The organism is Halolactibacillus sp. JCM 19043 (assembly GCF_001310395.1).
GTDB lineage: Bacteria > Bacillota > Bacilli > Bacillales > Amphibacillaceae > Halolactibacillus > Halolactibacillus miurensis.
Window position 1 is genome coordinate 114,386 of the sequence record NZ_BAXD01000002.1, and the last position, 57,671, is coordinate 172,056.

Annotated in this window: 53 protein-coding genes, 4 pseudogenes and 1 riboswitch (2 of these 58 running past the window's edge); of the genes and pseudogenes, 39 read left to right on the forward strand and 18 right to left on the reverse strand. The window is 40.1% G+C overall.

What is annotated here, in order from left to right; translation table 11 throughout:
* A pseudogene (gene ahpC, locus JCM19043_RS02230) lies at nucleotides 1–37 on the reverse strand (alkyl hydroperoxide reductase subunit C) (it extends 529 nt beyond the left edge of the window).
* Between the two features lie 622 nt (nucleotides 38–659).
* Here ahpC and JCM19043_RS02235 point away from each other — a divergent pair.
* From JCM19043_RS02235 to JCM19043_RS02255, 6 genes are all read left to right on the forward strand, one after another.
* Nucleotides 660–1,385: an AraC family transcriptional regulator gene (locus JCM19043_RS02235; protein WP_082394382.1), complete on the forward strand. Its 726-nt coding sequence runs from the start codon at nucleotides 660–662 to the stop codon at nucleotides 1,383–1,385.
* A complete protein-coding gene (locus tag JCM19043_RS17190; RefSeq protein ID WP_231631362.1) occupies nucleotides 1,382–1,711 on the forward strand; it encodes a Gfo/Idh/MocA family protein in 330 nt (109 codons plus the stop codon). The genes JCM19043_RS02235 and JCM19043_RS17190 overlap by 4 nt, the downstream gene beginning before the upstream one ends.
* A gap of 41 nt (nucleotides 1,712–1,752) precedes the next feature.
* Complete coding sequence (locus JCM19043_RS02240) at nucleotides 1,753–2,547, forward strand: Gfo/Idh/MocA family protein (protein WP_231631363.1); 795 nt, start codon at nucleotides 1,753–1,755, stop codon at nucleotides 2,545–2,547.
* 13 nt (nucleotides 2,548–2,560) lie between these two features.
* Nucleotides 2,561–3,448, forward strand: coding sequence for a Gfo/Idh/MocA family protein (locus tag JCM19043_RS02245; protein WP_062319619.1), 888 nt, complete (start codon nucleotides 2,561–2,563; stop codon nucleotides 3,446–3,448).
* 113 nt (nucleotides 3,449–3,561) lie between these two features.
* Complete coding sequence (locus JCM19043_RS02250; RefSeq protein WP_062319621.1) at nucleotides 3,562–4,422, forward strand: sugar phosphate isomerase/epimerase; 861 nt, start codon at nucleotides 3,562–3,564, stop codon at nucleotides 4,420–4,422.
* 14 nt (nucleotides 4,423–4,436) lie between these two features.
* The gene (locus JCM19043_RS02255) at nucleotides 4,437–5,513 is read left to right on the forward strand and encodes a Gfo/Idh/MocA family protein (RefSeq protein ID WP_062319623.1); all 1,077 of its coding nucleotides are present in this window, start codon (nucleotides 4,437–4,439) and stop codon (nucleotides 5,511–5,513) included.
* A 130-nt stretch (nucleotides 5,514–5,643) separates the two neighbouring features.
* Here JCM19043_RS02255 and JCM19043_RS02260 read toward each other — a convergent pair.
* From JCM19043_RS02260 to JCM19043_RS02275, 4 genes and pseudogenes are all read right to left on the reverse strand, one after another.
* Nucleotides 5,644–7,067, reverse strand: a pseudogene (locus JCM19043_RS02260) (6-phospho-beta-glucosidase).
* 78 nt (nucleotides 7,068–7,145) lie between these two features.
* A complete protein-coding gene (locus JCM19043_RS02265) occupies nucleotides 7,146–9,029 on the reverse strand; it encodes a beta-glucoside-specific PTS transporter subunit IIABC (RefSeq protein ID WP_062319625.1) in 1,884 nt (627 codons plus the stop codon).
* Nucleotides 9,030–9,153: 124 nt separating this feature from the next.
* Nucleotides 9,154–9,996 (reverse strand): BglG family transcription antiterminator LicT, encoded by an 843-nt coding sequence (gene licT / locus JCM19043_RS02270; protein ID WP_062319628.1) that lies wholly within the window; start codon nucleotides 9,994–9,996, stop codon nucleotides 9,154–9,156.
* A 193-nt stretch (nucleotides 9,997–10,189) separates the two neighbouring features.
* Nucleotides 10,190–11,134: a DUF1002 domain-containing protein gene (locus JCM19043_RS02275; protein ID WP_089852754.1), complete on the reverse strand. Its 945-nt coding sequence runs from the start codon at nucleotides 11,132–11,134 to the stop codon at nucleotides 10,190–10,192.
* 203 nt (nucleotides 11,135–11,337) lie between these two features.
* On the opposite strand from JCM19043_RS02275, the gene JCM19043_RS02280 reads away from it, so the two are divergent.
* The 4 genes from JCM19043_RS02280 to JCM19043_RS18035 all read left to right on the forward strand — a co-directional run bounded on the left by JCM19043_RS02280 (nucleotide 11,338) and on the right by JCM19043_RS18035 (nucleotide 15,447).
* The gene (locus JCM19043_RS02280) at nucleotides 11,338–12,006 is read left to right on the forward strand and encodes a cyclase family protein (protein ID WP_062319629.1); all 669 of its coding nucleotides are present in this window, start codon (nucleotides 11,338–11,340) and stop codon (nucleotides 12,004–12,006) included.
* Between the two features lie 70 nt (nucleotides 12,007–12,076).
* Nucleotides 12,077–13,861, forward strand: a complete 1,785-nt coding sequence (locus JCM19043_RS02285) for a DUF4153 domain-containing protein (protein ID WP_062319632.1) — start codon at nucleotides 12,077–12,079, stop codon at nucleotides 13,859–13,861.
* A gap of 127 nt (nucleotides 13,862–13,988) precedes the next feature.
* Complete coding sequence (locus tag JCM19043_RS18030) at nucleotides 13,989–14,702, forward strand: amidase family protein (RefSeq protein WP_062319634.1); 714 nt, start codon at nucleotides 13,989–13,991, stop codon at nucleotides 14,700–14,702.
* A gap of 28 nt (nucleotides 14,703–14,730) precedes the next feature.
* On the forward strand, nucleotides 14,731–15,447 hold the full coding sequence (locus JCM19043_RS18035; RefSeq protein WP_255349932.1) for an amidase family protein: 717 nt from the start codon (nucleotides 14,731–14,733) through the stop codon (nucleotides 15,445–15,447).
* Nucleotides 15,448–15,495: 48 nt separating this feature from the next.
* Here JCM19043_RS18035 and JCM19043_RS02300 read toward each other — a convergent pair whose 3' ends face one another.
* Nucleotides 15,496–16,689: a pyridoxal phosphate-dependent aminotransferase gene (locus JCM19043_RS02300; RefSeq protein ID WP_062319638.1), complete on the reverse strand. Its 1,194-nt coding sequence runs from the start codon at nucleotides 16,687–16,689 to the stop codon at nucleotides 15,496–15,498.
* A 181-nt stretch (nucleotides 16,690–16,870) separates the two neighbouring features.
* Nucleotides 16,871–17,065, reverse strand: coding sequence for a DUF6366 family protein (locus JCM19043_RS02305; protein WP_062319640.1), 195 nt, complete (start codon nucleotides 17,063–17,065; stop codon nucleotides 16,871–16,873).
* Between the two features lie 157 nt (nucleotides 17,066–17,222).
* Here JCM19043_RS02305 and JCM19043_RS02310 point away from each other — a divergent pair, with 157 nt between their 5' ends.
* From JCM19043_RS02310 to JCM19043_RS02355, 11 genes and pseudogenes are all read left to right on the forward strand, one after another.
* On the forward strand, nucleotides 17,223–18,323 hold the full coding sequence (locus tag JCM19043_RS02310) for an iron-containing alcohol dehydrogenase family protein (RefSeq protein ID WP_062319642.1): 1,101 nt from the start codon (nucleotides 17,223–17,225) through the stop codon (nucleotides 18,321–18,323).
* Nucleotides 18,320–19,009, forward strand: a complete 690-nt coding sequence (locus JCM19043_RS02315) for a nitrilase-related carbon-nitrogen hydrolase (protein WP_369813722.1) — start codon at nucleotides 18,320–18,322, stop codon at nucleotides 19,007–19,009. The genes JCM19043_RS02310 and JCM19043_RS02315 overlap by 4 nt, the downstream gene beginning before the upstream one ends.
* A gap of 189 nt (nucleotides 19,010–19,198) precedes the next feature.
* Nucleotides 19,199–19,304: riboswitch (SAM riboswitch) on the forward strand.
* A gap of 92 nt (nucleotides 19,305–19,396) precedes the next feature.
* Nucleotides 19,397–20,197: a MetQ/NlpA family ABC transporter substrate-binding protein gene (locus tag JCM19043_RS02320; RefSeq protein ID WP_062319644.1), complete on the forward strand. Its 801-nt coding sequence runs from the start codon at nucleotides 19,397–19,399 to the stop codon at nucleotides 20,195–20,197.
* A gap of 13 nt (nucleotides 20,198–20,210) precedes the next feature.
* Nucleotides 20,211–21,239 (forward strand): methionine ABC transporter ATP-binding protein, encoded by a 1,029-nt coding sequence (locus tag JCM19043_RS02325; RefSeq protein WP_062319646.1) that lies wholly within the window; start codon nucleotides 20,211–20,213, stop codon nucleotides 21,237–21,239.
* Complete coding sequence (locus JCM19043_RS02330) at nucleotides 21,223–21,882, forward strand: methionine ABC transporter permease (RefSeq protein ID WP_062319648.1); 660 nt, start codon at nucleotides 21,223–21,225, stop codon at nucleotides 21,880–21,882. The genes JCM19043_RS02325 and JCM19043_RS02330 overlap by 17 nt, the downstream gene beginning before the upstream one ends.
* Nucleotides 21,883–21,891: 9 nt before the next feature.
* A complete protein-coding gene (locus JCM19043_RS02335; protein WP_062319650.1) occupies nucleotides 21,892–22,983 on the forward strand; it encodes an alpha-hydroxy acid oxidase in 1,092 nt (363 codons plus the stop codon).
* Between the two features lie 125 nt (nucleotides 22,984–23,108).
* On the forward strand, nucleotides 23,109–24,797 hold the full coding sequence (locus JCM19043_RS02340; RefSeq protein ID WP_062319652.1) for a methyl-accepting chemotaxis protein: 1,689 nt from the start codon (nucleotides 23,109–23,111) through the stop codon (nucleotides 24,795–24,797).
* Between the two features lie 369 nt (nucleotides 24,798–25,166).
* Nucleotides 25,167–25,499: pseudogene (locus JCM19043_RS18530) on the forward strand (PAS domain S-box protein); the annotation flags it as partial.
* A 99-nt stretch (nucleotides 25,500–25,598) separates the two neighbouring features.
* Nucleotides 25,599–26,033 (forward strand): annotated as a pseudogene (locus tag JCM19043_RS18535) (methyl-accepting chemotaxis protein); the annotation flags it as partial.
* 320 nt (nucleotides 26,034–26,353) lie between these two features.
* Nucleotides 26,354–27,100, forward strand: a complete 747-nt coding sequence (locus JCM19043_RS02350) for a DUF5667 domain-containing protein (protein WP_062319654.1) — start codon at nucleotides 26,354–26,356, stop codon at nucleotides 27,098–27,100.
* Nucleotides 27,101–27,307: 207 nt separating this feature from the next.
* On the forward strand, nucleotides 27,308–27,826 hold the full coding sequence (locus tag JCM19043_RS02355; RefSeq protein ID WP_062319656.1) for a hypothetical protein: 519 nt from the start codon (nucleotides 27,308–27,310) through the stop codon (nucleotides 27,824–27,826).
* A gap of 148 nt (nucleotides 27,827–27,974) precedes the next feature.
* Here the strand turns inward: JCM19043_RS02355 and JCM19043_RS02360 are convergent, their stop codons facing one another.
* A complete protein-coding gene (locus JCM19043_RS02360; protein ID WP_156321313.1) occupies nucleotides 27,975–28,304 on the reverse strand; it encodes a hypothetical protein in 330 nt (109 codons plus the stop codon).
* 362 nt (nucleotides 28,305–28,666) lie between these two features.
* Here JCM19043_RS02360 and JCM19043_RS02365 point away from each other — a divergent pair, with 362 nt between their 5' ends.
* The 5 genes from JCM19043_RS02365 (at nucleotide 28,667) to JCM19043_RS02375 (ending at nucleotide 31,559) form a co-directional block, all read left to right on the forward strand.
* Nucleotides 28,667–28,873 carry a heavy-metal-associated domain-containing protein gene (locus JCM19043_RS02365; RefSeq protein ID WP_062319660.1) on the forward strand — a complete coding sequence of 69 codons (207 nt, stop codon included), beginning with the start codon at nucleotides 28,667–28,669 and terminating at the stop codon, nucleotides 28,871–28,873.
* A 128-nt stretch (nucleotides 28,874–29,001) separates the two neighbouring features.
* Nucleotides 29,002–29,493: a hypothetical protein gene (locus JCM19043_RS17200; RefSeq protein ID WP_231631364.1), complete on the forward strand. Its 492-nt coding sequence runs from the start codon at nucleotides 29,002–29,004 to the stop codon at nucleotides 29,491–29,493.
* A gap of 8 nt (nucleotides 29,494–29,501) precedes the next feature.
* Nucleotides 29,502–30,500 (forward strand): cation-translocating P-type ATPase, encoded by a 999-nt coding sequence (locus JCM19043_RS17205; RefSeq protein ID WP_255349924.1) that lies wholly within the window; start codon nucleotides 29,502–29,504, stop codon nucleotides 30,498–30,500.
* Between the two features lie 10 nt (nucleotides 30,501–30,510).
* Nucleotides 30,511–30,849 carry a hypothetical protein gene (locus JCM19043_RS17210; RefSeq protein ID WP_231631376.1) on the forward strand — a complete coding sequence of 113 codons (339 nt, stop codon included), beginning with the start codon at nucleotides 30,511–30,513 and terminating at the stop codon, nucleotides 30,847–30,849.
* Between the two features lie 44 nt (nucleotides 30,850–30,893).
* Nucleotides 30,894–31,559: a Crp/Fnr family transcriptional regulator gene (locus JCM19043_RS02375; RefSeq protein ID WP_062319662.1), complete on the forward strand. Its 666-nt coding sequence runs from the start codon at nucleotides 30,894–30,896 to the stop codon at nucleotides 31,557–31,559.
* Between the two features lie 40 nt (nucleotides 31,560–31,599).
* Here JCM19043_RS02375 and JCM19043_RS02380 read toward each other — a convergent pair whose 3' ends face one another.
* The 5 genes from JCM19043_RS02380 to JCM19043_RS02400 form a co-directional block, all read right to left on the reverse strand.
* A complete protein-coding gene (locus JCM19043_RS02380; protein ID WP_062319664.1) occupies nucleotides 31,600–31,797 on the reverse strand; it encodes a hypothetical protein in 198 nt (65 codons plus the stop codon).
* Nucleotides 31,798–31,950: 153 nt separating this feature from the next.
* On the reverse strand, nucleotides 31,951–32,130 hold the full coding sequence (locus JCM19043_RS02385; RefSeq protein ID WP_062319665.1) for a hypothetical protein: 180 nt from the start codon (nucleotides 32,128–32,130) through the stop codon (nucleotides 31,951–31,953).
* A 101-nt stretch (nucleotides 32,131–32,231) separates the two neighbouring features.
* A complete protein-coding gene (locus JCM19043_RS02390; protein ID WP_062319667.1) occupies nucleotides 32,232–32,555 on the reverse strand; it encodes a hypothetical protein in 324 nt (107 codons plus the stop codon).
* A 159-nt stretch (nucleotides 32,556–32,714) separates the two neighbouring features.
* The gene (manA, locus tag JCM19043_RS02395) at nucleotides 32,715–33,674 is read right to left on the reverse strand and encodes a mannose-6-phosphate isomerase, class I (RefSeq protein WP_062319669.1); all 960 of its coding nucleotides are present in this window, start codon (nucleotides 33,672–33,674) and stop codon (nucleotides 32,715–32,717) included.
* Nucleotides 33,675–33,773: 99 nt separating this feature from the next.
* Nucleotides 33,774–34,685, reverse strand: coding sequence for an ROK family protein (locus tag JCM19043_RS02400; protein ID WP_062319671.1), 912 nt, complete (start codon nucleotides 34,683–34,685; stop codon nucleotides 33,774–33,776).
* A 387-nt stretch (nucleotides 34,686–35,072) separates the two neighbouring features.
* Here JCM19043_RS02400 and JCM19043_RS02405 point away from each other — a divergent pair, with 387 nt between their 5' ends.
* Nucleotides 35,073–38,912 carry a glycosyl hydrolase gene (locus tag JCM19043_RS02405; RefSeq protein ID WP_062319673.1) on the forward strand — a complete coding sequence of 1,280 codons (3,840 nt, stop codon included), beginning with the start codon at nucleotides 35,073–35,075 and terminating at the stop codon, nucleotides 38,910–38,912.
* A gap of 89 nt (nucleotides 38,913–39,001) precedes the next feature.
* Here the strand turns inward: JCM19043_RS02405 and JCM19043_RS02410 are convergent, their stop codons facing one another.
* From JCM19043_RS02410 to JCM19043_RS02430, 5 genes are all read right to left on the reverse strand, one after another.
* Nucleotides 39,002–40,942 (reverse strand): BglG family transcription antiterminator, encoded by a 1,941-nt coding sequence (locus tag JCM19043_RS02410; protein ID WP_062319675.1) that lies wholly within the window; start codon nucleotides 40,940–40,942, stop codon nucleotides 39,002–39,004.
* Nucleotides 40,943–41,125: 183 nt separating this feature from the next.
* Nucleotides 41,126–42,505, reverse strand: a complete 1,380-nt coding sequence (locus tag JCM19043_RS02415; protein WP_062319677.1) for a glycoside hydrolase family 1 protein — start codon at nucleotides 42,503–42,505, stop codon at nucleotides 41,126–41,128.
* Nucleotides 42,506–42,519: 14 nt separating this feature from the next.
* The gene (locus JCM19043_RS02420) at nucleotides 42,520–42,825 is read right to left on the reverse strand and encodes a PTS lactose/cellobiose transporter subunit IIA (RefSeq protein WP_062319679.1); all 306 of its coding nucleotides are present in this window, start codon (nucleotides 42,823–42,825) and stop codon (nucleotides 42,520–42,522) included.
* Between the two features lie 84 nt (nucleotides 42,826–42,909).
* Complete coding sequence (celB, locus tag JCM19043_RS02425) at nucleotides 42,910–44,193, reverse strand: PTS cellobiose transporter subunit IIC (RefSeq protein WP_062319681.1); 1,284 nt, start codon at nucleotides 44,191–44,193, stop codon at nucleotides 42,910–42,912.
* 15 nt (nucleotides 44,194–44,208) lie between these two features.
* Nucleotides 44,209–44,520 (reverse strand): PTS sugar transporter subunit IIB, encoded by a 312-nt coding sequence (locus tag JCM19043_RS02430; protein ID WP_062319683.1) that lies wholly within the window; start codon nucleotides 44,518–44,520, stop codon nucleotides 44,209–44,211.
* A 346-nt stretch (nucleotides 44,521–44,866) separates the two neighbouring features.
* On the opposite strand from JCM19043_RS02430, the gene JCM19043_RS02435 reads away from it, so the two are divergent.
* The 12 genes from JCM19043_RS02435 to JCM19043_RS02490 all read left to right on the forward strand — a co-directional run.
* On the forward strand, nucleotides 44,867–46,033 hold the full coding sequence (locus JCM19043_RS02435) for an AGE family epimerase/isomerase (RefSeq protein WP_062319685.1): 1,167 nt from the start codon (nucleotides 44,867–44,869) through the stop codon (nucleotides 46,031–46,033).
* Nucleotides 46,030–47,208, forward strand: a complete 1,179-nt coding sequence (locus JCM19043_RS02440; RefSeq protein WP_062319687.1) for a glycosidase — start codon at nucleotides 46,030–46,032, stop codon at nucleotides 47,206–47,208. The genes JCM19043_RS02435 and JCM19043_RS02440 overlap by 4 nt, the downstream gene beginning before the upstream one ends.
* Nucleotides 47,209–47,386: 178 nt before the next feature.
* On the forward strand, nucleotides 47,387–48,400 hold the full coding sequence (locus tag JCM19043_RS02445; protein WP_231631365.1) for a substrate-binding domain-containing protein: 1,014 nt from the start codon (nucleotides 47,387–47,389) through the stop codon (nucleotides 48,398–48,400).
* Nucleotides 48,401–48,430: 30 nt separating this feature from the next.
* Nucleotides 48,431–49,024, forward strand: coding sequence for a DUF624 domain-containing protein (locus tag JCM19043_RS02450; protein WP_062319689.1), 594 nt, complete (start codon nucleotides 48,431–48,433; stop codon nucleotides 49,022–49,024).
* 466 nt (nucleotides 49,025–49,490) lie between these two features.
* The gene (locus JCM19043_RS02455; protein ID WP_062319691.1) at nucleotides 49,491–50,852 is read left to right on the forward strand and encodes an ABC transporter substrate-binding protein; all 1,362 of its coding nucleotides are present in this window, start codon (nucleotides 49,491–49,493) and stop codon (nucleotides 50,850–50,852) included.
* Nucleotides 50,853–50,986: 134 nt separating this feature from the next.
* Nucleotides 50,987–51,877 carry a carbohydrate ABC transporter permease gene (locus JCM19043_RS02460; protein ID WP_062319794.1) on the forward strand — a complete coding sequence of 297 codons (891 nt, stop codon included), beginning with the start codon at nucleotides 50,987–50,989 and terminating at the stop codon, nucleotides 51,875–51,877.
* The gene (locus tag JCM19043_RS02465) at nucleotides 51,870–52,709 is read left to right on the forward strand and encodes a carbohydrate ABC transporter permease (protein WP_062319693.1); all 840 of its coding nucleotides are present in this window, start codon (nucleotides 51,870–51,872) and stop codon (nucleotides 52,707–52,709) included. The genes JCM19043_RS02460 and JCM19043_RS02465 overlap by 8 nt, the downstream gene beginning before the upstream one ends.
* Nucleotides 52,710–52,734: 25 nt before the next feature.
* The gene (locus JCM19043_RS02470; RefSeq protein WP_062319695.1) at nucleotides 52,735–53,757 is read left to right on the forward strand and encodes a glycoside hydrolase family 130 protein; all 1,023 of its coding nucleotides are present in this window, start codon (nucleotides 52,735–52,737) and stop codon (nucleotides 53,755–53,757) included.
* A 112-nt stretch (nucleotides 53,758–53,869) separates the two neighbouring features.
* On the forward strand, nucleotides 53,870–55,594 hold the full coding sequence (locus tag JCM19043_RS02475; protein WP_062319697.1) for an arylsulfatase: 1,725 nt from the start codon (nucleotides 53,870–53,872) through the stop codon (nucleotides 55,592–55,594).
* 71 nt (nucleotides 55,595–55,665) lie between these two features.
* Nucleotides 55,666–56,010, forward strand: coding sequence for a radical SAM protein (locus JCM19043_RS02480; protein ID WP_062319699.1), 345 nt, complete (start codon nucleotides 55,666–55,668; stop codon nucleotides 56,008–56,010).
* 98 nt (nucleotides 56,011–56,108) lie between these two features.
* The gene (locus JCM19043_RS02485; protein ID WP_062319702.1) at nucleotides 56,109–56,921 is read left to right on the forward strand and encodes an SPASM domain-containing protein; all 813 of its coding nucleotides are present in this window, start codon (nucleotides 56,109–56,111) and stop codon (nucleotides 56,919–56,921) included.
* A 16-nt stretch (nucleotides 56,922–56,937) separates the two neighbouring features.
* Nucleotides 56,938–57,671, forward strand: partial view of a hypothetical protein gene (locus tag JCM19043_RS02490; RefSeq protein ID WP_062319796.1) — the 5' portion only. The gene runs 196 nt beyond the window's last position; only the first 734 of its 930 coding nucleotides appear in the window; the start codon lies at nucleotides 56,938–56,940; the stop codon falls past the right edge of the window.

Genomic DNA, 57,671 nt, shown 5'->3' on the forward strand with positions numbered 1-57,671 from the left:
CTGTGAATGGTAGTACTTCTTTACCTATTAGTGACATAAATTGTCATCCTCCTTTTATTTTGAATATATAAGCAATTATTAACGTTAACTGAAAAGTGAACAACATTTGATTAACGATAATAATTCTAATTCGATATAAGTTATTATAAAGTATTTGTTTTTAAAGTCAAGCGATACGATAAAATCATCACAAGCGCTTACAACACGTTAATATCAGTCGTTTAAGCTTATTTTTATCTGAAAGCGTAAAGAAATTTATAAACTTTTTTATTAAATATCTGACGATTTATTATCGTTTAATTGTTGTTGATGATAATCATTAACGACTTAATAATGGGGCGTCAAGCTAACTAAAAACACTCACTTACATTATATACCCGAATTGAAAGGAGACTATGCATTTGATGTAGCTAATATATGATTCGCCAAAAGCAGTCTGAGTCAATATAATGGGAAATGTAAGCACTTTCAGTCATTGTTTTATATGAGACATTCGATTATAATACAAGTATACAAGAAGGGGGTGCCGATATGGTAGAGTCGATTCAAGTGGCTTATCGTCATAAAGGAAAGCACTATCCGCTTGAGTTTCATACGCATCGACACGATGAAATTTATTTATTTCATCAAGCAGTTGCCGGTTTTTGATAGGTGATCACATGTATATGTTAAAACCAGGTGACCTGCTTTTTATTGACGGAAAAACCGTTCACCGGGCGGGATTGTTTTCAGATGCCGGCACGTATGAACGAAGCATTATCCACTTTGACCGTGACTGGCTCATGCCGTTACTACGCTTCTTAGATTTAGAAGATCTGTTATCAATTTTTCAGGAAAATAAGCAAGGGAAATTGCGTGTTATTCGTCCGCAAACAATCAGTAAAGTTGAAGAATTACTGAAACGGCTAACGTTTTTAGTGGCCGTGGACGATCATGATAAACAGGCAGAACAACAACTTGTGCTCGTTGATTTATTACTATCGGTAAAGCGAGGCACCGAAAGTATTTTAGATAAACCTAATATGAGAGGAGATGAAAAAACAGCGATCGCCGAGCGGGTATCAAAATTTATCGCAGAAAATTACCGGGAATCACTATCAATTGAACGCATCGCCAAAGAAGTGAATTTAAGTAAGTCATATTTATCACATGTATTTAAAGATATTTCCGGTCAAACGATTATGCAGTACATCATGGGTTATCGCCTATCTCAGGCAACGCATGCGTTAGAAAGTCATCCGGAATACACGATCAAACACATTTCAAAGTTACATGGGTTTGAAAGCGATGCGCATTTTAGTCGCTATTTTAAAGCCCACTTTAACGTGACACCATCAAAGTATCGCAAACAATTAAACAATCATAAGGGAGAGTATGTATTATGACGAAATTACGTTTTGGTATTATTGGTTACGGCGCACAAGGCTCGATGTATGCAAGCTTTATTGAACAAGGTATGGTCAAAAGCATGGACTTAGTCGCTATTTGTGACATCGATGAAGCAAAACAAGCAAAGCTAAAAGAAGCATTCCCCAACAAAAAGATTTACAGTGACTATAAGGAAATGATCACAAGTGGGGACGTGGATGCGATTATCACAACAGTCCCGCATTACCTACACCCAGAGATGGCGACGTTTGCGCTTGACAATGGCGTCCACGTCTTAAACGAAAAACCAGCCGGCGTGTATACCAAACAAGTAAAAGCTTAAATGAATTTGCGGCAAGTAAACAAGACGTGACCTATGCGATTATGTTTAATCAACGGAATAATCCACTCTATCAAAAAATCAAACAGATTGTTGAAAACGGTGACATTGGTCCGATTCGCCGGACGAACTGGATTATTACGACATGGTGGCGCCCGCAACCGTATTACGATCAAAGCGCATGGCGTGCCACATGGGGAGGTGAAGGTGGCGGTGTCTTAGTCAATCAAGCGCCTCACCAACTTGATTTAATTCAATGGATTGCCGGTGTCCCAACGAAAGTCTACAGTAAAATCAAACACGGCTTTAGACGCGATATTGCGGTAGAAGATGAAGTAACAGCGGTGATGGAATATGAAAACGGCGCAACCGGTGTGTTTGTGACGTGTACCCATGATTTACTCGGGACAGACCGTCTAGAAATTCTAGGTGATAAAGGGAAAATCGTCGTTGAAGATAGTAGGACAGTGACGGTGAAGCGTCTAAAAGAATCAGAAAATGAGCTAAATAAAAATATGGACATGGAAGATGTGAAACGTCTGTTTATGGGTCAGATGAACACCGAAGACCTCTATTCAACGGAAACCTTCACTGAAGAAAGTGCGTGGGGCGAACAACACTCAGGCGTATTAGAAAACTTCGCGCGTCACATTCTTCACGGGGAAGATTTACTTGCACCAGGTGCTGAAGGTATTAACGGGGTGCGTCTAGCGAATGCGATTCATTTATCAACGTGGACAGGTGAAGAAATCTCACTTAAAGACTTTGATGATGACGTGTATTTAAGTGAATTAAATAAACGGATTAAAGAAGAAGGTAAATTTGACCTTCGCAGTTAAGGGGATGAGGTAGATGCTGAAAGTTGCGATCATCGGACTCGGTGATGTCTCGTTTATTCACCGGAAGGCGATTGAGGAAAGTGCGGTCGCAGAACTTGTGGCCGTGTGTGATATCAATCCGACCAAACACGAACTTTATCGAGACATCCCGTTCTATACCCAAATTGACGATCTCTTAAGAAAACAATCACTCGACGTCGTCCATATTTGTTTACCGCATGATTTACATGTGCCGGTCGCAAAACAAGTGATCAACAAAGGTATTGCGGTCTTTTTAGAAAAGCCCGTCGCCTTAAACTACAAAGAGGCGTGTCATTTATATGAAGAAACCGCACGCTTAAACGCCCGCGTGGGTGTTTGTTTTCAAAATCGCTATAACGAGACAGTCAAAGTACTAAAAGAAAAATTAGCAAGCAATGATTACGGTAAGCTTGTCGCGATTAAAGGCTTAGTTGCCTGGGGCCGTCCGCTGTCGTATTACACGAGTAAGCCGTGGCGCGGAATGATGGCTCGTGCGGGTGGTGGCACGATTATTAATCAAGCGATTCATACGTATGATTTGATGCAGTATATTGCGGGTGACATTGTTGATGTGAAGGCAAGTCTTTCGAATATTACCGATTATCCGATTGAAGTAGAAGACACGGCCGTTGCCCAAATTAATTTTAGTGACGGCGTCCATGGCTTTGCGATGTCAACGAATGCCTATGCGGCCAATTCAAGCGTGGAATGTCAAGTCATTCTTGAACGCGGCAAATTCACGATTAAAGATTATCAGCTATATGAAACAACAGACCAAGGGAAAGTCTGTATTGCTGAAGATAAAGTATCAACGAAATCGAAGTCGTATTACGGTCCCAGTCATCAAGAAGCGATTGAAGCTTTTATCAAGCGCTATTAACACAGACGAATGACTATATTACCGTACAAGACGCCTCCCATCGATGATCATGCTTGATTTAATGAAACAATCATCTAAGACGGGCGAACGAATCAATAAAGGAGAGTACTTACATGACAGCTAAAATTGGTGTACAAGCGATGATGTTAAAAGAGAAAGTAGAAGAGTTAGGGGCTTATGAAACGTTTAAAAAAGTCCATGAACTTGGGTACCATTCGATTGAAGTCTCACAAATTCCGATGACAGAAGAAAATGTGAGTGAAATAAAACGCGCGACAGAAGAATTTGGAATGAAGATTGCTTCAATGACGGCGGGACTTAAGCCAATGCAACCGGGGCAAGAATCACTCACGACTGACTTTGATAAAATCGTAAAAGATTGTCATACATTAGATTGTGACTTACTTCGCATTGGAATGTTGCCATTTGAGGCAATGGCCTCACTTGAGAAGGTGATTGAATTCTCACGCGAAGCGAACGCGGTGGCTGAAAAATTAACAGAAGAAGGCATTAAGCTCTATTACCATAATCATCATATTGAATTTACCAAGTATGACGGGGAATACTTATTAGATATTATTCGTCGTGAGGCACCACTACTCGGCTTTGAACTTGATGTCCACTGGGTCCACCGCGGCGGTTTAAATCCAGTGGATGTGATTAATGATTACAAAGGTAAAGTGGAACTGATTCACTTAAAAGATTACCGGGTGAACCGGGTACCTGAATCAGCACTTGACGCTCTATATGCAGGGGACATGAAGACGTTTATGCAACAATTTACAGATATCATTGAATTCGCTGAACTTGGCACCGGCTCGCTTGACTTTAAAGCGATTATTGAAGCAAGCCTTGAGGCGGGGGTGCGCTACTTACTCGTCGAACAAGATGATCAATATGGCCGTGATCCTTTCGATTGCTTAAAAGATTCGCGCGATTACTTAGTAGGACTCGGTTATGGTGAGTTGTTTTAAGGAGGGAATGAACGTTGAGTAAACAAGACGGCATGAATTATGCACCTAAAGGCATCAACAATAAAGTAGTAGAACCAGGTGAGTTTAACGTGGCGGTGACAGCGCTAGACCATGGTCATATTTACGGGATGACCAATGGTTTAATTGAGGCGGGCGCCACCGTTCAATATGTGTATGAACCAGATGAAGAAAAACGGATTAAATATTTAGAAGCTTATCCATTTGTTGAAGCGGTTGAATCACTTGAGATTATCTTAGCGGATGAGTCGATTCAACTTGTTGCGGCAGCTGCGGTTCCGAACGTTAGAAGTGCACTTGGAAATAAGGTGATGCAGAGTGGAAAAGACTACTTTACTGACAAAACAGGCTTTACGACGCTCGCGCAATTAGAAGAAACCAAACGGGTTGTTAAAGAAACGGGCAAGCGCTACTTCGTTTACTTTTCTGAGCGTCTTCACGTAGAATCGGCAATCAAAGCAGGAGAACTGATTGAAGCAGGTGTGATTGGTGAGGTCATTCAAGTGACAGGTTTTGGTCCGCATCGTTTAGATAAGAACAATCGCCCGGGTTGGTTCTTTGAGAAAGAAAAGTACGGCGGCATCTTAGCGGATATCGGTAGTCATCAAATTGAACAATTCTTAACTTACACGGGCAATAAGGAAGCCACTGTATTGCATAGTAAAGTAGCCAACTATAACAACCCAGACAAACCAGAACTTGAAGACTATGGTGATGCGACACTTGTGGGGGAGAACGGGGCGACGTTTTACTTTAAAGTTGATTGGTTCACACCAGACGGCTTACCGACTTGGGGAGATGGTCGGATGTTTATTACTGGTACAAAAGGCACCATTGAACTTCGAAAGTATACGAATGTTGGCGCGGAAGAAACAGGGAATCATCTCTACCTCGTAACAAATGACAAAGTGGAACATATGACACTGACAGGAAAAGTAGGCTTCCCTTTCTTTGGTCAAATGATTCTTGATTCAATTAATGGGACAGAAATAGCGATGACACAAGACCATATCTTTAAAGCACAAGAACTTTGTTTAATTGCTCAAGAAAAGGCATTAAAAGTAAAGGGATAAAATAGACAAAATAAAGGTATGAAAAGAATGATGAACGTCAATGATCCGATCGGCCGTTTAGCCAGTCGGATCATTGACGTCTCTTTTTGTTTTCTGCTTATACATTGTAAAATGATAGAAGAGCTAGTAGTTAAGACAAGTCTTCACCATTTGATGCAATGACTTTTTTATACCAATCAAATGATTTTTTCTTTGTACGTGTGAGTGTACCGTTGCCTTCATTGTCACGGTCAACATAGATAAAACCGTAGCGTTTTTTCATCTCTCCTGTCCCGGCACTGACAAGGTCGATACAACCCCAAGACGTGTAACCGAGTAAGTCAATACCATCAAGTTCAACCGCCTCTTTCATCGCTTGAATATGGGCGCGTAAATAGTCGATGCGGTAATCATCGATAATGTTACCTGATTCATCGGGTGTATCAATCGCACCTAAGCCATTCTCGACAATAAAGAGTGGTTTTTGATAGCGATCATAAATCGCGTTCATCGTTGTACGGAGTCCAAGTGGATCGATTTGCCAACCCATTCACTTGCCTCTAAATATGGGTTCTTCACTGATTTAAAAATATTACCGGCTGTTTTTTCAACAGAATCATCCGTCGTGACAACACGTGATGAATAATAACTAAACGAGATAAAGTCAACGGTATGGTTTTTTAGTGTGTCCAGATCTTCTTCCGTCATCTTAATCATGATATTATTTCGCTCAAGCTGTTTTAATGCGTACGCAGGGTATTCTCCGCGAGACTGGACATCGATAAAGAAATAATTTTCATGGTTTTTTTCTTGAGCTAAAAAGACATCTTCTGGTTTAGGTGTTAAAGGATAGTATTCTCCAGCGGCCAGCATACAACCGATCATATTTTCCGGATCAATTTCATGCGCAATTTTAGTGGCTAAAGCACTTGCGACAAGCTCATGGTGAGCGGCTTGATATTTAATTTCCTCTTCATTTTCACCATCTTCAAATACTAATCCCGCGCCCATAAACGGCGCATGAAGAATCATATTAATTTCATTAAACGTGAGCCAGTACTTCACGAGTCCTTTAAAACGGGTGAATAATACACGGACTAGACGCTCATAAAATTCAATCATTTTACGATTACGCCAGCCGCCGTATTCTTTAATTAAATGAATCGGACAATCAAAGTGGGTAATCGTGACGAGTGGTTCAATACCGTAAGCTTGACATGTTTTAAACAGATCCTCATAAAAGGCAAGACCTTGTTCGTTTGGCTCTAACTCGTCTCCTTTAGGGAAGATTCTTGTCCATGCAATCGATAAGCGGTACGTTTTAAAACCCATTTCCGCAAACAATTTAATATCGTCTTTATAGTGGTGATACATATCAATCGCTTCTTTAGCAGGATAAAAATAACCCTCTTCAAAGTCTAACATTTTACGTTTACCAGAAATAATATCAAAGCGCTCTTTGCCGGTCGGAACGACGTCAACATTCGCTAGTCCTCGGCCGTCTAAGTTATACGCCCCTTCACATTGGTTGGCTGCGGTTGCCCCGCCCCATAAAAAATCAGCTCTTAAACTCATAATTTCCTCTTCCTTTCAATGGATGAAGACGGCTCAAGTCGTTGCTTGTCCGTCTTCATTTATAGTGAATGTTTATGATTATTTTACGACGCGAATCAGTGCGTCACCGTGTGTCACGGTTTGTTCTGTTAGACCGATAATGTCACCGTATTCTGCTGAGTTCGTAATAACAAGTGGTGTCGTGACAGGATAGCCTTGTTCTTTAATATATTCGATATCGAATGAAATTAATTGATCGCCTACTTTTACACGGTCATTCTTGTTGACGTGATACTTAAAGCCTTCACCACCAAGTTGCACCGTATCAATACCGACGTGAATCAATAATTCCATGCCGTCATCCGTCGTGATGCCAACCGCGTGTTTTGAATCAAACGTCGCTGAAATGATGCCGTCTACTGGTGCTGTTACGAGACCTTCAGAAGGTTCGACGGCCATTCCTTTACCGAGAATTTCTTCAGAAAACATCGCATCGGCTACTTTGGAAAGGGGTAAAGCTTGACCTTTCAATGGTGAAACGAGTGTCATCGACTGATTTGATAAGGTATTATCTGTTCCTGCAACATCGGTCGTGTCAACTGTTTCGTCTTTTACTGCGTCATCTACTGGATCTTTATAAAGAATAAATGAAATAACAAAGCTAACAACAATACTAATCGCTGCCCCAATAGCCGCAAACGTAAAGTAAGTGAGGGTATCATCCCCAATATAACTTGGTAAAGTAAGTAAGCCCGGTGCCCCACCTGAGAAGTTACGGACGCGGAAAATACCCATAAATAAACCACCAACACCCCCACCAATCATCGCCGCATACAGTGGTGTTTTGTAACGTAAGTTAACCCCGTATAAAGCGGGCTCAGTAATACCAAAGAGGGCGGTAAGACCAGCAGAAGACGCTAACTGTTTAATGGTTGAATCTTTTGATTTAATACTGACCGCAAGTGCGGCTGCCCCTTGAGAGACGTTTGATGCGAGCATACCTGGATAGATGACTGTGTCATAACCATTGGTCATCCGGTTATTAATACCGATTGGTACAAGACCATAGTGTGTCCCCGTTGCGACAAATAGTGGTGTAAATGCCCCAATAATAAGTGGCACAATCCATGGGCTAAATGATTCAAGGGCTTGAATACCAGTTGAGATATAATCACTAATTAAGTGACCGAACGGTCCAATCAATGTGAGTGAAACTGTACCTACAACCGCAATCGTGATCAACGGTTTCGTAAAGAATTTCACTGCTTTTGGTGAGACTTTATCGGCAATCGGTTCAATATAAGACATAAACCATACCGCTAAAATAATCGGAATAACTGATGATCCGTACCCAATCGCTGTAATCGGTAACCCGAAGAACGTAATCCCTTGGCCTTCTTCTAACGAATTAACCATATTAACAAAGTTCGGATGGAGTAAAATCCCGCCAAGCATCATCGCTAAATAGGCATTGGTTTTAAACTTCGCTGCCGCTGATGAGGCGAGTAAGATTGGTAAGAAGTAGAAGGCAGCATCGGCCATAAAGTCCATTACTTGATAAGACTGTGACGTGTTCTCAATCCAACCAAATACAACGAGTAGTGATAAGACTGCTTTTAACATACCCGCAGCTGTAATCGCTGGTAAAATTGGTGTGAAAATACCAGTGATTGTATCAATCACCTTGGCAACACGTCCTCGGTCGTCTTCTTCTTTATCCGCCGGAGCTTCACTTAATTTTGGCACGACTTGAATGATTTCTTTATATACGGTACCAACATCACTGCCAATGATGACTTGATATTGTCCGCCTTTAGCCACAGCACCCATGACACCCGGTGTGTTTTTAATGGCGTCTGTCTGAGCCTTTTGGTCATCTTTTAAATTAAAACGTAAACGCGTCGCACAGTGATTCAAACCGTTAATGTTTTTCTCGCCACCAACATTTTTAATAATGGATGCGGCTAATTCTTGATAGTTCATCTGTTTGTCCTCCTTATTTTTGTTGTTTAGCCAATAAAAAACACCTAAATGTCACGCATGTTTAAACATGTGTGAAACATTTAGGTGTAGCCTGCTTGACCAGTAACAACCCTAGCTTATTAAATTAGACGCCAGCTTGTGTAATCCGGCGAATATGAATAGTTAAATAAATCATTTCATCTTCTTTTAAATCACGATGAAATTCTTTCATGATGTAGTCCCTAATTTTTAATGCACATTGATATTCTTCTTTATAACGCTCTTTTAAAATAAATAAAAAACCGGCGTCTTTATCTGACTCAAGCTCAACACCACGGTACAACCGGTGGATAAAGAACTTTAAGTGGGTGATAAAGCGTTCATAATTAAGCGAATACTCGTCTAAATCAATTTTGTAGTGATACTTGATAATGTTAAGAATATTTTGGATGATCTTTGTCATGTTGCTTACTTCTGAAACTTGGGACATGTCGAGTTCAGCATTCACAATGTGAAGGGCAATGAAACCAGCTTCATCTTCAGGAAGTTTAATACCAAGCTTTGATTCGATAATATTTACGGCTTCTTTTCCAATTAAGAATTCATGATTGTAGAAACGTTTAATTTCCCACAGTAACGCGTTCTTAATCGGTAAACCATTACGATAGCGTTCAATCGCATAATCAATATGGTCGGTCAGCGTTAAATAAATATTTTCACTTAGCTTTTTCCCAAGCGATGCTTTCGCAAAATTAATAATTTCATTGGCGACTTGAACATGTTCTAGTTCCACCTTGGCTAATAACTCGGTCAGTTTATTCGTAGGCATATCTTTATTGCTCGTATAAACTTTTTCAATCAGTGTTTGATCAATGGCGTCACCCGGTTTCTTTTTAAACCCAAGTGCTTTACCAATCACTAACACGTCTTTACCGAATTCATCCGTCGATTGAACAATGTTGTTGTTAATAACTTTTTTTACTTTCACAAGTTCGATCTCCTTAAATGAGATTCAATCAGCTAGCTAATCACGTAGTGTGAATTTGTCAAGTGTAGCCCGAAAGCGGTAACAACCTTGACTTCAAACATTATTAGAACATAGGTTTATCTGAAAGTCAAGATGAAATACACATAAAAATAAGAACCTTTACCGATAAGGGTAAAGGCTCGTTGACAGATTGTTAGCTAAAATAGATTGTTTGAGAAACGTTTAACGCTGCCTCTTCTTCGTTAGTAAAGACGGACTTAAACCAGTCCCAGACCGCTCGGAAAAAGTCTCTAACGGCAGTGATAATGCCTTGTCCTTCTTCTGATTCGGCAAAGTCATTGAGCCAGTCTTTCGTTTGGTCAATCGTATTATTTACCTTGTCCCAGTCAATGTTTAAGTCCTTTAATTTATTGAATAGGCTAACAAGTTGATCGAGCTGAGTATCGGTTAATGTGAGTCCCATTTCTTCAGCAAGACGTTGGATTAAGGCGCGTAATTCTTCGGTTGTTTCAGGTTTTTGTTTATCGACTTCTTCTTTAATTTTATTGATAAAGTCAATCGCTTCATCTTCTGAAACATTTTCATCTTCCGCTAAATCAGCGGTAATGACCATCTCTTCATTGGCGGCTTTCTTTAAGTCTTCATCTAAATCTTCTCCGGTTGATTGTTCGTACGCTTTTAAAATCCCGGTTAAAGCACCTGTACCAGAGACGTTAAATGGTGCCGTCACATAAATTTCAGCGCCTGTAATCCCAGCGGTTGCGAGGGCATTGGCATACATTTTTGATGTAATATAAGTAATGTTTTCTGTTGTGACCATAATACCTGATTCATCTTCGCGTAGTGAAATCTTCGCGGATGAAATTGCGCGTGTCCCAATTTGTTCCTTCGGAACAACGTCGCCTAAATATTGGTGTTCTTCCTCGTTTGTCACATAAACAATATCTGCTTCATCGATATCAGCCATATCCATTTCTTCTAACAGATTAGCCTTCTGTTCTGCGGTTAAGTCTTCCCCTAAAGTGACGACCACATCCGTAATCGCGTCAGCCGATAGAACAGGGGCGGTGAGTTGTAAAGCCATAAGGATGAGTAGAGTCATCACCAATTGTTTTTTGATTTTTTTTATGAGTTTCATGTTTTTTTCCTCCTCATGTTCAGCTTGTTTCATCATTAAGAACACAGTAATAGTTTACCCTAATTTAAATCGAAAGTATCTTTTTCCGCTATTTTTACACAAAAAATAGGTCATTGGTGCCTACTCTGTTAAAATAAACATAGAGGCTAATACTAATCAAATAGCCATCCATCCATTCATCATATGTAAAAAGGAGTGCTTGTATGACGTATATTGATATTACGATGCCATTATTAAATAACGGCGCTGTTTGGCCAGGTGATACACCTTATCACTTTAAGCTCAGCGCGACGATGAAAGAGACGGGTTCGGTCAATATTGGTGAGATTAACTCAAGTCTTCACAATGGTACCCATATGGATGCCCCGTTTCATTATGATGATAGCGGGAAAACCATTGATCAGCTCGATGTCTCGATTGGAATAGGGCGCTGTCGTATTGTAGACGTAACTGGTTTAGACAAAGTTACAGTAAGTGATTTAGTGAAGTTAAATCTCTTAGGCACATCACGTCTTCTTTTTCATATGTTAGACCGTGATCCCGCTGTTTTTCCTGAAAAATTTCCGCTCTTAACATCCGAAGCCATCGACTATTTAGCTAAGCAGGGAGTAAAACTTATTGGCACAGATGCCCCATCAGTCGATGCGGTGGATTCAAAGACGTTACCGATTCATTTAGCCATTCATAGAGCGAACATAACCATTATCGAAAATCTGTATTTAAATGACGTCCCGGCGGGACATTATCACTTGTATGCCGTACCGTTAAAAATTGTTGGAGGTGATGCGAGTCCCGTCAGCTCTCGTCTTACCAATAGAAGAATAAAAATAGACAAAACACTAAACAGTTGGAAGCATGGACGAGTGGATTAACGGGTATAGAATACTGTAAGTCTAAGCGACATAACTATGTCTAACGAGTATTTTTGAGAGGGTGAGTTCAATGAAAGTAATGGAACGATTAGAACAACAATTGAATGATACGATTCAAGCGGTCGGGCGCTATCCGCTAGCTTTTAGCTTTATTTTAAGTTTAACCATTGCCAATATGGTCATGATTGAATCAAATGACGATGCGATGTACCGGTTTAGCTATACCTTCGTGATTGGGATTTTACTCAGTCTCGTGTTTGAACATATGTATGAGCGGTTTTATGTTCAAATTAAAGTGCGCCTCTTGTTGATGTGGGCAGCACTTATTCTCACGCTCGGTTACTTTTTCTTACAACATTGGCCGGAATTTATGTCGATTCAAGTAGGTATCAGAACGAGTGTCATCGTCTTAATGAGTCTGTTACTTATGGTATGGATTCCGACGATTCAAAGCGAATTCCGCTTTAGTCAAAACGTGTTTGTTGTCTTTAAAAATTTCTTTATTGCCTTCTTGTATTCCATTGTTTTAGCGATTGGGGTTAGTTTGATTATTGCGCTGATCAATGCCTTGCTGTTTACAACGGATGGTGATGTGTTCTTACATTTTCTTAACTTGATCGCGAGCCTCTTCTTCCCATCACTGTTCTTATCAATGATGCCTGTCTATATCGGAGCGAGGGATCAAAAGCTTCAGAAAAAAGACCAAGTGAAAAAGAAAAATAAATTGATGTCGCTTACGACAACCACACCGATTTTTGACCGGTTACTCAGCTATATTATCATTCCGTTAACGACGATTTATAGTGGGATTATCTTAATTTATATTGTCATCAATATCACTGGTGATTTATGGTCTGAAGTTTTATTAGAACCACTACTCGTATCCTTTACCGTTGTCGTCTTACTCGTCTATATTCTCTCACTTGAAGTTGAGACGAAAATTGCCGCTTTATTTGCGAGAGTCTATCCGAAAGTGTTACTGCCAATCGTCTTATTCCAAACGATTGCTTCTATTGTAAAATTAACCGATACGGGTGTGACGTACGGTCGTTATTTCGCCATTCTCTTCGGTGTTTTTGGGACGATTATGGCGATTGTTTATGGTTTCTTGAGTCGTGAGAAAATGGGTTGGATAGCCCCAATCTTTGTTGTCTTTGGCTTAATATCCATTACCCCGCCTATTGATGCGTTTAGTGTCAGTTTCTACAGCCAAAAGGCCAGTTTAGAAACGTTACTTGAAGAAAATAATATGTTTGAAAACGGGGAAGTATTGCCTAATCCTGATATTTCAGAGGCGGATAAAGAGGATATTACGAATTATATCGATCAATTTGAACAATTAAATCAACTACAGAACATTGATTACTTGCCCGAACAAATCAATAATAACGAAACATTTCGTGATATCTTTGGTTTTGAACGGACGTATGATTACGGTGGACCCGATCGCTTCCAATCATCTGTCTATCTCAATCTGAGTGACCGTGAGATGATTCCGATTTCAGGTTATGATCAACTCATTATGAATCATGTTGAGGCGAACTTATCGATGCGTTCAATTCCCTTTGACTTAGACAATCAACGTTATCAATTGACGCAAGAAATGGAATCAACGAGCTTTACTTTCACTGTGACAGATGGAAACGATCAAGTCCTGGTAAGCTTTAATGGTGACGACTTAATTGATGATTTAAAAGAACACCAAAATTACCGTGATATTAGTTTAAGCGAAGCCACTTATACAGCTGAAACAGATCAAGCAAAAATCACGTTAATCATTCAAAACTTTGAGCATTATAGTGACGGCTATTACGGTAGCTTTTACACGTTGATTGACGTAAAAACAGAAGAATAAGGTGTTTAAATAATCAAAACGAACGAGAAGAACACAACGGGTGGTGCGTTTAACGTGTGCACCACCTGTTATGTTTACTACATAACTAAGAAAATAAATCATAAATGATACAAAAGGGCGTGAACCGATGAGTTTTAATTCAACCGATTATTTACATGATCAAATCAACAAACAATACCATCAACAACCGAAGCTAACTAGATTAGTAAGTATGTTAGGAGAGTTTTTACCACTTGAATCGAACATTACCGATGATGTTATTAAACAGATAATCACAAGTGATATCGACACACTCCAGACGTTAGTGAAACAACAGCGCGTAAGTTACGCTGATATTGCGACTGTTTTTTATAACCGGGCGATTTTACATAAGGATTATCATGCGGTCATGAGCTTAAATCACGCGGTCGTTGAGGAAGCAAAACAGTGTGAGTACAGTGATGACCATGACCCGCTTTACGGTATCCCAGTCTTAATCAAAGATAACGTGTCGACGACTGATTTACCGACGACAGCGGGGGCAGTCAGATTAAAAGATTTTTATCCGAATCAAGATGCCGAGATTATTCAGTCGTTAAAAAATAAGGGTGCATTAATTTTAGGGAAGACAAATTTGTCAGAATGGGCGAACTTTATGACAACAGATAGTGCCAATGGCTTCTCCGCCCGAGGTGGTCAGACGATGAATCCTTTTGGTGATTATGATGTTGGAGGTTCGAGTAGCGGCAGTGCTGTGGCGGTGACCCTTGGGCTTAGTACTGTTGCTGTTGGGACTGAAACGGCAGGTTCGGTTATTTATCCGGCCAGTCAAAATGGTGTCGTTGGCTTAAAGCGACATTAGGGACTGTCTCACAAGCTGGATTATACCAATTGCCGAAGCGCATGATACCGCCGGTCCGATGGCTAGAAACGTAAAAGACTGTTTCTATCTATTTCAGGCGATGACAACCATCACTGAAACGCTAGATCATCATACGAGAGCGTTAACAGATTATCAATTTGGATTTATTAATGACGCCAAAATTAAAGAAGCTTACCGAGACGAAGATGACACACTTTTAGCACACGTACAAGATGACCTTATTCAGCGAGATGTTGCCGTACAGGATATCGCGATTGATCCATCCGCCTATCGGATTGATATTACGGATGTGTTAGAGTATCAGTTTAACGAAGGGGTACGAAATTTCTTTAAAGACGAAAAGGAGCCACTTACGTTACGAGATATCTATCAGTTTAATCAAACTGATGCAGCAAACTATGCCCCTTACGGGCAAGATTTAATTAAACAAGCGATGGAGACAAAACTGACAAAAGAGACAGTTGATCAGATGGTTTCTACACATCAAAAAATCGCGATAAAAGCACTCGATCAAGCATTTCAGACCGTCGATGTACTCGTGACGTTAAGTAATTATGCGACAACACTGTATGCGGCGAGTGGCTATCCGGCGCTTACGATTCCGGGTTTAAAACGTAAGTCAGGTGAGCCCGTTGGCGTCACTTTCATTATGAAAGCAAACCAAGATGTTGAGTTACTCCACGTTGGTCAACAGATTGAAAAAAATAGGCTTAGGATAAAATAAGCCGCCCACCTGAATTTTAAGGTGGGCGGTTTAGTGCGTTATAATAGGTCACGCGTTTACAGTAGCTGTTGTTGTATTAAAAATTTTTGTTGCCTCAATTCGCTTAGCGGCTTCGATCAGTCGCGTGTCTGAATCAAGTAAAGCGACGCGCACATAACCTTCCCCGTAGTCACCGAAACCATTACCAGGTGCCACCATGACTTTAGCGGTGTCGAGTAAGTAACGACTAAAGCTTTCTGACGTGTAGCCTTCAGGTACTTTTAACCAACAGAAAAAGGTACCTGAAGGTTTGGTCACATTCCAGCCAATATCTGATAAGGCATCCATCAAGACATTACGTCTTTTCTCATACGTTGCAGTCAGTGCTTTAGTCGTAGACTGATCACCGGCTAAGGCGGCTTTAGCGGCCATTTGAACGGCACCAAAGATACTGACATATAAGTGATCTTGGATTAATTCTAGCTTCTCGATAATATCTTTATTCCCGACCGCAAAGCCGACGCGCCAGCCGGCCATGTTGTAGGCTTTTGAGAGAGTAAACATTTCGATCCCGACTTCTTTAGCACCGGGTGTCTGGAGGAAACTGGGTGCCTTTTCACCGTCAAACTGGATTGTATGGTAAGCAAAGTCATGACAAACCGCGATGTTATGTTGTTTCGCAAACTGAACGGTCTCGTCAAAGAAGCGCGGGGTTGCCTTCGCACCGGTTGGGTTATTTGGGTAATTTAAAAACATTAACTTGGCTGCGTGAGCGTCTTTTGGTAACGCCTGATAATCTGGTAAAAAGTTATTTGCTTCAACGAGCGGCATAGGGATCATATTCGCTTCTGCCATCCTTACACCGGAGATGTAGTCAGGATACCCTGGGTCTGGAACTAATACAGTATCACCTGGGTTTAAGAGGCATTGACTCAGTTCAACGAGTCCGGTCTTTGTCCCAGGTAAAATCGCCACTTCTGTGTCTGGGTCAATCGTGACATTGTATTCGCGTAAATAATAGTCACTCACCGCTTGTTTTAGTTCTTGATAGCCTTGAAACGGTGAATATTGATGGTGTCTTGGTTTTGTGGCGGCATCTTTTAGCGCCGCGACAATATGATGAGGTGTCGGTAAATCAGGATTACCTTGTCCTAAATTAATCACATCAAAACCTTCTTGTTGGTAGTGATGGATGGTTTTTACTAAATTATTAAAGAATTGTTTAGGTAATCGGTTTAATAGATCTGAAGCTGGATAATTCACGTGCTCACGCCTTTCGGATGGTTAAAATAGTTAAAATTCTGACAGCTTTACTTTTGATACAGTGTAACGAATCAGGGGCGTTTCGTCTAGTGGTTTTTTTGATGGTTATGTTACAGAATAATTATCGCAAAACAAAAAGCACCGGCAGGTGCTTTCAACAATTACACAGAAAGGCAACACATTAAAATAGGGCAATCGCTAATATCACCACAACTAACACAACAATGACAAGAGCTAAGCCTTTTGTGCCAAGCCCGCTAGATAAGTCTTTCAAACTACCGTGACTGGCGCGCTCAAAACTATCACGATGATTACCTGTTGGCGACTGTTTTCGTTCTTGTTGTTGGAGTGCTTCACGTTTTTCTTCAGGTTTCATAGGCGGTGCTCCTATCGGCATGATTGGAAATGAAAAGTTACAGCTATTATAACATGACTTGTAAAAAATGTTAGTTAAAAATAGAAAATTCGAAAGATTGACATAAATAATCGTCTGATAGACAATAGGTAAAACAGAGAAGCGGGAGGAAATAGCGATGGAAGCAATCAAAGTACAAGGCACACCGAATATCTATCGTCATCATGCCGGGGCCTTAACGGATATGAAACAAGTCATTGAAACACAAGGCTTGAAGAAAGGTTTACTCGTAACGGGCAAGGCTTCGTTTAACATAGCCGAGCCATTTATTAACCCACTAAATTTAAATGTAGTGATGGAGCGTTATAACGGCGAATGTTCTCGCGAAGAAGTAGACAGATTAAAAGAAAAGGCAGAAACGGAAGCCGTTGATTATCTGCTTGCGGTTGGTGGTGGTAAGGTCATTGATGTCACTAAAGCAACGGCCGCGGCAATGGGGCTCCCATACCTTATTGTACCAACGCTCGCATCAAACTGTGCCGCGGTCACCCCCTTAAGTGTGTTTTACACTGAAGACGGCGTGTTTACTGATCATGTCGTATTTGACCAGGCGGCTTTTATGGTGGCGGTGGAACCAGGGATTCTGATTCAAACGCCGGCGGATTACTTACGGGCCGGCATTGGTGACACGATCGCCAAGTGGTATGAAGCGAAACCCCTCGTGGCATTGTTACCGCATCAACCGATTGCGGTAAAAGTGAGTCAACATGCGGCGAAGTTATGTCAAGATGTGCTGCTTGCCTACGGGGAAGCAGCGCTGAATGACCAGAAAGCTAAACAGATTACTGATCGATTTATTGAAGTTGTCGATACGATTATTTTAGCAAGTGGCATGGTCGGTGGTTTTGGTGAACATTACGGGCGAATTTCAGGTGCGCACTCGATTCATAACGGCCTTACCGTATTAGAAGAAACACATCAACACTTGCACGGGGATAAAGTGAGTTATGGGATTTTAGTCCAACTGGCGCTGTTTGATGAATGGGATGAGGTTAATCACCTGCTGCCATTTTACCAGGCACTCGGTTTACCGACGAGCTTCTTTGATTTAGGGATTCAAACAGACCTTGAAGAAAAATGGCAACAAGTCGCGCGTCATGCGACACGTGACGTGGAATCGATTCACTTATTAGGCAAGGTCACACCAGACCTCGTCCATCATGCGATGAGTGAATTGGAACAACATGTCTCGCGTTTGAGAAAGGATGATGCCAAATGATCAAGCGACGCATCGCTTGTCTTCAGATCGATATTCAGTTTGGTGATGTAACAGCTAATTTACAAGAAGTGGCCAAGCAATTTAACCACCTTGATGCTGATGTTGATACCGTTGTGTTACCAGAGTTTTGGCCAATGGGCTATAGCTTAGATCGTTTAGCAGAGGTAGTTGAATATGATATGTTGACGCCGATTAAAACACTGGCGAAACAGTATAACGTCGATATTATTGCCGGTTCTGTGCCAACCAAGCGCGACGGGAAGTTTTATAATTCGCTCCCGGTCATCACCCGTGAGGGTGAGGTCGTTTTTTGGTATGATAAGGTCCACTTGTTTCGACTGATGGATGAAGAAAATTTCTTAGCGGAAGGAAAAGAATGTGGTGTTTTCACTCTCTCAGGTGTCACATCTGCGGCCGTGATTTGCTACGACATTCGTTTTCCGGAGTGGATTAAAACGCAGATGCTGGAAGACGTTGACCTGTTATATGTTGTCGCCGAGTGGCCGAAGCAACGCCTCGATCATTGGCGAGCGTTACTGATTGCGCGTGCGATTGAAAATCAAGTCTATGTTGTGGCATGTAACCGTGTCGGGAGTGATCCCAATAATACGTTTGCGGGTCATTCGATGGTCATTGACCTTGGGGTCAAGTCATCAGTGAAGCAGATGATCAAACCGGGATACTGACAGCTACGATTGATTTAGCTGAGGTAAAGCAAATCAGACGACAAATTCCTGTTTATGAAGATCGACGTCCTGATCTCTATCGTTTAAAATAAGGGATCATTCACGAAAAGTTTTAAAAGTTTAGAAAATTGTGTTGACTTTTCATTTGATACTGTGTAAAGTAAGTCTCAACAAAAAAATATTGACCGGATCTTATCAAGAGAGGTGGAGGGACTGGCCCTTTGAAGCCTCGGCAACAGACATGTATGTCCTCGTGCCAAATCCAGCAGCCCTAGTTAGGGATGACAGATAAGTTGAGACAACATTTAACGCCTCAATTTATCACTTGATAAATTGAGGCGTTTTAATTTCCAGAGGGGTCCGGGAACAAATAAGGGGGAAGTAACAATGAGAAAGTTATTAGGTTTGATTGGTTTAGTCGTATTAGTCGTACTGGCAGGATGTGGCAGTGAAGCAGGTGCCTTAAGTGAAGATGAAGTCACTGTTGGGGTGACAGCGGGTCCACATGAACAGATTTTAGAAAAGGTAAAAGAACTCGCGGCTGATGAAGGCTTAACCGTCAATATTGAAGTGTTTACTGAATATGTGATTCCAAATACGGCACTCGATGAGGGTGAACTTGATTTAAATAGCTATCAACACCAACCGTTTTTAGATAATGCGAAAAGCGATCGTGGTTATGAGATTGAAGCCGTCGCAACAACGGTGAACTTCCCAATGGGGATTTACTCAACAGGTATTAGTGACGTTAGTGAATTAGAAGAAGGCGACTCGGTTGCGTTACCGAACGACCCAACGAACGGGGCGCGTGCCTTAATGTTATTTGAAGATGCCGGACTCATCACCTTAAAAGAGGGTGTAGGCGCTGAGGCCATGGTCATTGATATTGAAGAAAATCCATTAAACTTAGAATTTATTGAACTTGAAGCATCTCAAATCCCGCGTCAATTAGAAGAAGTCGATGCGGCTGCGATTAATACAAACTTTGCGATTGAACATGGTTTTGTTCCAACAGAGGATTCGATTTACATCGAACCAAGTGACTCACCTTGGGTGAACTTAATTGTCGCAAGAGAAGAAAATGTCGACGCCCCTGTCGTTGAGAAGTTCATTAATATTTATCAATCGGACGAAATCAAACAATTTATTGAGGACACATTCGAAGGATCTGTTGTTGCCTCATGGTAAGGAGGTAGCTTAAATGATTGAACTTAAACATATTACAAAAGTATTCAAGACGGGGAAATCTGATGTGAAAGCGCTGGATGATGTGAGCTTAACCGTTGAAAAAGGTGAAATCTTTGGTGTGATTGGCTATAGCGGGGCGGGTAAAAGTACCCTCGTTCGCATGGCCAACCTTTTAGAAGAGCCAACATCAGGCGATGTCATTATTGATAGCGATAACTTAGTGACGTTATCAAAAGAGGCACTTAGAAAGAAACGCCAACGGATTGGGATGATTTTTCAAGGGTTTAATTTATTAAAAACGCTCACCGTCTATCAAAACATCGCGATTCCACTGAAACTTACGGGTGTTGCTGAAAATGAAATCAAAACGCGAGTAAAAAAGTATTTAGAGATTGTTGGACTGAGTGATAAAACGGATGTCTATCCGAATCAACTCTCAGGTGGACAAAAACAACGGGTCGCCATTGCCCGTGCGCTCTCACATGAGCCAGATATCTTGTTGAGTGACGAGGCGACAAGTGCCCTTGATCCAGATACAACCGATCAAATTCTTGAACTACTATTAAAAATAAACCGAGAACTTGGGATTACGATTCTACTTATTACCCATGAGATGCATGTCATCCAGCGGATTTGTGACCGCGTGGCGGTTATGGAAAACGGGAAAATCATTGAACAAGGTCCGGTTGTTGATTTATATACCGAACCGAAGCATCAAACAACGAGACGCTTTGTCGAAAGTATCTTTCCAAGTCAAACACCGAAGCACATTATTAAAGATCTACAAAAAGAAGGGCCAATTCTTGATTTAACGTTTGTTGGCAGTGCCACAGAGAGCCCGAGTCTATCAGTTATTTCAAACCGTTATCAGATTGAAACAAATATATTATCTGGGAATATTGTTGAGTTAAAAGATCAGACATTTGGAAAACTACGTGCGCATATTAAAGGGTCAGTTCAAGAAACGACGAAATCCATTGATTACTTAACGGACCAAGGTGTTATTGTAAGGGAGGTGGTCATCCATGACGGCATTTATTGAACGGTGGGGTACAACCATTATTGAAGCAACACTAGCAACATTCCAAATGGTGACCATCAGTTTGTTTTTCTCAATTCTGATTGGCTTACCACTCGGTGTGTTACTCGTCATTAGTCGAACGAATGGCAAGCGTTATATTTGGTTGTACCGGGTACTGAACATTGTCATTAACACGATTCGTTCGGTTCCGTTTATTATTTTACTATTTGCTTTATTACCGTTTACGCGGGCCATCGTTGGAACATCGATGGGCGTTAGAGGCGTGATCGTGCCACTTGTTATCTTTACCGCGCCGTACTTAGCCCGATTAATGGAATCTTCTTTACTCGAAGTCGACCAAGGTGTTATTGAAGCGTATCAGGCGATGGGGATTAAACCACTCCATATCATTTGGCACGTCATGATTCGCGAAGCGAAATCATCGATTATTTTAGGGATTACGATTGCGGTAATTGGGCTCATTGGCGCAACAGCGATGGCAGGCTTAGTCGGTGCGGGTGGTCTCGGGGATGTGGCTTATCGATTTGGGCATGTGCGTTATCAACCTGAAGTCATGTATGTGACGATTGTGATCTTGATTATTCTGATTCAAGGTATTCAAACGTTAGGTAACGTCCTCAGTCAAAAGGCGAAGAAAGATTAAGGTGATACGATGACGTTAAAAACGACAGATAAATGGGAGACGATAGCTAAACAACAACTTTCACGCAATGCCTTTGGTTATTTATCCGGTGGGGCTGGTAGTGAGGTTAGTCTTAAATATAATGCCGAGCAGTTTAATCGTTACCGGTTAATCCCTCGCTTGTTGAGAGATGTCTCTCATGTGGATACATCTGTAGAATTATTACATTCAACCATTCAAGCGCCTATTTTGTTGGCGCCGATTGGGTTTCATACGATTGTGCATGAATGTGGTGAACGGGCAAGTGCGAGCGCGGCAAATACATTAGGGCTTCCGTTTATCCAAAGTACGGTCGCGAGCTTTAGTATCGAAGATATTAGTGAAGTAATGACGGAGAGTGATCACTACTTCCAGCTCTATTGGCCGAGTGATGACGATGTGGCTTATAGCTTGGTGAGACGAGCAGAACAAGCCGGTGTCAAAGGTCTTGTGATTACCGTTGATACGCCTGTCTTAGGAAGACGTGAAATTGATCTTTCGCACGATTATTTTCCGATGGATGAAGGCGCGGGTATGGCAAACTTCATGACAGACCCGGTATTTAAAGAGAAGTATGTAACAAGTGAGGATAATCAAGCGACACTCAAACAAAAAATTCAATCAATATTATTTAACCAAACATTAACGTTTGAGAAGGTCGAAACGTTAATTAGTCAGACATCACTACCTGTTATTATTAAGGGTATCTTAGAGCCGAGTGATGCTAAACATTGTAAAGATATAGGTGCAGCCGGTGTGATTGTGAGTAATCACGGGGCAAGACAACTTGATAGTGCCATTGAACCACTTGAAGTAATAGAAGAGATCAGAGAAAAAGTGGGACATGATTTTCCGTTATTGATCGATGGTGGCATCAGACGTGGAACAGATGTGATCAAAGCTTATATGTTGGGAGCGGATAGTGTGCTAATTGGACGGCCATACATATATGGACTTACCGGTGGGGAAGTGGGTGTTCGAGATGTGCTAGAACAATTAATAGATGACTTAACGGTGAATCTAAAATTACTCGGTGCAGCATCCTGGCATGAATTATCTCCCGCTCAAATAAGACGGCTCTAGCATAAGAGTCGTCTTTTTGTGCATCCGACTAAAGAAAGATAAGGTTTTTTGTGTAATTTGTTCACAAATAGGTGATTTTGCCGATATAATAGAAAGGAAGTGGATATATTTTAGGGGGTAAACAAATGAAGATTAAAGGTAAGTTAATCAGTTCTTATATCGTGATTGCGCTACTTGTGTTAGTAGTGGGCGCGGCAGGTATTTGGGGCACGGGTGAAGTACAAGATGATGCACGTTTATTGTATCGTAATCGAGTCGAGCCCTTAGGTGTCATGACAGAAATGATTCAAACAGCAGAGAATTCGCGTGTACAATTATTATCAGGTGTCACAGAGGAAGACCCAGCAGGGGGAAATGATGCGACAAATACGATTCAATCAATGAATGGATTGCTTGAAACGTATGGAGCATTTGATATGGAAGCTAATGAACGTGAGTTATTTAACCTTATGTCAGAGCAGTGGCATACATATAGTGCTCAAGCAATCGATAATGCCCGCTTAGTATCAAATGGGTCATTTGAACAAGCGGCTAGTGGGATAGCGGCCATTGGTAATGATTTTCGAACTTTTCGAGAGACACTTTATCAATTGCGTGACGGAAGTTTAGATATCGCAAAGAATGATTATGATAATGCATCACAATCTTTTGAATGGGCTCGATCCATTATTTTCTTTATGGCGATTGGCGTCATGATTTTAGCAATTATTTTAGGTGTCGTAATAGGGCGTTTAATCGGTAACCCGTTAAAACGCATCGCTGCTCGTTTAACAGCGATTGCTCAAGGGGATTTAACTGGAGACTTGCTAGAAAACAAGCGTAAGGATGAAATTGGTGAATTAACTGAGTCAATGAATATGATGCAAGAAGACTTACAAGCCGTGATTCGTAGTGTATCGAATGCCGCTGAACGCGTCTCTAGTGCCAGTGAAGAACTCACGCAATCCTCACTAGAAGTCCGCGAGGGATCTGAACAAATTGCGTCAACGATGCAAGAATTATCATCAGGTTCAGAAACACAGGCACATACTGTGTCAACGTTATCTGAGAAAATGGAGTTCTTCTTACAAAAAATCGCAGATGCGAACGAGAAGACAGAAAATGTTTCAGAAGAATCGATTACCGTCATTGAAAAAACAGATGAGGGTTACAAAATGATGGAAGAAGCACTTAACCAAATGTTGAAGATTGATACGATTGTTAATGACGCAGTGAAAAAAGTGTCAAGTTTAGAACAACGCTCGAACCAAGTATCAAAACTTGTTGATGTTATTCAAGATATTGCCGAACAAACGAACCTATTAGCTCTAAATGCCGCGATTGAAGCAGCGCGTGCAGGTGAACATGGTGCTGGCTTTGCAGTTGTTGCCGATGAAGTGCGAAAACTCGCAGAAAATGTATCAGATTCTGTTAGAGAAATTACGACCATTATCCAAGGGATCCAAGGTGATACGAAAGAAGTCGTTAATGCATTAGAATCAGGCTACAACGAAGTGAACACAGGTACAGTACAAATGGCACAAACGGGTCAGAACTTCACTGTCATTAACGATGCGATCAAACAAATGGTAGAAAAGGTTGAGTATGTATCACGTACGCTTTCTGATGTGACAAATGAGAGTGTCCTTATTAATACATCGATTGAAGAGATTGCTTCAGTCTCTGAAGAGTCAGCTGCAGGTATTGAAGAAACTGCCGCCTCTTCTGAGCAGTCCGCTAGTTCAATGAATGAAATTTCATCTAGTGCGAATACACTCGCAGAACTCGCTGAAAGCTTAAGTAAAGAAGTGAGCCACTTTAAAACAATTTCATAACTAAAGAGCGCCCCTTTATTCAATGTGTCATTGGATAAAGGGGTTTTAATTATTTCAATGAGGGCTAGTCCAACTGAGAACGCGCCAATATTCGTGTCTTTTTAACTAGGGTCCGATAATTTTTTGCTAAAGTATTCGTAGTTGAAGTCAAATTAATTGACTATCGCCTAGGTATTGTATAACCTGTGTATAGATATTGTATAAGAAACGACTAATTTTTTCTTTAATATTGCCGATAGTAATAAAGTAAGCATCATTTAATATATCAATCAATAGATAATACATTGGACCTATGTTTGAAGGGGAGTCCAGATGGAGGAAAAGATGGAAACAAAACTATTTCAAAACTGTGAAGCAAGTGAACTGATTATGGAAGCTCTAGAAAGCAATTTAGCGATTATTCAATTTGATCTACAACGCCGCGTGTCTTATGTGAATCCTTTATTCGCGGCAACGGTAGGGTATCGTCCTGAAGAAATGAAAGGCATGCATCATAAAGAACTCTGTTTCGATACATTTAGTAAAAGTCAATCGTATGATGATTTTTGGAATGATTTATATCATGGGAAGAGTTTTCAAGATAAGATTGATAGAAAATCAAAGTCAGGTAACCGTGTGTGGCTTGAAGCAACCTATATGCCGTTAAAAGATCAGTCGGGTAAAGTGGTGGGCGTTGTGAAAGTCGCAACAGACATTACTCACCGTCAAGATACGATAACGAATGTGGTTGAACAATTGAGTGAAATGTCGAGTGTATTAAATGAACGTGCACGGACCGGGATTAGCCGCAGTAAAGATATCGCCAAACAAGTGGATCAAATTGATCAAGCTTATGACGCGTCTCAAAAAACATTAGAAACGCTTCAAGGAAATACGGCATCAATTCAAGATATCGTCAAAACCATTCGTGGCATTGCCTCACAAACCAATTTACTTGCCTTAAATGCGGCGATTGAAGCTGCTCGAGCGGGTGAACACGGACGTGGCTTTAGTGTTGTAGCCGATGAAGTGAGAAAACTTGCGACCGGTGTTGATGAGTCAATTGGCGAAATCCGTCAAAACATTGACCAAATCACCAGTGAAATTTCACAAATTGTGAGTGATGCAAAAGACGTACAAGACAATATTAAACAGACAAAACAAGAAGTCAACACTGCGACAACAGACTTTGATAATGTATTAGATGCCGCAGAACAATTATCTAAGCAAGCGGAAGAAGTGACCACGATTATCTAAGCTGAAGATGTGGGTAGTGAAGCTGAGAAAGCCGGGTTTTTAAGGGAAGTGAATCCTTAAAATATCCGGTTTTTTTCTGTTTATAAAAATATTTGCTTTCATATCAAAGGAAGCAGACATGAAGTAATGGTTAAAGAGCCTGAATCTATTAGCTTCCTGTAATTACATAATTTAAGTGTCAGAAGGTACAGTGAGAGAAGAAAAAGATAAAATGAAATCAATCGATAGCCTCTCTACAAATGTTGGATTTTCCTTTAATATAAGAATTCCAAGAATATTTGCGAAAATACATAGAGATGAAAAAGAAAGAAGGTCTAAAAATGAAGCAGACATTTATTTTATCAGCGGTAGCATTATTCAGCCTCACATCATTTACTCTAGCGGTATCGGCTGAGGATGGGAGTGCGATCATTACCCCGGATTCACTGTTATATGAAACGACACGTGAAATAGAAGAGGTGGTGTATGATTTAACGGAAGAAACAGAAAATAAGGTTGATCTACAAACAGAATACGCGGAAAAACGTTTGGAAGAAGCAGAAGAGGAATTGGAACAAGGGGATACAGAACAAGCGGAAGCGCTGCTTGAAGAAGTGACTGAGCATGAGCAAGAAACTGAAGCGGTCATTGAAGAAGCAGAAACGACAGGTGAAGATTTGGCCGCACTGAGAGAAAAATTAATTAACAAGATGGCAGAGCGTCGTGAAAAAATGACAGCGCTCATGTCACGTGAAAACTTACCAGAACAAGCGAAACGTGGCATGGCAAAAGCATTGGAAAATCAAGCGCGCGCTTTAACGAAAGCTCTTGAAGCGATAGAAAAAGTTGATACGGATGAAGATGAGGAGCTTGATGACTTAATCGATGACATGGATGATCAAGCAGATGATAGCTTAGAAGCGGAAGCAGAAGCGTTAGAAGCTCTAAAGGAAAGTGAAGAAGAACGATTGGAAGAAATAGAAGAACAACAAGAAGCTGAAGAAAAACAAGCAGAAGCGTTAGAAGAAGCCGCGGAAAAACAAAAAAAGGCTGAGGAAAAAGCGGCCGAACAATTAAAAAAAAGCTGAAGAGAAACAACAAGAGGCATTAGAAAAAGCTGAAGAACAACGCGAAAAGGCGGCAGAAAAAGCCGCAGAAAAACTTAGAAAAGTACAAGAAAAAGCTGAAAAACGAGGAAAATAAACCAGTGAGTAAAAGACCGGATGCATGTTAACTACCTAAATTGGGTAGTCAAAATGTGTGTGTCCGATAAGTTTCTAGCTAGAGGTGAGTCTATGAGAAAGTGGTTAATCATCTTGAGTTGTTTGTATCTCGTCGGTTGCCAGAATGAAGCGGCCAAGAGTGAACAAGTTCAACAGACACAAGGTGGAGATACAGAACTAATACAGTCGATCAATCAGAAGGAAAAAGGTGTCTTTTACTTTAATAGCGATAAAGGTTTGACACTGACAGAAAACCAAGGTTTTCAAGTGATAGATGAAGAAACAACAACGGTAACATTTGAAAAAGATCGCTTAAAGGTGATTGTTTCTGTACTAACGAATGAAGACAGTTCAACGAAGATTAAAACGGCATTGAAACAAAGTGCAGGAGATATTAAGATACTGAATGAGAAAGAAGAATTTCTATCCTTTCAGACATTGCGCAATGAACCGATGCGCTTCGATATTTATCTAACGAAGACAAATGAAGTGACGTACTTAAAAACATTCATTATAAAGGCAGACTATTTTGATCAACAACAATCGGATATTCATGCATTTAATGATGCGCTTATCTTTGATGGTATTTGACCCGCCCTAGGCATAAAAAACTTCACCTTCTTTTTAGGTGAAGTTTTTTGTGCTTTCAGTCATGTAGTGTGATTGTTATTCTCCGTCTAACAAGGCTTCTGTGTTGCTGCCACCAGGTGGAACAATCGGGTAAACATTCTTCTCATCTTCAATCGTAAAGGATATAACGTAGGGTCCACATTAATTTGACAAAAGAGGCTTTTATTTTTTGAAGTGTCGTCAAGCGGGCCTTCGTCGCTTTTATTTTTCTTTTAACGGCGTTGATTTGTTCTTTTTTATTACTCATGTACACTTTCTTCAATTCTTTTTGCGCTGATAGAAGAGCGCGCCCTTCTTGAACAGCACTGTTCGCATAATAATCATTTAATCCGTAACGTTGCTTTAACTGTTGATGGATGGAGACAAAACTTTTCTCTTTCAAGCCCCTAAGCTCACGGCCCCCCGCTTGATAGCGAAAATGTTTAGCTTGATTAAACACCCGGAGGTGTGATCCATGGACATAACAAAGTTTGCGTCTATCTCATGCTTATATAAGCGATTTGAAAAAATAGCCTTCATGCCCATCGTGCCCCCCTTTTCTTTGTTTTGTGACGCTCAATATCAGTGTCTTAATTATACCATGAGGAATATATGTTTGTTACTTCAAAAATATTCAAAACAAGCGATTCGTCACCCGCCTAGTGCTGACGCACTTGAGGAAGGTGTCTTCTCGACCTAAAACGATAAAAAAGGTTCACAAAATGTTCATAAAGAAAAATATTAAAACTTGACGAGTGTCAATTTTTAATTGTGATTTATTCGTTATAGTAGAGTCAACAACAAAAAAGGGAGGAAACAAATATGTTAGAAACGATTAAATTAGAACAACTTGGTTGCCCAAGTTGTGTGAAGAAAATAGAAGTAGGCGTGAAACAACAAGACGGGGTGAACAGTGTTGACGTATTGTTTAACTCAAGTAAAGTAAAAGTGGACTTCGATGAGGAGACGATTACACGTAAAGATATTGAAGTTGTCATCGAAAAGCTAGGTTATACAGTAAAAGGTTAAGCTCATGCCCCCTTATTTTTTAAGGGGGTTTTCTTTAAATGGCATTGGGACAAACGCCTTAGGAAGAGGTGTTGATAGGGATATGTGAAAAAGAAAATAAATTAGATGAAAAAAGAGGAGGTAAGTTCATGGCTCAAAAAATGACGAAGTTTAAATCTGTTGCAATGATTAGCTCGGGGTTACTCATTGGATTAGCGCTTATTTTTAATCTGATTGGTAAGGACTATTTCATTGATCCTATACTCATTGTGGCGACGGTACTTACGGGCATCCCGGTTGTTTATTTTGCCTTACAGGCGCTTAGAATGAAATATATGAGTATTGATTTACTCGTCTCGATTGCCATCATTGGTGCCATCTTTATTGGAGAGTATGTAGAGAGTAGTGTCGTCGGCTTCTTATTTTTATTCGGCAGCTATCTAGAAGCTCGTACTTTAGCACGCACCAGGCAATCGATTCAATCACTCATGGCATTAGCGCCAGAAGAAGCGACCCTCTTAAAAGATGGGCAAGAGGTTGTTGTCAGTGTGAGTGACGTGGCGCTCAATGATATTGTCATTGTTAAAGCGGGGGGAAGGTCCCGGTTGATGGGGATATTATTTCAGGTGAAGCCCAATTAAATGAAGCCATGATGACAGGAGAAAGTGTACCAAGAGAAAAGACAACAGGTGATGCCGTCTTTAGTGGGACGATTGTCGATGAAGGTTATATTAAAGTGCAAGCAAAAAAAGTCGGGGAAGATACCGCCTTTAGTCAAATTATCGAATTAGTTGAAGAAGCGCAAGACCAGAAGTCGCAAACAGAAAAGTTTCTCGATCGTTTTAGTCACTATTACACACCTGGGGTGGTAATATTAAGTGCTATTGTCTATCTATTGACGAGAGACTTGCATTTAGCGATTACCTTTTTAGTGATTGCCTGTCCAGGGGCGCTTGTGATTGGTGCTCCGGTATCCAATGTGAGTGGAATTGGTAATGCGGCTAAAAACGGTGTGTTATTAAAGGGCGGCGACGCTATTGATCGCTTTAAACAAGTGACAACATTTATGTTTGATAAAACAGGCACACTGACAAAGGGTGAACCAGCCGTCACAAATCAAGTATCCTTTATTGATGAAGACTGGCTTTTCGTGGTGGCAGAACTTGAACGTCACTCTGAGCACCATTTAGGACGAGCGATTGTTGATTATGCTAAGAAAACAGAAACATTAACTGATTGTCACTTAGATGTGACGCTCGTGAAAGGTCAAGGCTTGTTTGGGTTTTATGATGGTGTGCGCTATCTGATTGGTAACCGTCGTTTAATGGATGAGCATGATATTGCGTTAGCGCGGGATGTTCATGAACAAATTGAAACCGAAGAAGCCCAAGGGAAAACGGCAGTTATTGTCGCCAAAGAGAAAAAGGTGATTGGTTACCTTGTGATTAATGATGTTATTAGAGCGGAAGCTAAAGATGCGTTGTTACAGCTTAAAAAGTACGGGGTACGCGACTTAGTCATGTTGACGGGAGATAATGAAAAAACTGCTCAATATGTAGCGAAACAATTGGGAATCACTTCTGTTCGAGCTGAATTACAACCGAAAGATAAATTGGAAGAAATCAAACAAAAGACAACAACGTGGTGAAAAAGTTGTCATGGTCGGTGATGGTGTCAATGATGCTCCGGCTTTAGCGCTCGCTGATATCGGTATTGCGATGGGGCTATCTGGAACAGATGTCGCGATTGAAACCGCGGATGTTGTCGTGATGAACGATCGATTAGATAAGATGGTTCACGCCTATCGGCTGGCGAAGGCAACAGTGAGAAATAGAACTCAAAATATTGCGCTTGCGTTATTGACGGTGTTCTTTTTACTTCTCGGTGTGTTAAATGGTACGATACATCTAGCATCGGGTATGTTTGTGCACGAGGCAAGTGTCTTAATTGTTATTATAAATGGTATGCGTTTAATTCGCTTTCGATTAAGGAAATAATAAAGTAGATTATCAAAGTGAATCGACAAAGAGGAGAGATAAAGATGAGTGAGCGTCATCATATGACGGGATGTGTCAGGCGGGTCCCGATTTTTAATCATTTACCGGAAGAGCAGCTAAATGAAGTGATGAAGACAGTCCATTCAAAACCTTTTTTAGCAGGTAGCTTTTTATTTAAAGCAGGGGATAAATCAACGGGTCTTTATGTTGTGCATACAGGGAAAGTGAAGTTATATCGATCAAATGAAGAGGGGAAAGACCAGCTCGTGCGTCTATTATTACCGGGGGATTTCACCGGGGAATTAGGGCTGTTTTTAGATCAAGACCATGATGTGTTTGCCCAAGCTGTGGAAGATAGTCAAGTCTGTCATATTAAGCAATCAGATATAGAGACGTTATTAACTGCCTATCCAAAGATTGCTTTAACACTGTTAAAACACCTTGCTAAGCGCTTAGATGAGTCAGAACGAGCGCTACAACAAGCAACGTCAGGTCCAGTGGATGTTCGGCTGAAAACCTTTATTCATCAATTAGTACCGGGAGCGCACTATCCAATTGAATGTGAGTTACCAATGAAACAAAAAGATTTGGCAAGTCACTTAGGAACCACACCTGAAAGTATTAGTCGCGCAATTAAACGATTAGAAAAAAGCGGCGAAATAAAAAAACTTGGACCCAAATCCTTTAGGATTTTAAAACCATTACAATAAGTAAGAGGACTCGCTGTTTAAGTAAGCGGGTCCTCTTATATTACTGTGATTCTTTTAACGTTTCAATTAATTCAAGATAGTCTTCTTTTGATATCTCTCCCTTCGCATAACGCTCTTTAACAATCGTGATGGCGTGGTCGTTTGATGGCTGTTGTTTTGTTGGTTGTTGATGATGTGCATGTGATTGTTTTGATTGTTTTACAATCAAAACAATCACTAAGACAATTAAGCCGATCATAAATAGTAACGGCAGGTAGTTAAGAAACCAGAACCCAAAGCCCCATCACCTGAAAAACCAAAGCCGTCGCGGAAATTACCGCCGTAGCGCCAAAAATGCATGTTGATCATCCTTTCATTCCTATTTATAAGTTGTTACTGGTACGGGATAAAATTATAAAGCTTGTTTGATTTCGTTGTATTCCTCTACGGAAATCTCGCCTTTTGCCAGACGTATATCAAGCATTTCTCGTGCCGAATTTATAGTCCCCATTGACCTTCTGTTATGAGTGTCTTTCGGTGCCATATATTGATAGAGTAAAAATCCAATGAGGATAATTGCTAAAAACATCATCTAAAAAATCCTCCTTTTAAGTGTCTACTAGACGTATATTGATTATCAAAAATTGATAAAAAGACATACGGACATAGATTTTGCCTCCATGTCTTTAGTGTTTAATAAGTGTGTCCCATCATGCCGCGTCCGAAACGATTGCCTTGGCCATTACCTAAACCATTACCACGGCGTAGACCTTGTCCTGGTGTCATGTTGCCTTCTTCGTTTTGAGAGCGATAGCCATAACCATAACCTTCGCCGGTGCATTCTTCAGGGTGATTCTCTAACATCTCTTCGCGCCACTGATCGAAGTCCTCTGTTCCAGCGTAGTTCTCAAATTCGGGATGATCTCTTAACGGATAGATATGTTCAGATGCAAGTACTGCTGTTGTTAAACCTATTAAAAGAAATCCAATGAGTGATAACCCAATAATTTTTTTCATATGTGATTGCCTCCTTTTCTTGATACTTTAACTATACAAAGAAGAAGTGAAGAACTTATGAAGATGAAAAGAAAAAGATAACCCTTTTCAAAAGTGTCAATGAAATCAGGGGAGAGAGTGTGAAAAAACGCTGTCACGACGTTGTGACAGCGTAAGATATTAAGATGTATAAGACGTAATGAGTGTCATGTTACCAGCGAGGTCAAATGTTTTCACGCCGTAAGGTAAGATGAAGTGCGCGCCTTTTTTAATAGGATAAACGTCGCCGTCAACGGTCAGTGTCCCTTCACCATCAATCACACTTAATTGAAGGAAATCTTCTGATTGGGATTTTGTCACCTCTCCTGTTAATGTCCATTTCTCCACAGTGAAGTACTGTTCTTCTACGAGGTGGGTGATGGTTAGGTCGTCTTCAGTTGTTTGGGTTTGACTCAGTTCAGGGTCTTTATGTGGCACTGTAGTGACATCGATTGATTGATCTAAATGTAGTTCACGTGTGTTACCTTGGTCGTCGGTACGGTCGTAATCATAGACACGATAAGTAATGTCAGAACTTTGTTGCGTTTCTAAAATAACAATCCCTGCACCAATCGCATGAATAGAACCGCTTGGCACGTAAATGAAATCACCTTTTTTAACTGGTACGTAGCGCAGTAATTCATCCCACTCCCCGTTTTCGGCTAGTGTTTTAAGTTCTTCGTTTGTTTCAGCATGGTGGCCAAACACGATTTTTGCGTCTTCTTCAGCGTCTAGTACATACCAACATTCTGTTTTTCCGTAAGGGACACCTTCTTTTTCGCGCGCATATGTATCATCCGGGTGTACTTGGACAGATAAGTCTTCCGTCGCATCAAGTATTTTAACTAACAAGGGATAGGCTTCTGTATCTGTTTCGCTGCGATTAAAATAATCGCGGTTATTTTCCCATGCTTCTGTTAGTGTCTTACCTTTCAGTGGCCCATTTTCAATTGTACTTGGTCCGTTTTCATGTGCAGAAATTACCCAAGCCTCGCCGGTCTTGTCTGATGGGATGTCATAATGAAACTCGGTTTTTAATTTATCTCCACCCCAAATACGTTCTTGCAAGGTAGGTGATAAAAATAATGGTTGTGTTGTCATAATTACGCTCCTTAAAGTTTCTTTTATTATTAAATAAATACATTACTTATTAGTATAGCTTGTCTATTCTCATATTGAAAGGAAAGACAAAAGTTTTCGTTATATTTCAGGGGATACGAGTGCAGCGGCACCAATTATGCCTGCCTCTTGATTGAGTTTTGCGGGAACAATCGGAGTATCTCCTGCGTCTTTGTTTAACGTATAACGCTTAACATAATGTCGAATCGGTTCAAATAGTGTATCGCCGACTTGGCTTACCCCGCCACCAATCACAACAATTTCAGGGTCAAGTGAGTTAATAAGTGAGACCAATGCCATTCCCATTCGTTCAATGACGGTATCAAGATAAGGTACCATATCTTTGTCCTGCGCTTCGTAAAGGCGAAAGGCTTCTTCAGTAGAAATGCTTGTGCCTTTTAATTTTGATGCTTCTCGACTAATGGCCGTCCCAGAACAAATATGTTCAAAACAGCCGTATTGACCGCATACACATTCACCAAACGATGGATCAATCACCATATGTCCCACATCACCCGCATTGCCCTTTCCACCAGAAATAAGTGTATTTTTAGAAATGATACCAGCGCCAATCCCGGTGCTGATCGTTACATAGAGACTATCCGTGTAATGTTGACTAGCACCAAAGCTGTGTTCAGCTACTGCAGCGCAAGAAGCGTCATTTTCTAGTCGGATAGGAACAGAAAAGTATGCGCTCATAAGCTTAACAACCGGAACATTGCGCCAACGTGGTAAGTTAGGTGGATAGGTAATCATCCCGTGTGAAATATCTAACGGACCAGGTGCGCCAATCCCAATACCGTATAGTTGATTGTCGTCAATACGGTGCTTTTCTAGTAAAGTTTTTACGTGTACAATGATTCGCTCAATCATCTTCGTGGGTTCAATTGTTTGATCTGTCGGTAATTTATCATAACCGACGACGTCTCCCGTTGTTGTGACAAGTCCAATGGCCGTTTTTGTTCCACCAATATCAATGCCTAAAGCATACATGTAAACACTCCTTGATGCATTATTTTTTGTTTAATGTGTCAGTTAAATTTTATCAGTTTCTTTGTGGATATTCAATGATTAAAAAGGTTTATTTAAGTTATCGTTAACTTAATGCATGCGTCTTTTGCTTATGTGTATGTAGCGATAATAAATAGACTTAATATTTCTATTGAAAACAGTTTATGAATGATTGTGGAATAAGGGATAGAAGAGTCAATGGAAGCTTAATCACATAATATGAGTAAAAATTCCAGGGTAATTATATTTTATAAAGTTAACAGATAAGTAATTAATTAAAAAATATTAAGTTTTTTGTTGAAAAAATTACTTAATAATATATAATTAAAAAATGTTAGCGGTTTCAAAAATAAAGGAGGCGTTGAATGAATGAAAAGGTACAAAAGAAAATTAATGCGAGGCATGGCTTGTATGATGCTGATGCTTCTCGCCCTGCAAATGGTCTTACCCTATGTGGAAGTACAGGCAGCCCCAAGTGGACAGGTGCTAGATATGTCCGACCCAGAAGCATCTCAGTATACGAAAGAACTTTTTGCTTACTTAAAAGGTCTAGGTGGCGATGAGATTCTATTCGGTCAACAGCATGCGATTGATGAAGGATTAACGTTGACAAACGACGGTAACCGCGTCGCATCCGATCAGTCAGAAGTGAAAAATGCAGTAGGGAATTATCCCGCAATTTTTGGTTGGGATACAAATAGTTTAGATGGACGCGAGCGTCCAGGTAATGCGATTGGAGATGTTGCATTATCGTATGAAGAAAGACTCAATAATTTGGCGGCATCGATGAAAAAAGCTCATGAACTAGGCGGGATTGTGACACTTAGTATGCATCCAAATAATTTTGTGACAGGAGGTAACTATAACGATACCGCAGGTAACGTTGTCAGAGAAATCCTCCCAGAGAACAGTCAACATGAAGCGTTTAACGCATGGTTAGATCAAATTGTTGATTTATCGCATAAAGTAGTGGATGAAAATGGCGAAGCGATTCCAATCATTTTCCGTCCATTTCACGAACAGACAGGCTCTTGGTTCTGGTGGGGGCAAAGTTCAACGACCCCAGAGGATTACAAAGCGATTTTTCGTTATACGGTCGATTACTTACATGAACATGGCAATCATAATATTTTAATTGGTTTTTCACCTGGTTCAGGTCCTAGTGGTGATAAAGACCGCTACTTTGAGACGTATCCAGGAGATGACTATGTTGATATTTTAGGTATCGATAGTTATGACAATAAAGCGAATGCGGGTAGTGAGGCTTGGATTAATAGTGTTGCGGGTGACTTACATATGCTCGCAGAAGAAGCGGAGACACGAGGCAAAGTGTCAGCTTTAACAGAGTTTGGTTATAGTGCTCAAGGGATGAATGAAACAGGCAACACGTTAGACTGGTGGACAAAAGTGTTAGACGGCATTATGAATAATGCTGCCTATCCAAAAGCAAAAGAAACGTCATATATGTTAACGTGGGCAAACTTTGGTTTTCCGAATAATATGTATGTACCATATAAAGATGTAAACGGAGATTTAGGTGGTGACCATGAATTACTGACTGATTTCACAAAGTATTATGAGGATCAGCGTACTGTATTTGCGAGTGAAGCAAACATCTATAATCAAGGTATTGACTATACAGTTAGTGACCATGACATGGACCTTTTTGTCGTGGGACCAACAAATGGTACGAAGTTAACGACAGCACCGACCACATTACGCGCGAAAGTAAACCATGGCATTCATCCGCTCGTCACATATCAAGCAAGTACAGGTGAAGAAGTCGAAATGGTGTTAGATGGTAATTACTACACGGCCACATATACACCAGATGCTCTGTTTAATAATGGCTCTGTGGATGTGACCTATCGCTATTATGAAAACGATGAAATGATCGATCAAGAAAGTCATCGTTATTTTGTGACGATTGATGAACTTGTTGTTAAAACGTATGATTTTGCTGAGAATATTGACGGTATTAAAACGAACGGTACTTACTCAGACCTATCAGGAGAAGCGCCTGAATTGTCGTTAAGTCACAGTGACTTCAACAGTGGTATGCTTAAGCTTGACGTGACCAATATGGAGCCCGAAGCTTGGTGGCAAGAGCTTAAACTGGAACTAACCGATATATCAGCTGTTGATTTAACAACTGTGAATCAGGTTGAGTATGACGTATATGTTCCCGTCTCAGCCGGTGAGAAGGCATTGGTGAATACTGTGATGTTGCCACCGGACTGGGAAACAAAATACAGTCATGAAGTAAATGTGCATGACTATGATACTGTCACTGTTGATGGTAAAGATTATTATTTAGTAAAAGCTACCGTGGATCTTCCGAAAGTAGAAACAGCAGAAAGTTTAGCTATCTCACTTGTCGGAAAACAATTAACCTTTAACGATCCATTCTTTGTTGATAATATTACCTTAAAAAATGTCTACCGTGAAACGGTAAAAGACCCGCTTGTAGTGGATGATTTTGAAAGCTACATGGGAGATGATGCTTTACTCGATCGTGCCTATAGTGATAATGGTGATCCGATTGCGATTTCGTTATCAGAATCAGAAAAACAATCAGGTGATTATGGCCTGACATTTGATTATATGCTCGGCAGTGCGGGTTACGCTGGCAAACAGATTTCACTTGGAAGCGTTGATTGGTCAGAGGCAAATGGTGTATCTTTCTGGTTAAAACATGAAGCGCAAGACGAAAGACACCTGACGGTTCAAATTCAAATAGGTGGTGTAAGTTTTGAATCAAACGTGGCATTAAGTGACGCTTATGAAGGGGTTGTCACGATTCCATTTAGTGAATTTGCGCCGGCACATTGGGAAAGTAACCAAACAGCGATCATTGATTCGGAACGGATCCAACAAGTAACCCAATTTGCCCTTTATATGGGCGGAGAAACAGGGGAAGGCACGCTTTACTTTGATGATATTAAAGCAACAGACATTGAAGCGGCTGACCCAGTGCCAGATAAAGAAGACAACGGACCGGTAGAACTTAAGCCAATTCATTTTACCTTTGATGAATCAAAAGAGGATTTCTCTGGTGCTGATTTTGACGTAAAAGCAGGTCATCTAAATGGAACGGTTAACTTAGAAGGTAAAACAGAAGTTAAGCGTAGTTTTGGTCAATCATTGGATGGCTATCACTATATTGTCGCAAGAATCAAGTATGATAGTGACCAAACAGAAGCAAATGCCCTAAAAGCTAAAGTCTTCATTAAGACAGGTGATGATTGGGCATGGTCAGACAGTGGTGAAACAACACTTAAGCGCGGAGAATATGTTGATGTCATTTTTGATTTATCAACTGCCGAGAACTTAAGTGCTGTACGTGAACTTGGCATTGAATTCATTGGTGCATCAACTAAAGACGCGGTCGTTGATATTGATTCTATAAGTATAGTAGAAACGTTAGACCAACTTCCATCAGAAGCACCAGGTGAAGAAGAGGAAGACTCAGAAACTCAGGCGCCAGGTGAAGACGCGGAAGATACAGAAACACCAACACCAGGAGAAGACGCAGAAATAAATGAACAAACAGACTTAACGCAAAAACAAGACCAGCCCAATACGTGGGTCGTTAATGATGTGAAACCTGTTATAAACATAACAGAAGAGGTATTAAGTTCACTTGATGAAAATGATTGGTTAGAGATTAACCATCATACGGTGACAGTGGGAGTTCCAGTCGGTATGTTACAAGGACATGGTGACGTCACGTTTACTACGAAGAATGTGACGGATACACTTGGTGCGGACTTAGACCTAATCAGTGACTTAGTCACCTTTACTTTATTAGATGGATCAGGTCAGGCGATTGATTTTGATGGTGGTCGTGTGCGATTAGCATTTAATGCTGATTTAAGTGATGTTGCAGGTCTTGACTCGATCAAAGTTGTCTATGTCAATGACCAGGGCGAACAAGAAGCCTTACTAGATCCAATTGATATCGATCAAGAAAACGGCCTTGTTTATGCGGAAGTTGAACACTTTAGTAGCTACGGGGTGATTGTAGTTGAGAGTGAAGAAGGAGCATCAGCTGAAGAAAATGTGACAGATGAGAGTATTTCTGGCGAAGTATTGCCTGAAACAGCGACGTCAACGTATAACGTTATGTTTTTGGCGGTAGTTGCTGTTACAGCTGCATTCATACTATTCTTCGTAGAAAGAAAAAAACGCAGACAATCGCTGCGCTAACGGATTAAAAAGGAAAAGCATTGTCTTCGTGATAGACGAATAAAAGAGTGGCAGGTATCATTGCCACTCTTTTTGGTGATTCTGTCTCATCAAGGTGACATAGAAAATAATTGATCGATAAAAGCGGGTAACGTATCAATTTGTGTTAAACGCTGAATATGCTGTTTATTTTCGACAAGTTTCGTAATGAAACCATAAAGGGATTGTAAGTCTTCTTTTGTATCTTTGCCAACGTTTAACAGAATAATAAACTGAACTTTTTTATCGCCCCAGTCAATCGGTTTATCTAATGTCATAATACTGACGTGGGTCTTTTTTGTTTGTGCTGTAATCGGATGTGGGATCGCAATTAAGTTGCCGTAGGCGGTCGGGGCAATCTTTTCGCGCTCAAACACATGAATTAAATAGTCGTTCGGCAGTTGCAGCGGTGCTTTTAATTGTTTATATAAAAAGTTAAGGGCTGCTTCTTTTGATGCAGCGTCTTGTTTTAAGAAGATGGCGCGCTTATCAATATATTGCATCAAATCTTTATAATCTGTTTTAAAATACGTTTCTACTTGGTGGAGATCTTGTTCAGTCAAGATGGCATTTACTTCGACAACGGGTACCGGTAAATTCTGTTTGATTGGGACGGAGCTAATAATAAGGTCAATAGCGTCAAAAGGAAGCTGATTGATTTTATAGAACTCTGATGTGCCTAGAATATTGATTTTCGAACCGAACATAGCTTGTAACTTATATTTAATCAGTTGGGCACTACCAAGACCAGAGGCACAAACGATAAAGCAAGCAAGCGGCTTATCTTTTAACTTTTGTCGTTCGATGGCCGCGCCAATATGAAGAGCTAAATAACCGACTTCATTTTCGTCAATGGTAACTTGGAGTGTTTCTTCTAGGACGACACCGGCAATAATGCCAGCTTCAAAGGCTAACGGGTAATTCGCTTTAATATCCTCAAGCATGGGGTTTCTGACGTTCATCCCATATTTAAACCGGTTCATCGCGGGTTTTAAATGGAGACCAAGCCCAAGAATAAGTTCACGGTCATGTTGAATTGATAAGCTGAGTTTATCTTCAATTGCTTGAAGCATTTGTTCGGTTACAGACACAATCGGGGCAGGTAACCATTGTTTTAAGTCATCTTCTGATTGGTTTTTTTGGGTGACGATTTTAGTCCCGAGTAAATGAATCGCAATGTAGCACACTTCTGTTTCAGGAAAAGCAATGTTTAAAATCTGTTCACTCGCCCTGACGATTTCTTTTGCGACCGTATACTCACGTTCATTTTGTATATCAGCTAAATCGTGCTGAAGGAAATCAATTTCATGACCGTCTTTAATGCGTTTATAGGCGATCGCAATATGAATAAATAAATTGTTTAAGGCGATATCAGATAGAGAAATATGATGCCGTGAGGTTGTATCAATCAGTAACGCCCATAATGCTTTTATTTGTTGGTCGGTGACATGGGTTAGGTCGGTTAATTGCTTTTTCCAAACCATTGTTTCGCGCATATCACGTTGGTCAAAAATAAATTGAGACAAGGCAAACCGGCGCTTAACTTCAGAGCCAATCAACTTCATCCCATAATTTGGTTTGTGCTCAAGGGTGAGTTGATACGTTTTTAATTGTTCTTTCACTTGACGCAAGTCACTTTGAATTGTTGAGCGACTGACATGCATGTCATCCATGAGCTCATCCATTTTAATGTGAGCATCAGCTAGTAAAAACCGTTCAATTAAATAGTTGATGCGTTGGTCTGGTTGTGAAAAGTCATTGGCGTAGTGTTCATATACATATGATTTTAAAAACTGTCTAAACGATGGATCGTCATGAATCGCTAACGTATAACCTTTTCCTCGTGTTGACGTAATCGTTGCGCCGTGGGATTCAAGGGTTTGATCCAGTTCTTTCATGTCATCTCTAATAGTCCGCGAGCTGACGTCAAGAATATTGGCGAGCGTCTGGCTCGTTAACGGGGTATCACTACCGACAAGTTCTTTTAAAATCGTGGTTTGTCTATGATGCACGGGATTCACCTCCTTATCATTTAAATATTGTTTAAGTCTATTATAACAAAGGAATCATCGTACATTTACTTTGCCGAGAAACATCTCAACAAAGTATACGTTTTACTATAATAAGGCACGAGCGCAATGCGAAAGCATTGCGCTACAGGACCATTATGAACTCGATACTAAAAGCGACCGAGGCTATTTAGTTAAGCGATTTGTTTCTGTTAATTGTTTGAACCAATAAGCGCTCTTTTTAGCTGTGCGATTTTTTGTCTTTAAATCAACCGAGAAGAAACCGTAACGATTTTTGTAGGCATTGGCCCATGACCAGTTATCCATAAACGTCCATAAATGATAACCTTTCACGTGACACCCTTCTTCAATGGCGCGGTGGAGCCAAGTTAAATGCCCGTGGATAAAGTCAATTCGGTAGTCGTCTTCAATCCGTCCATCTTTAATGAAACGTTCTTCGTTTTGAACACCCATGCCGTTTTCTGAAATAAAACAATCAATATTGTCATAGTTGTCGCGTAAGTTGATCATAATATCGTAAATGCCTTTTTCGTAGATCTCCCAGCCGCGGTAGACATTCATCTTACGGCCTGGCATCTCGTAATTATCAAAGAACCAGTCCGGTAAGAAGGGACTATCGGGATGCGGAGTATGAGCTTTAGCCTTCACCCGGCGCGGCTGATAGTAATTCACCCCAAGAAAATCAATCGGGTTGTCTTTTAGTAGCGCCTTGTCTCCAGGCTCTGTCTTAGGTAAGTGATCATAGTCTTTTAATAAGTTAATTAAATCCTCTGGATATTCACCTTTAACGGCAGGATCTAAGAAACTGCGATTAAAGAATAAGTCGCAAATATGGCTCGCTTTTAAATCGCTCGGATGCTGACTTCTTGGGTATGACGGTGTTAAGTTAAGGATGATACCAATCTTACCGTCATAGTGTGCGTGATAATGAGCGCACACTTTTTTATGGGCAATCATCGTATGGTACGCAACTTGAAAAGCGCGTTTAGCGTCGACGACGTTCGGATAATGAAAATCATATAAATAGCCACCTTCAACCGGGACAATCGGTTCGTTAAAGGTAAACCATACCTTCACCCGGTCACTAAAAAGTGAGAAGGCTGTTTTAGCATAGTCTACAAATTGATCCACGACAGCGCGTGATTCAAAACCGCCTTGTTCTTGTAGGTGCATCGGCATATCGAAGTGAAACAGATTGACGAACGGTTCAATATCATGAGCAATAAGGGTATCGATCACATCATTATAGAACGAAACCGCCTCTTGATTTACCTGACCTGATTCATCTAATAGGCGCGCCCAAGAGAGTGATAAACGGAAGCTGTTGTGACCGAAGTCTTTCATATTTTTAATATCTTCTTTGTAGCGGTGGTAAAAGTCAGATGTCTCACTGGGCCCAACCTCATCAAAGAAGCGATTAGGCTCTAAGTCATACCAGTGATCCCAAATTGTTTTTACTTTTGTGCCATGTTGGTTACCTTCTGTTTGTTCAGCTGAAGCGGCAGAACCCCAGTAGAAGTCTTTTGGAAATGTGCGTGTTGTCATAATAATCCCCTTTCTTATTTATTGCGATAAATTTCGATAATTTCAATCGCTAAATCGCGAACAGTCATCGATGTCATTAAGTGATCTTGAGAGTGAATTAAGATCAAGTTAATGTCTTTGCTGTCACCGCGTGCTTCTTGTTGAAGCAAGTCGGTTTGAAAGCGGTGTGCCCGTGAAAGTTCTTCGTTAGCTTCGGTGATTTTGGCATCAGCGGCTTCAAAGTCGCCTTCTTTTGCTTCTTGGATAGCTTCCATGGCGCTTGATTTACCGTTACCGGCAAATAGAATAATTTGAAACGCGATTTCTGTCATAGATTGCATAATGTTGTCCCCCTCTAAATCGTTGAGATAGTAACGGCAGGCGCAAGTCACCTGGCCGTTGTTTGTGTTTTTATAGTAGTTAAATTAATTTGCTTTTTGTTCTGTTGCGTAGTATTGTTTGTCAATCACTTTAAGGAACGGTAACCAGATGACAAAGACAATAGCCATATTGATCATCTGCATTACGGAACCCATGATGTTGTTACCGGTGGCGAGATAACCGCTTAAGATAGCCGGTGTTGTCCAAGGGACGATAACCCCAGCTGGTCGTGGGACAAAACCAATCGACATTAATGTATAAGTCACAATCGCGACAATAACGGGTGCGAGTAACCACGGGATAATAACCAGTGGGTTCATAATAATTGGCATCCCGAAGATAACCGGTTCGTTCACGTTAAAGAGCCCAGATCCAATCCCAAGTTTCCCTAAGTCTTTAAGTTGACGACTCTTTGCGACAACAAAGATCGCAAGTAAAACGGCAAGCGTCATCCCAGACCCACCAATACCAACGATAAACGTATCGATGAATTGTTTTGTGACGATGTTTGGTAACACGTCAGCGCCAGATTGGAATGCTTCTAAGTTTTGGTCGTTTAACGCATACCAGATTGGGTCAAAGATGGAGTTAATAATGATTTGACCGTGTAAACCAAAGAACCAAAATACTTGGATGAGCAGTACCGCAATAATTGTTGCCGGTAGACCGCTACCGAGTGAGGTAAGTGGCGCTTGAATAATCGTGTAAATAAAGTTTTGAACTGTATCGTAAGGTGTGAAACCAAACAGAATACGGATAGTTAAGAAAATCGCGAGTGTTAATGAAATAGGAATTAAGGCACTAAACGAACGCGATACCGCACTTGGTACACCTTGAGGCATTTTAATGGTTAAGTTCTTGCTGACAAATAATTGATACAATTCAGCAGCGATAAAGGCGGTGAAAATACCTAAGAACATACCTTCAGCACCGAGCACACTGGTTGGAATAACATTGGCCGTGTCACCGAGCACTTGTGGCGTTAAGACTAAGAACGCCGCAATACTTACAGCTGCGCCGTAAATGGCTTCTCCACCGCGTTGTTCAACCATCTTATAACCGATCCCCATAATAACGAACAGACCCATAATCGTCAGTGTCGCTTGTGAAGCAGGACTAAGTGCTTGTTGATAGGCTTGGTAAGCGTCTTCGCCAATGAGTTTATCTAAGAATGGTAAGTTAGCTAACACAACAAAGATTGACCCGAAAATAATAATCGGTAAGGCAACCATAAAGCCATTACGTAAAGCGGTGAGGTAGCGGTTATTATTAAGTTTGTCCGCTACTGGTAATAAAACGTTTTCAAGCATATTCATAAATTTATTCATTGCTAAACCCTCCGTTTAGTTGTTGTCGATTAATTTAATCGCATGATCTAGGACAGCGCTTCCATCAATGCGGCCATAAGATACCGCATCAATGACATCGACAGGGACGCCGAGTTCTTGTCCGGTCTTTTCGAATTTCTTTTTCATAAACCGCATTTGTGGCCCAATCAATAAGACGTCAGCTTCTTTCATATCTTCAGGTGCTTTGTCTTGAGCGACCGCCCAGATCTTTGTGTCGAGTCCGCGTTCTTTGGCGACCTCTTCCATTTTTGATACGAGTAAACTGGTAGACATACCTGCTGAACAGGCGAGTAAAATTTTCTTCATGTGAATCATCCTTTCAAATGTGATGTGGTTTGTTGATAGTTCAAGTGTATGGGATAAGCGCTTTCATTACCACGTGTTGTTTTTCCGTATCCTTACGGAAGTTTTCTAACCCTTGCTGTTGCAAGGGAAAAGTGAGGTGAGTGAGATTTCCTATTAGATGAAAGGGAAAAAATGCGGTTAGTGTTCAATGTCCTAGTCAGATCAATCAAGTGAAAAAATCAAACGAAAAAAGTGAAATTAATACATGGGAAAGTAACAAAAAGAAAGGGCTTTCTATTGACTTTTATAAAAAGGTTATTTAATATTAAATTATTAAGTTATCGATTAACTAATTGGAGGTGACCTGATGAATAAAGAAGAAATCAAACGAGAATTAACCGAAACAATCTTGCCTTTTTGGATGAAACTAAAAGATGAAAAATATGGTGGACTATATGGTCGCGTATCGTATGATTTGGAAATCATTGAGGTTGGAGAAAAAGGTGGAATAGCGGCGGCGCGCCATCTATGGGCGTTCTCAAGCAGTTACCGTGTATTGAAGGACCCGGCTTATTTAGAAATGGCGGACCATATGTATCAATTTATTAAAGAGAAGTGTTTAGACCGTGAATATGGCGGCGTATACTGGATGCTTGATTACCGTGGACACGTTATTGACCATCGCAAACATATTTATGCACAAGCGTTTATGATTTATGGCTTAAGTGAGTATTACCGTGTCACAGAAAAACAAGAAGTACTAGACTTAGCTTTTGAACTTTATCGCTTAATCGAAGATAAAGGTTTTAACGAAGAAAATGGCGCTTATAAAGAAGAATTTACGCGCGAGTGGAAAGAAGCGCCAAATGTGATGTTAAGTGAAAACGGTGTGATGGCAGATATTACGATGAATACACATATTCATATTTTAGAAGCGTATACCAACCTTTATAAAGCGGCGCCATCGGCAGACTTAAAAGCACGGTTAGAATACTTACTAAAAATCCATTATGAAAAAATCTATCAACCTGATCACTTCTTGGGTGTATTCTTTGACCGAGACTGGCAAAGTATCATCGATTTACAATCATTCGGTCATGATATAGAGGCGTCCTGGCTAATGGATGAAACAGTAAAAGTGCTAAAGTTGGAGGAGCCAAAATATGACCAAATGATCACAGACATTGCGCGCAATATTCTATCAGTGGCGGTAAATGAAGACGGCTCCTTACAAAACGAACGTGAAAACGGCGTCGTTGATGAGACACGCATTTGGTGGGTTCAAGCAGAAACAGCCTTAGGATTTTATAATGCCTATGAAAAAACAGGTGATATAACCTTTAAACAAGCGGCAGAAGCTTGTTGGGATTATATCGTTCGTTATATGAAAGACACGCGCCCTGGCAGTGAGTGGTACTGGTCATTAAATAAAGACAATGTCCCAAATATCCGTGAAATTGCTGAGCCGTGGAAAGTTTCTTATCATAATACTCGGAGTTGTTTAGAACTTATTGAAAGGATGGATAAACAATGATTCATGAAAAATATTTTGAACTAAAAGACAAACAAGAACAGTTACTGACAAGAAAAAATGAGGTAAACGAAGACTTTTATAACGGTATTTATGACCGCTATCAATATCCGGTGATCACACGTCATCATGTACCGATTCACTGGCGATTTGATTTGAATAAAGACACGAATCCGTATTTCCAAGAACGTTTAGGGATTAATGCGACACTTAATCCAGGCGCGTTGTATCATGACGGAAAATATTATCTCGTCGTTAGAACAGAAGGGTTAGATAGAAAATCCATTTTCACATTAGCTGTAAGTGATAATGGTGTCGACAATTTCCGCTTTATCGATACCCCGCTCGTCTGGGAAGATGTTGATCAAAAAGAGACGAATATGTATGATATGCGTCTAGTGAAACATGAAGACGGTTATATTTATGGCATTTACTGTTCAGAAAGTAAAGACCCAGATGTACCGGCAAGCGACACATCCAGTGCCATCGCTCAAGCGGGGCTTGTTAGAACGAAAGATTTAAAAACATGGACCCGACTTCCAAATATTAAAACACCATCCCCGCAACAACGTAATGTCGTGCTTCACCCAGAGTTTGTTGATGGGCAATATGCGTTTTATACGCGTCCGCAAGATGGATTTATTTCAACCGGTTCTGGTGGTGGTATTGCTTTTGCGTTATGTGATGATATTGAAAATCCAGTGATCACAAAAGAAGAAGTGATTCATGAACGTGAATACCATACGGTCTACGAAGTGAAAAATGGCCAGGGTCCAGCACCGATTAAAACAGATAAAGGCTGGATTCATATTGCGCACGGTGTGCGTAACACGGCTGCTGGTTTGCGTTATGTCTTATATGTACTGGTGACAAGCTTGAGTGATCCAACGAAAGTCATTGCCGCACCAGGTGGGCACTTTATCGCTCCTTATGATGAAGAACGTGTGGGAGATGTCTCGAACGTCATTTTCTGTAACGGTGCTGTTGTGAATGAACAGAATGACGTCTTTGTTTACTACGCATCAAGTGATACCCGGATTCATGTCGCTAAGACGACAATTGATAAATTGTTGGATTATGCGTTCTATACACCTGAAGATGATTATCGTTCACTAGATAATGCGAAAGCAAGAAAGACGTTAATTGAAAATAATGAAAAGTTATTAAGTAACGAGTAAACAAAAAATATCCCACTCAAATTACACGCGCTTTATTGCCTTATGGCCTAAGGTTTGGTACTATTAAGGGGTATTCATATAGTTAATTAACTAAGTTCATGTACTTAATAAAGTTATAACTTAGGTTGAAATTTTAAGGCGATAATGGATGGACGTTTGAAGATGGGATGTGTTGAAGATGGCGAATGTAACAATGAAAGATATCGCTGAAAAGATTGGTGTCAGTAGTGTCACAGTATCAAAGGCATTAAATGATAAAGAGGGCGTTAGTGATGCGTTAAAAGATAAAATAAAACAACTTGCAGATGAGATGGGCTATCGTTATAATACGACCGCAAAATCGATGAAGAATGGCTTAACCTATAATATTGGGGTCGTGATTCCTGAACGATTTTCAGGTGGAATGTCTCAATCGTTTTATTTCCGGGCGTATCAACAAGCCGCGCGTGTGTTTGAAAAATACGGTTATTACGGAATTATGAACATCTTAACGGATGCAGATGAAGAAGCGCTGAAATTACCACGTTTGTATTATGAAAAGAAGGTCGATGGCTTTATTTTCTTAGGTCAACTCTCGAGTGACTACATTAACTTAATCAAAGAAATGGACATGCCAAAAGTGTTTCTTGATTTCTATGATGAACATGATGAAATTGACTCGGTCATTACGGATAACTTCTTTGGGGCGTATGATTTAACCAACTTCTTGATTAATAAAGGCCACACAGATATTGGCTTTGTCGGTAACTTGCATTCAACGAGTAGTATTCAAGACCGTTATCTCGGTTACTACAAATCGCTGTTAGAACACGGGAAAGACCTTAACGCGGATTGGATTATCAATGACCGTGATAAGCGCGGGAAATACATTGAATTTAAGTTGCCGAAAGAGATGCCCTCAGCTTTTGTCTGTAACTGCGATCAAGTCGCCCACGCATTTGTAAATCGGTTAAAACAAGAAGGGTATCGTGTCCCGGAGGATGTATCCGTGGTTGGTTTTGATAATGATATTTATGCATCGATTACTGAACCGAATTTAACAACTGTTGAAGTCGACATTGATGAAATGGTGGCTGAAGCCGTCAAAGTCATTATTAAAAAAGTTCAAGGTAATAAGAAATGTTACGGAAGACAATCGGTTAAAGGGAAGATTGTTAAACGTGACTCTGTATCAGACAAAAGACAAGGGTAATGCTCTTGTCTTTTTGTCTTTAGGAAGGGTGTGAAGATCATCGGTACAAAAGTCGTTGAATGGACGTTAGCGGTCTATCACTACATCATATTAGCGCTCTATTTTTGGGTTGGCATATTAAGAGGATTAGTTCTCTATGGCGTCACGCCAGCATGTGTAAGTCTGTTTCTTACGTATGAAGCGATGAGAAACTATGAAGAGGTTGATGAGAAATATATTAAACAACAATTTTTCAAGCATTACCGAGATTATGATCACTATAAAGTGTGGTCATTTCTGCTAAGTATCGGTCTGTTGTTGTTGACGGCACTTTTCACTTTTAGTTTATCGCATGGTGTTTCGCTCGTTTTTGTCGTCGTGATCATTTATTTCTTATTATTGTTGATTGGTGCGGTGAGTTTTACGTTTTACAGCCTAACGACCCATAAAAAAGCAGGCCGTATCGCATTTGCGGAAGGTTTTGTAGAAATGATTAAACAAATAAAAATAACCGTGCCGCTCCTTATTGCGGTCGTCGTGTTACTTGGCGTTCTTTACTATAATGCGGTGCTCTTTCTCGTTGTCTTTCCTGCGGGGTATGCGGCGGTTGTTACAAGTTTGTTAAATAGATCAAGTCAAAGTTAAAGCAATCGATGCGATTGCTTTTTTCTTTTGCTTAAATGTCCTTATGATAGTGCTCCTATTAAATCGCTAGGCTGTGTGTAGGAATTTGATAGGAGTTCCTGGTGTGGGACGAAAGGGTAGAGTGAAGGAGGTTAAGTAATTAATTAAGTGAATATAGAATTGTTTACTTTAAAAAAATAGCTATTATAAAATAAGTATGCGTTTAAAAAAGTCTAAAAAAAGTTTGCCTCTTATAGGAATCGCACATCTTGTATAGTCAAGCATTGCAGTGGCACTGTTAGTGACTTTGTTGCTTTATTAAGTAAAATTACTTAATAAATTTTATGTAATTAAGTAATATGTTAAATTATTTTCTGAAAAACTATTGACGAGTAAACGTTTTCAATATACAATATACTTATTAGCTTAGCGATAACTTAAAGTTAAGTTGATAATAGTTTTTAAAGAAAAGAAAGGGTGTTTAATTATGGGTAAAAAGTTAATGGTTTTATTAATGAGTCTGTTTATGCTAGTTGCTTTAGCGGCATGTGGCGGAGATGACGATACGTCAGGTTCAGACGATACTGGTTCAGATAATGAATCAAGCGAAGATGTACCAATGTATGAAGCTTGGAAAGACATGGATCCTGAAGAAATTGAAGGGGATTTAACGGTCATTACAAATCGTACAGATATTGTTGACGATGTCTTCCAAGATTATAAGGAACAGTTTGAATCGAAGTATTCGAATGTAAATGTGACGTTCGAAGCATTGAATGATTATGGTGGTGATATTATGCCACGTATTAATACGCAAGATTTCGGTGATGTTCAATATTTACCTACTGAGTTACCTATTCAAGATATTCCAAATTTCTTTGAGCCGATGGGCTCATTAGAAGAAATGCAGGAAAAATACTTAGGCGTTGAAGAACGTGCAGTTAATGATACCGTTTACGGTATTCCGATTGCGGTTACGTATACAGGGGTTATTTATAATAAAGCTGTTTTTGAAGAAGCTGGTATAACTGAAATACCCCAAACTCAAGCAGAATTCTTAGAGGCGTTACAAATGGTGAAAGATAATACGGATGCCATTCCGCTATATTCAAACTATGCAGACGCTTGGCCATTAACGCAATGGCAGGGAGCGGTATCAACGACAGCTGGTACTGAAACTTACTATAACATCGATATTTTAGACGATCCGCGTCCATTTGAAGCGGGGGATCCGCACTACGATCACTACAAACTTATGTATGATGTGGCTGAACAGGGGTTAATTGAAGAAGATCCACTTACAACAGATTGGGAAGCTTCTAAAGTTATGATGAATGAAGGCAAAATTGCGACAATGGTTCTTGGTTCTTGGGCTTTAGGTCAAATTCAAGGAGCAGGTCCGAATCCTGATGATATCGCAATTATGGCTTATCCTAATGATGCAGATCGAACATTGTTCTCTCTAAGTGGTGATTATAATATTTCTATTAGTAAATTTAGTGAAAACAAACCGGCAGCTTTTGCATGGGTTGATTGGTTTATTAATGAATCAGGATACTCTGTGGAACAAGCTGGTGGTATTAGTGCAGCTAAAGATGTGCCACTTCCTGATACATTAGCGGATGCTAAGGCAGCAGGTGCTGAATTTGTTATGCTTGAGCCATCTCCTGAAGAATTAAAAGGTAAATTAGACGCGATTGATAAAGAATCAGAAGTTGGCCTTTGGGCACAAGACAAGAAACAAATCTTAGTCGAAGCGGCTATTGGTAACCGTGACATGTCATTTGATGATGTAATGAATGACTGGAACGACGCATGGGAAGCGGCTTACAACAAGATTATGGAATAAACCATATAACATGTAAAACCGATGAAGAAGGAGTGCTACTCGTGCTCCTTTTCTCATCATTAAAAGATAGAAAGAACGCTTGCGGCTAGAGATTAGGCATTAGGAGGTGCGGACCCTTGTCGAAAATTAAACAAATGATCAGTAAGCTAAGCTTTTCTAATATTTCTTATAAAGCTCAGCGTAATATTATTATCGTGTCGTTTTTAGCAATTCCGATGGCACTGCTTGTAACGTTCGCATTCTTACCGGTAATCAATATGTTTTGGTATAGCTTTACCGATTGGAATGGTTATAGTGAGATGAATTTTATTGGGCTTGAAAATTATAAAACGATTTTTACAAATCCAGAGTACTTTGCGGTATTTAAAGTAAGTTTGTATTATTTCTTCGCAACGTTTGTCCAGCTTGGGATTGCTTTATACTTTGCGACGATCCTTAGTTTTGAAGTGAAGTTCAAAAACTTTTTTAAAGGCGTTTTGTTCTTCCCTTACTTACTAAATGGTGTTGCGATTGGTTTAATGTTTTTATTATTCTTCAGAGCTGATGGGACTCTTGATACAGTCCTTCAAGCGATTGGCTTAGGACAGTATACGCAAAAATGGTTAGGGAATCCTAATTTGATTAACTACTCATTAGCGGGTGTGTCAGTCTGGCGTTACATGGGTTTTAACTTTATTATTTTCCTCGGGGCGATTTCATCGATTCCGAATGAGATTTATGAAGCGTCGGAGATGGATGGTGCCAATCGTTGGCATCAATTCAGCTACATTATTTTACCAAGTATTAAGATTATTATATCGCTAAACTTAATTTTAGCAGTCAGTGGATCGTTAAGTGCGTTTGAAATTCCGTTTATTATGACCGGTGGTGCTAATGGTAGTGCGACTTTTGTTATTCAAACGGTTAATACCGCGTTTAAATACGGAAAAATCGGTCTCGGTTCAGCGATGGCGGTTATCTTGCTCTTTATCGTCGTTATTGTAACAGGGATTCAAAGAAAATTATTTAGTGAGGGGGATGAATAAGGTGGAGAGTAAACGTGTTTTAGGAAAAGTGTTTAAGTATTTTACACTGTTACTTGGTGCAACCTTCAGTATCATTCCAATCTTAGCGATTTTCTTTGCGTCATTTAAGACGGGGAATGAATACGGCTCAACAGGTGCCTTAGCCTCACCAGAGAACTGGTTGAACTTTGAAAATTACACACGGGCCTTTAGTGAAGGGAATATGTTAGTCGGTTTTAAAAATACCGTGATTATTCTCGTTATCTCTGTGATTGGTACGACATTAATCGGATCAATGGTCGCGTTTGTGTTGCATAGATTCACTTTTAAAGGTAGTAAATATATTTTAGGTGCTTTCTTACTGGCGACGCTGATTCCGGCAGTTACTACGCAAGTGGCAACATTCCAAATTGTGCACCGCTTAGGTATATTTAATACGATTTTTGCACCAATTGTTCTATATCTTGGGACGGATATTATTGCTGTCTATATTTTCTTGCAGTTTATGGATTCGATCTCCATTTCACTCGATGAGTCAGCGATGCTTGACGGTGCGTCTTACTTAACGATTTACCGGAAGATTGTTTTACCGCTCTTAAAACCAGCGATTGTCACGGTGTTTATTATTAAAGGTGTAAACGTCTATAACGACTTCTATACCCCGTTTTTATACATGCCAAAGACCGATTTACAAGTAATTTCAACGTCGCTCTTTAAGTTCCAAGGACCTTTTGGGGCGGAGTGGCAAGTCATTACTGCTGGGGTTATGATTGCGATTATTCCTACATTAATCGCCTTTATTTTCTTACAAAAATATATTTATAACGGATTAACGAACGGATCGGTTAAATAATCGATACTGAAAGGGGACATTTATTATGACAAAAGTTAAAATAATAGCTGATAAAATTCATGCAATGCCTTGGGAGGATAAACCGGCAGGATTAAGCGCGCCTGTTTGGCGTCACAGTCAAAACCCAATTATTAAACGTAACCCGGCAAAAGGGATTGCTCGTATTTTTAATAGTGCGGTTGTTAGTTATAACAATGAATTTGTTGGTGTTTTACGTGCTGAAACGATCGATGGTCGTCCACATTTACACTTAGGTAAGAGTCAAGATGGTTTGAACTGGGAGATTGAAGAAGAAAAAATTCCATTCGTTGATGAGGAAGGTAACAGCTTCCAACCACCGTCAGCCTATGATCCGCGGTTACTAAAAGTAGAAGGAACGTATTACATTATTTGGTGTACGGACTTTTATGGTGCCGCGATTGGTGTAGCAAAGACAGATGACTTTAAAACATTTATCCGTTTAGAAAATCCGTTCTTACCATTTAACCGAAATGGGGTATTATTCCCACGTAAGATTAATGGTAACTATGTGATGTTGTCTCGCCCGAGTGACAGTGGTCATACGCCGTTTGGTGATGTGTTCTTAAGTGAATCACCAGATATGACGTATTGGGGTAAACACCGTCACGTGATGACAAAAGGTGGCTACGGTTGGTGGCAAAACGTGAAGATTGGTGGCGGTCCAGCGCCGATTGAAACGTCAGAAGGATGGTTGATGTTCTATCACGGTGTGACAGGCACATGTAACGGTTTTGTTTACTCAATGGGTGCGGTGATTTTAGACTTAGAAGAACCTTCAAAAGTAAAATACCGTTCGAAAAACTTTGTGTTAACACCGGAAGAACAATACGAAACAACAGGTTTTGTTGATAATGTCATCTTCCCTTGTGCGACACTACATGATGCCGACACAGGTAAAATCGCTATCTATTACGGTGCAGCTGATACGTATGTTGGTCTTGCATACACAACCGTTGACGAAATTGTTGAATATGTGAAGGAAACCTCAGAAAACGTAGCGGATGATGCAGAGATAGGAATCAAGTGATTAATCAAAGAGACTAAGGCACCTTGTACTGGGTGATTGGTCTCTTTTGCTTTAAATTTAATCTATTAAAAAATTGTAAAAAATTGATATCATCAATATAAGAGGTGTAAAAATGGAAAATAAAAAACCGAATGTTATTTTAATATTAACGGATGATCAAGGCTACGGAGATATTGGCATACATGATAACGAGCATATTGAAACACCTACGTTAGACCGTTTAGGAGAAAATAGTGTAAGATTTCATAATTTCCATGCCTCGCCTGTTTGTGCTCCAACCCGAGCTTCTCTGTTAACAGGAAGAAACTTCTTAAAAACAGGTGTTTCTCATGTTCATGGTGGTAGAGATTTTGTAAATATTGATGAAGTAATGCTACCAGAGGTTTTAAAAGACAATGGATATAAGACTGCTATGATGGGAAAATGGCATTCTGGTAAAACGAATGCTTATTTACCCTACAATCGTGGCTTTGACGAGGCATGGGTTGCTACCTTATATCAACATTATAATTGTAGAATGGATTATAACGGTCATATGGTTGAGACTAAGGGGTGGACAACGGATGTTTTAACTGATTTAGCTATTGATTTTATTGATGACAATAGTGAACAACCTTTTTTCTTGTACTTACCCTATTTAGGTCCTCACGAACCTTGGGAAGCGCCTGATTCGTATGTAGATAAATATCAGGCGAAAGGTTTATCGAAAGGTTTATCAACAATATATGGAATGGTTGAACAAATTGATCAAAACGTTGGTAGACTTTTTAACAAATTAGAAGAAAAGAATATAATGGATAACACACTAATTATTTATATGAGTGACAACGGTCCAATTGGCGACTGTTCTATAAATGGTAGTTTGACTCAAGCTGAAATGGATTTAAGAAACCCACCAAATATGAGAGGAAATAAAGGGACTATATGGGAAAATGGTTCGCGAGTACCTTGCTTTATTCATTACCCTAAGAAGTTCAAACCGCGCTTAATAACTGACTTTGCTAGTTGTATGGATATATTCCCAACGATTTTAGATATGACAAATTCAAATATGTTGAACGAGTCATTAAGTATCGATGGACTAAGTTTAATACCGACTTTAGAAGGTGATTCCGATGTCCCTAATAGATTTCTATTTAATGGTACGCATGAAACTTGGTGGGAAGGTAGAAATGAAGAGTGGGAAGTTATGCCCGCTAGTGAAAAACTGACATTTGAACAACAAAGAGAAAATATTTCTGTCAGAGAAGGGAAATATAAACTGGTTAAGACAGGTCTAGATGCTTATGAATTGTTTGATATAGAAGAAGATCTTCAAGAAACGAGAGATTTGTCTTTAGACTATCCTCAAAAAACCGAGGAGTTAAAAGCTGCCCTAAAAGAATGGTATGTCGATTTAATTCACTCGGGTAGATCGCACCAAATCGCAACGTTTTATATTGGCTATAAAGATGAAGACAGTACATTGATTCCAACATATGCGCCCGTACATTTAGAGGGGCAAGTAAAAGCATCTAGTCATTTTACGTATAATTGGACCAGTGCAGGCGATGCCCAAATTATAAATGTAGACATCCTAGCGGATGATTATTATAAGCTGTCATTTAAAGGTAAGGTTATAAAGCCAAACACTATAATTAATGTGCAAATAGGCGAACAAAAAGTTGAAGAAACACTTCGATTGAACGAACAAACGGAGTTAGGCGTTGTGAAATTACCAAAAGGTAAAACGTATCTTACTATTTCATTAAAAAGCACATCAGAAGGTGAGGGTGAAGCAATCCAATTTGGTTATCCTGCAGATGGTATTGTTATAGAGAAAGTCAATAGAAATTAAGAAAGGCTTACCTATTATTTAGTAAATAATAGGTAAGCTAATTATATATAAAAGGGGGGAGAGTGATATAGATGTTTGGTGATATAAATAAATCAATAGGGCTGATGGTAAAAACGGTAGAAGAAGCTTGCAATCTAGCGTGTGATTATTGTTACTATAGCAGGTGTGGGGGCCTTGTGAAAGATTTAGGTACAATTGATGTGGATTTAGTAGATGTCATTATTAAAAAAACGATATCAGAAGGTTACAACATTATTAATTTTGTTTGGCAAGGTGGGGAACCGTTACTTGCTGGATTGGACTTCTTTGAGCGAGTAATGGCTTGTCAGAAAAAATATTCTAAACAAGGAATAACTTTCACAAATGCCCTGCAGACAAATGGAACATTAATCACAAAGCGATGGGCTATATTTTAAAAATATGGGGTTATTGTTGGCGTGAGTCTAGATGGTACAGAAGAAATAAATGATAAGCGAAGGTAGATGCAGTTGGTAGAGGAAGTTATAACCGTGTTATGAAGGGTATAAATTATTTGAGAGAAGAGGGAGTAGCATTTAATGTATTAACCGTTGTCAATCAAGAGAATGTTGACAGAGTTGATGATTTAATGATGTTTTTTGAAGAGCAATCCTTTGATTTTATCCAATTTTTACCTTGCATGGACTTTAGTTCACATGATGCGAGTCAACCAGGAGTCTATGAAATAACACCAAAACAATACGGGGATTTTCTTTGTGATCTTTTTGATCATTGGTTTAATGAGGGACATCCAAATACGTCTATACGTTTTTTTGAAAATATGTTGGCTTTTTATTTGAATCGACAACCAACTGTCTGTATCCAATTGGATAAATGCCCACTAAATTTATTAATAGAACCGAATGGAGATGTCTATCCATGTGATTTCTATATAGATGAAGAATACAGGATGGGAAATATGCTTGAAGATTGTTTCACTGATATTATTCAACATGATCACTATAAGAAATTTCAGCAATTAAAACCAGCGCTTTCGGATGCGTGTCAATCGTGTGAATACAAAGGATTATGTAACGGTGGTTGTCCGAGAAATCGTGTGATAGGTTCGTCAATGGATAAGCCAAAGGATTACTTTTGTGAGAGTTATAAACAGGTTTATAACTACGCAGATCAACGTATGAGAGTTGTGGCGGAAAATATAAAAATAGTGTGGTGGAAAGACTATTTAGCACGGGGCAATAATCTTCCAAATAGAAATGATCAATGCATATGTGGAAGTGGTAAAAAATATAAAAAGTGTTGTATGAATATGGTAGCTAGTGAGACAGAAAAGATAGGACTAAAATAGAATGGGAATGACTAGTATGAAATTTATTAAAGGATTTACATTTGGTTGGGATAGTAGGCGGGGCGACTTTTTAAAAGAAGAAGCAAAAGTAAGTTTACGTCTAATGCAAGAGCGCACGGCGAGTGATACCGTTATTATAGCAATCAGCGCCCTACAAGAGACGGCACATACGACGGAAGTAGATTACTGGGGTGAACATATGGTCAGTGATCAAGAGCTCATCGGCATGATTGATTATGCAAAAACTCTAGAATTAAGGGTCATCTTAAAGCCAACCGTAAACTGTAAAGATGGTACGTGGCGTGCGCATATTAACTTCTTTGATTTGGATGTTCCGTGTGAACCAAAATGGTCCGATTGGTTCAAGTCTTACATGGCGTATCAGAAACATTATGCCAACATTGCTGAACAAACAGGTTGTGAGATGTTGATTGTGGGTTGTGAAATGGTCCAAACAGAAAGACGAGCAGAAGAGTGGCGTGCGCTCATTCGTGACGTAAAGGATGTTTATCATGGCCTTGTTAGCTATAACACGGATAAATATCAAGAGGGTCAGGTTCGTTTTTGGGATGCGGTTGATGTGATCTCGTCAAGTGGTTATTACCCGACAGGTGAGTGGGAACAAGAACTCGACCGCATTGAGAAGGTTGTGAAAGCGTACGATAAACCGTTCTTTTTCGCAGAAGCAGGCTGCCCAAGTCGAACGGGTTCAAGTCAGATTCCGAATGACTGGGGCCATGTAGGTGACGT

Bases quoted from the DNA above. Each gene is read 5' to 3' on its own strand.
- JCM19043_RS02235 (WP_082394382.1), top strand. From the start codon at position 660: ATGTATATGTTAAAACCAGGTGACCTGCTTTTTATTGACGGAAAAACC.
- JCM19043_RS17190 (WP_231631362.1), top strand. From the start codon at position 1,382: ATGACGAAATTACGTTTTGGTATTATTGGTTACGGCGCACAAGGCTCG.
- JCM19043_RS02240 (WP_231631363.1), top strand. From the start codon at position 1,753: ATGTTTAATCAACGGAATAATCCACTCTATCAAAAAATCAAACAGATT.
- JCM19043_RS02245 (WP_062319619.1), top strand. From the start codon at position 2,561: ATGCTGAAAGTTGCGATCATCGGACTCGGTGATGTCTCGTTTATTCAC.
- JCM19043_RS02250 (WP_062319621.1), top strand. From the start codon at position 3,562: ATGACAGCTAAAATTGGTGTACAAGCGATGATGTTAAAAGAGAAAGTA.
- JCM19043_RS02265 (WP_062319625.1), bottom strand. From the start codon at position 9,029: ATGAACTATCAAGAATTAGCCGCATCCATTATTAAAAATGTTGGTGGC.
- JCM19043_RS02275 (WP_089852754.1), bottom strand. From the start codon at position 11,134: ATGAAACTCATAAAAAAAATCAAAAAACAATTGGTGATGACTCTACTC.
- JCM19043_RS02280 (WP_062319629.1), top strand. From the start codon at position 11,338: ATGACGTATATTGATATTACGATGCCATTATTAAATAACGGCGCTGTT.
- JCM19043_RS02285 (WP_062319632.1), top strand. From the start codon at position 12,077: ATGAAAGTAATGGAACGATTAGAACAACAATTGAATGATACGATTCAA.
- JCM19043_RS18030 (WP_062319634.1), top strand. From the start codon at position 13,989: ATGAGTTTTAATTCAACCGATTATTTACATGATCAAATCAACAAACAA.
- JCM19043_RS02305 (WP_062319640.1), bottom strand. From the start codon at position 17,065: ATGAAACCTGAAGAAAAACGTGAAGCACTCCAACAACAAGAACGAAAA.
- JCM19043_RS02310 (WP_062319642.1), top strand. From the start codon at position 17,223: ATGGAAGCAATCAAAGTACAAGGCACACCGAATATCTATCGTCATCAT.
- JCM19043_RS02315 (WP_369813722.1), top strand. From the start codon at position 18,320: ATGATCAAGCGACGCATCGCTTGTCTTCAGATCGATATTCAGTTTGGT.
- JCM19043_RS02320 (WP_062319644.1), top strand. From the start codon at position 19,397: ATGAGAAAGTTATTAGGTTTGATTGGTTTAGTCGTATTAGTCGTACTG.
- JCM19043_RS02325 (WP_062319646.1), top strand. From the start codon at position 20,211: ATGATTGAACTTAAACATATTACAAAAGTATTCAAGACGGGGAAATCT.
- JCM19043_RS02330 (WP_062319648.1), top strand. From the start codon at position 21,223: ATGACGGCATTTATTGAACGGTGGGGTACAACCATTATTGAAGCAACA.
- JCM19043_RS02335 (WP_062319650.1), top strand. From the start codon at position 21,892: ATGACGTTAAAAACGACAGATAAATGGGAGACGATAGCTAAACAACAA.
- JCM19043_RS02340 (WP_062319652.1), top strand. From the start codon at position 23,109: ATGAAGATTAAAGGTAAGTTAATCAGTTCTTATATCGTGATTGCGCTA.
- JCM19043_RS02350 (WP_062319654.1), top strand. From the start codon at position 26,354: ATGAAGCAGACATTTATTTTATCAGCGGTAGCATTATTCAGCCTCACA.
- JCM19043_RS02355 (WP_062319656.1), top strand. From the start codon at position 27,308: ATGAGAAAGTGGTTAATCATCTTGAGTTGTTTGTATCTCGTCGGTTGC.
- JCM19043_RS02365 (WP_062319660.1), top strand. From the start codon at position 28,667: ATGTTAGAAACGATTAAATTAGAACAACTTGGTTGCCCAAGTTGTGTG.
- JCM19043_RS17200 (WP_231631364.1), top strand. From the start codon at position 29,002: ATGGCTCAAAAAATGACGAAGTTTAAATCTGTTGCAATGATTAGCTCG.
- JCM19043_RS17205 (WP_255349924.1), top strand. From the start codon at position 29,502: ATGATGACAGGAGAAAGTGTACCAAGAGAAAAGACAACAGGTGATGCC.
- JCM19043_RS17210 (WP_231631376.1), top strand. From the start codon at position 30,511: ATGGTCGGTGATGGTGTCAATGATGCTCCGGCTTTAGCGCTCGCTGAT.
- JCM19043_RS02375 (WP_062319662.1), top strand. From the start codon at position 30,894: ATGAGTGAGCGTCATCATATGACGGGATGTGTCAGGCGGGTCCCGATT.
- JCM19043_RS02380 (WP_062319664.1), bottom strand. From the start codon at position 31,797: ATGATCGGCTTAATTGTCTTAGTGATTGTTTTGATTGTAAAACAATCA.
- JCM19043_RS02385 (WP_062319665.1), bottom strand. From the start codon at position 32,130: ATGATGTTTTTAGCAATTATCCTCATTGGATTTTTACTCTATCAATAT.
- JCM19043_RS02390 (WP_062319667.1), bottom strand. From the start codon at position 32,555: ATGAAAAAAATTATTGGGTTATCACTCATTGGATTTCTTTTAATAGGT.
- manA (WP_062319669.1), bottom strand. From the start codon at position 33,674: ATGACAACACAACCATTATTTTTATCACCTACCTTGCAAGAACGTATT.
- JCM19043_RS02400 (WP_062319671.1), bottom strand. From the start codon at position 34,685: ATGTATGCTTTAGGCATTGATATTGGTGGAACAAAAACGGCCATTGGA.
- JCM19043_RS02405 (WP_062319673.1), top strand. From the start codon at position 35,073: ATGAAAAGGTACAAAAGAAAATTAATGCGAGGCATGGCTTGTATGATG.
- JCM19043_RS02415 (WP_062319677.1), bottom strand. From the start codon at position 42,505: ATGACAACACGCACATTTCCAAAAGACTTCTACTGGGGTTCTGCCGCT.
- JCM19043_RS02420 (WP_062319679.1), bottom strand. From the start codon at position 42,825: ATGCAATCTATGACAGAAATCGCGTTTCAAATTATTCTATTTGCCGGT.
- celB (WP_062319681.1), bottom strand. From the start codon at position 44,193: ATGAATAAATTTATGAATATGCTTGAAAACGTTTTATTACCAGTAGCG.
- JCM19043_RS02430 (WP_062319683.1), bottom strand. From the start codon at position 44,520: ATGAAGAAAATTTTACTCGCCTGTTCAGCAGGTATGTCTACCAGTTTA.
- JCM19043_RS02435 (WP_062319685.1), top strand. From the start codon at position 44,867: ATGAATAAAGAAGAAATCAAACGAGAATTAACCGAAACAATCTTGCCT.
- JCM19043_RS02440 (WP_062319687.1), top strand. From the start codon at position 46,030: ATGATTCATGAAAAATATTTTGAACTAAAAGACAAACAAGAACAGTTA.
- JCM19043_RS02445 (WP_231631365.1), top strand. From the start codon at position 47,387: ATGGCGAATGTAACAATGAAAGATATCGCTGAAAAGATTGGTGTCAGT.
- JCM19043_RS02455 (WP_062319691.1), top strand. From the start codon at position 49,491: ATGGGTAAAAAGTTAATGGTTTTATTAATGAGTCTGTTTATGCTAGTT.
- JCM19043_RS02460 (WP_062319794.1), top strand. From the start codon at position 50,987: ATGATCAGTAAGCTAAGCTTTTCTAATATTTCTTATAAAGCTCAGCGT.
- JCM19043_RS02465 (WP_062319693.1), top strand. From the start codon at position 51,870: ATGAATAAGGTGGAGAGTAAACGTGTTTTAGGAAAAGTGTTTAAGTAT.
- JCM19043_RS02470 (WP_062319695.1), top strand. From the start codon at position 52,735: ATGACAAAAGTTAAAATAATAGCTGATAAAATTCATGCAATGCCTTGG.
- JCM19043_RS02475 (WP_062319697.1), top strand. From the start codon at position 53,870: ATGGAAAATAAAAAACCGAATGTTATTTTAATATTAACGGATGATCAA.
- JCM19043_RS02480 (WP_062319699.1), top strand. From the start codon at position 55,666: ATGTTTGGTGATATAAATAAATCAATAGGGCTGATGGTAAAAACGGTA.
- JCM19043_RS02485 (WP_062319702.1), top strand. From the start codon at position 56,109: ATGAAGGGTATAAATTATTTGAGAGAAGAGGGAGTAGCATTTAATGTA.